Raw genomic sequence first — 44,907 nt, 5'->3', positions numbered from 1 at the left:
GTCTATATATATGAATAATATTATTATAAAATTTACAAATACAAAAAACCAAAGGAATAGTCCTTTGGTTTTTTACATCTTTTTATCTTGCTTAGAAATCTTCTTCCACTTATCACGCTCAGCTCTTGCCAGAATAGCATCTTGTTTTCTCATAAAATACGCCAATTCTCTTTGCAATTTTTTATAGCTTTGCAAACGATTTATCGTCGTTAGCCCGTTATCAATTGCTTTATGCACTGCGCATCCTGGTTCATTCTCATGTTTACAATCTCGGAAGCGGCATGTTTTTGCAAGTTCTTCAATATCAGAAAATGTTGTTTGAATTGCATTGCTTCCTTCCCAAAGCTGCAACTCCCTCATGCCAGGAGTATCAATGACTAAGCCCCCACTCGGTAGTTGGAACAGCTCACGATGAGTTGTCGTATGCCGCCCTTTACTATCTTCCTCACGTATATCTCCCGTTTTCGCTATCTCAATTCCTACGAGTGCATTTAACAAAGTAGATTTTCCAACCCCCGATGAGCCGACTAAAGCAATTGTTTTTCCTGAAGCAACAAATTGTTGTAACGAGTCAATACCTGTATGCTCTAAACTATCGACGACGAAGATCGGAACACCAATTGCAACAGCTTCCGTTTCTACGATTTTTTGTTCCACATCTTCACATAAACTACTTTTTGTTAAAACAATAACAGGCATTGCACCACTTTCATACGCTAATAGTAAATAACGCTCCAGCCTTCTTACGTTAAAATCATGGTTAAGTGCATTCACTAAAAATAAATAATCTACATTTGCTGCAATAATTTGTTCTTCAGTTCTATTACCAGCTTCTTGTCTTGAAAAAGAACTTCTTCTCGAAAAAATACGATGAATGATTGCCTTTTGTTCATTTTCTATTTTCTTTATATACACCCAATCACCAACCGCTGGGTAATCTCCTCTCGTTACCGCTTCATGCCGAAACTTCCCAGACAGTTCTGCCATATATTCACCGTCATTACAAATAATCCGATATATATGCTTATGTTCAAGTAAAATACGTCCTACTTCATAGTTCTCAACAGCTTGTTCTTCAAAAAAAGAATCCCAGCCGAACGATTCTAAAATATTTTGATTCAAATTGATATCCTCCCTAGTTTGAACTCAGTGGAAGGATTGTGCGCTCACTTATAGAGTATCGCCCTTTCCGTCCACCTTTGTATTTGGTTTACTATTCATATAAGTCAATTTCGCCATAATACATCACCCCGTTCTAATTTTAATTACTCTCATTATATGGAATATCACGTTAAAAAGCTACTTTATTTAACGTAATTTTCAAATAACTTATTTTTCAGCATTTTAATTTGTCCGCGATGACTAATTTCATCTTCTAGCACGTGAAACCAAAGGTAGTGCTGATTATATGCTACACCATTCGGCCACTTTCTTTCTGACATTAGCCATTCATCATCCCGTTGTCTCAAATACTCTAATGTTTCTTCTCGAACTTTCTGTAAAAGTTGTACATAATACTGTATTTCATAACCACGGATAGATCTCCCCGCTTCCCCTAAATACAGTGCATCTTCCCATACTTCTAATTCTTCTTTTGTAAAATCACGATTTTGAAAAGAAATAAGCTGATGGACTTTTTCTATAGCCGCTATATGCTTCAGTAAAGCACCAATTGAATTCTCACCACTCGGCATTATTAAATCCAATTGCTCCACTGCTAAATCCTCTATTTCCTGTAATGTTACTGCCCGCGTATGCTCCATCATACTTACAAGTTCCCCTATATTTTTTGTATAACCATCTACACTTCTTATTCGATAATCTATATACATTTCACGCACCCCTTTCTGAATTCATATTAATGAAAAAAAGCTTCATATAATAGACTGAAATATATCAGATTTTTCTGTTACAATTAAATTGAACAAGCAATTAGCTAGAACAAACTTTCTCAATATGCTTATATAAAATTAAAAAAGGAATATATATTTAGTAAACGAATCTTATTCACTAAAAGGAGTGGATTCGATGGAAATGTATCAATGGCTAACTGCTGTTCTAGTTGGTGGCGTTACTGGCTTCGTTTCCCATCTAATCAATAACCAAGGTAAGTTATTGCTTCCACGCCGTTTAAAAACATTTTTCCACTTTGGGTTTTTAACCGATATATTTACCGGTAGCCTAGCTGCACTTCTTGGACTTGTTTTATTCGATGTCACCTTAATTAAAGAAATTATAAAAGTATCTATTGTAACCGCTATTTCAGGCCAAACATTTTTACTTCATCAAGCTCTAGGTGGTGAACAGGCTAAAAACACGCAAATTGGGAAAGCTGATGAGAAAATTCAAGAACTTGACAAATTATTACGACGTTAATCTATACTTTCTTTAAAAATTATTGTTATAATGAAAAATAAATATTTTCTATTGCGTCGTTTGTCAGAAGAAAGGGTGTTTCGTATGACAAAAAAGAAAATAGAAGATTTCTTAACAAACTCCGAAAAAGAGGAACTGCTAGAAAACTATAAATGTTTACGAGAAGCCCGCACAAAAAGCGAAGCTAACTATTTTGGTGAGGCAGTAGACCATCTATTAAATAAAGTAAAAAAACGTGTTATTGAAGAAGCTGGAATACATGATGAAAATGCAGCAACTGTTCAATCAAAAAGAAAAGCACTGTTTTAGTAAATTAGCTAAGACAGTGCTTTTTATTACGGTATTTTTCACATTACTTTCACATCTATTTCACAAATATAAGTAGTCCTATATGTTAAACTAAGTATATCCTTTTCCAAGGAACTATATGCCGATATATAAATCCCTATCTCTTTAGGGATTTTTTATTTTTTGGATTTCCCCGATTTATTTTTAAAGGCTTTATGATGCAATTCCTGTTTCACTATCTTCATTAAGCTTTTCACTTTTTCTAAACAAAAATAAAGCTCCTATATATAGTAACGCAGTAAAACTACCTACAAGTATAAAATTGTGAGATGCTGCAAATAACATTCCTGCTATTGCCGCTCCAATCATTTGGCCAATATACATAGAAGCATTAGCAAGAGCGGCTCCTGTTCCTCTTGCTATACTAGACATATTTTGTAAGCGCCCCATCATCAATACAAACAAAATTCCTGTCACAAAAAATAAAACAAAGAAAAATAACTCTACAAATATAATGTTCTTTAAATGAGGAAGTATGACATATAGCACTGCTGTAAATACAATTCCACCATAGAAAGAAAGGTTATAACCAATTTTATTTACGATTCTCGGCCCAAAAATGTTACCGGTTAAATTTCCTAATCCTAATACGAGCATAGCTGTACCTACTTCATGAACTTGTAAGCCAAATTGACTGGAAAGCCACACACCAAAGAATGAAAATGCTGCAAAATTACCAGTTTGAAAAACAAAATATGCAAAATAAGAAAGTGAAACCTTTGAATCTCTAAGTAATTGCTTATAGCGCTTTAATATATTTTTTTCATTTCCACCTATTTGAACTGGTTGTATTTCTGGTAATGTAACATAAATAAGAACGACAAGTAGTACTGATAATATACCAATGACGAAGAATGGTGTTGTATAATGTATCGTTGCTAAATATGCTCCAATTGGCAGTCCTAAAATTTGGGAGATTGATAACCCTGCTGTTGCAATTCCAATTGCTTTTACAATTTGCTTCTTCTCTATAAGGAGCGGAATAGATGCCCATACTTGTGGAGATACAAAAGCTGCACTTACACCTGCTAAAAATCTAAATGTTAGCATCCATAAAAAACTCGGTGCCATTCCACACAAAAATGTACTTAATGCAAAAAAACTCATTCCTAATACCATCACTTTTTTTCTGTTTAAGCCATCTGATATAGGACCAGCGATAAGCGCAAATCCAGCGTATCCTAAAGCATATGAACTCACCATCCATCCTGATAATTCAGTTGATACATGATACACCTGTTGTAATGTTGGCAAAAGTGGTGAAATTAAGAAAGTATCTGTACCAATCATAAACATTATCGTAAAGAATACAGCTAGCACTCTTTTCATTTAAACCTTCCCCTTTTATATAAAAAGAGGGCACTGTCCCTCTTTTCAACTAATCTTCTAATATAGATCCAATCTCTTTCATAACCTTTTCATTCAATGAAACATCCACTGCTCTTACACTTTCTCTTATTTGCTCCGCTCGCTTCCCGCCAGGAATAACAGTATCAATTCCTTTTTTGTTTAATAACCACGCTAAAGCTAAATTCGATACTTCGAGATTCTTTTCTTTAGCTAAGCCTTTTAACTTCTCAACTTTCTTAAAGTTACTCTTATATGTATTTTCTTCAAATAGATTTACACTTTGACGCCAATCCCCTTCACTCAATTTGAAATCTTCTGTATATTTTCCGCCTAGTATCCCAAAAGCAAGAGGCCCGTACGGAATAAATGAAATACCTGATTCTATACAATATGGCAAAAGTTCTTCCCCAGCAGCACGATCCAATATATTATACGGTGATTGTACAACATCTATATGTCCGTGCTGATTCGCTTCTTTTAATTGCTTTACATTAACGTTAGATATTCCAATTGAACGAATTTTCCCTTCTTCTTTTAGGCGAGTAAGCTCTCCAATTGAATCTATGTAACTTGTTTCAGAATTTGTAAAATGTAAATAATATAAATCAATATAATCAGTTTGTAATCTTCTTAAGCTATTTTCCACAGCATTTCTTAAATAGCTTGGTTCATTATTAATATAAACCTCTCCATTTAATAACGGCTGTATTCCACCTTTTGTAGCAAGTACAACTTCGTGGCGTTTTCCTTTCAATACTTCCCCTACCAATTCCTCTGATCTACCGAAACCGTATGAATCTGCTGTATCAAAAAATGTAATCCCTTGCTGGATCGCTTCTTCTATTAATCGTTTTCCTTCTTCCTCATTCACATCAGCATATAAATTATGTCCCCCTACAGCGTTTGTCCCTAACCCTAACTTTGAAATATTTAGTCCTGCCTTTTGCAATTTTGTATACTTCATTTTTTCTCCCCCTATATTTCTATTGTTCGAATATAGTCGAACAATAGAAATATAGCACTTTATATGCTATAGTGCAACTAGAACAACTTATACAAGTAGGTGAAATAATGCGAACACTATACCATCCGAACCGAGAAGAAATTCAATTCTCTTCAGTCTTATATGCACTTAGCGATCAAATTCGTTTACAAATTGTAAATATGTTACTTGAGAAAAATGAACAATCTTGTGGCGCGTTAAACATCCCTATCGCGAAATCAACTTTATCTCATCATTTCAAGGTTTTACGTGAATCAGGTGTTATGTATACACGCCTTGAAGGAACACAACGTTTCATTTCAATTCGTGAAGAAGATTTAAATACTAGATTCCCTGGTTTATTAGATGTTGTAATACATGCGACAGAACCATACTAAAAAACATCTCATATAAATATGAGATGTTTTTTAGTAATTACTATTCTTTTAATAAATCTATTAATCCATTTCCTTCAGATGTACGTTCATACCCTAAAGGTACAGTCTTTTTTATAAGTTGTGCGTATATTTCCGGCTCTGATAATTTTCTACCGTACTCTCTCTCGCACTGCTTTATGAGAAGTGCTAACGCCCCAGCAACATGCGGCGTCGCCATTGAAGTACCACTTAATACTGCATATTTCCCCTCTGGATACGTAGACAGTATTTCATCACCCGGCGCTACTAAATCAATTTCTTGATTTGAATTACTAAAGCATGAAATTTTCCGCTCTAAATTAACAGCACCTACTTCGATTACTTCAGAATAAGCACCTGGAAAATCTAATTCTTCCGTATCATCGTTACAATCCCCATCATTTCCAGCAGCGCATACGACAAGTACGTCTTGTTTTACCGCATTTTGAATAGCTTCATGTAATCCTGGTACATCTTGCGGACCACCAAGTGACATTGAAATAATTCTCACTTTCTCTTTATTCGGTCCTCTCCAATTTACAGCATAATGAATGGCCTCAATAATTTGCTCATAGCTTCCAGAACCGTCTCCAGCTAATACTTTTAAAACTAACATTTTAGCAAGTGGCGCTACACCTAAAACACCGACACCATTTTCAGTCGCTGCGATTGTCCCCGCTACATGAGTACCATGCCCATTATTATCAAGATAAATTTTCGGATCACCTTCATAATCTTTTGTAAAATTTCTCCCACCAATAATACGATCTTTTAAATCTACATGATTTATATCACAACCTGTATCTAAAACGGCAACGACAATGTCTTTCCCTTTCGCACTCTTTTCCCATACTTGCGGAGCATGAATCAGCTGTACACCTGGTGGAATTTCATTTACTTGTTCAACCACTTTATTTACAGTAAACGGAATTAATTTAATGCCTTTTTGTTTATTCGCTGTACTACTATTCATCGTAATCCCTCCTGAAAATATATTATTTTCATTTCAGACCACTATTGAATGCGTTTATATTTAACTTTCGTTTTATTCGTTCTATTTTCCTTCCTCTCAAATATTTCTCAATAAACAAAAGAAAAGGACCCATTAAATGGTCCTTTTCTTTTTCAGTTTTTCAATAGAATAATATAAATTAAGACTAAATCTCACTCTTTTTCAAAAACTGCTCAATTTCTTTTATTACATGTTTTGCGCCTTCTATACTAACAGTAATGTTTCCATTTGCTAATGAAATATTTTGGTCTGAAACATCACCTGTTATTTGACAAGCATTGTAAGGTTGATATTTTTGTAAAATGACTTTGTCTTCTTCTACAAAAATTTCAAGTGGTGATTTGATTTGTATTCCTAATACATCTCGTAATTCTTTAGGAATAACTATCCGTCCCAATTCATCTACTTTTCGAATAATTCCTGTTGCTTTCATGTTACTCCCCCCTTACTCTCTATTATTTTTTTCACCTCGCTATTTTCATTTTATCACTATATATTTGGTAATGCCTTACTCTTTTTAGAAAATATAGTACAAAAGTTAAAAAAACACATTTAACGAATATTCAATCTTTCTTTCAATTGTTTTAAATAACGAGCTCGTATAATGACGAAATACAAAACTTGAATACTTACAAAAATACTTAATACAATCGTATTCTCTTTAAACAGTGAGTACTCAAACATTTGTCCTAACGCAGTTAATGCTACTGCCCCATGTAATGTTGCAACTCCAACTGGAACGAAGAATAAAAGCGCTAAGCGGATTGTGACTACTTTCGATAATTCCCCTCTCGTCAATCCAACTTTTCGAATCATTTCAAATAAACGAGTATCGTCCTCCAAATCTGAAAATAAACGGAAGTAAAGGAAGCTTCCTGCACAAACGAAAAATACAATACCAATAAAGAAACCTACAAATAAAATGGGTCCTGCGATTTGTAAACTTTGATTTTGATCGTACTCTTCTGCACTAAACGTTGCATGTTCTTGATAAGGCTTAATCTGATTCGTAAGCTCTTTACCAACCTCAATTTCATCTTTTGTTCCTTGTGTTTTATACATATAATCTTTTTCTTCTTTAAATCCATCTTGTAATGAATCATATTGATTTTTAGAGATTACATAAACATTACCTCTTAGTATTTTACTTAATGAAGAAGTATTAACTTTTTTCACATTTAAAGGTTCATTCACATTTGGTAAAGTAATTTCTTTCCTTTCTTTCATGGGTGGTCCTGGTATTTCGACTGACAAAAATAAAGCCTCTTTATTTGATACAGTATTAAATGGTTCTCCTGTTAACTTTGCATATTCCTTATAATCTGATTCTTTTATAAAACTGGCGCTTCTTAACGACTGCTCCTCCGTTGTCTTCGATGAAATATTTATTTTTGAAGCTGCTATATTATGTTTCTTTAATCCTTCGTCAATAATTTTCAGATGCTGTGACTCATTGCTATTACCTTGCTTAGAATGATAGTGAAACGCAATTGGTCTGTCCATAATTTCTTTCGTCATCGAAGCAAAACCAACCAATGTACCTATTGCTGAAAATGCTACAGTTGAAATAATCGTTACAATAAAGAACATTCTCGCGTTATCTCTCATACGGTATGCTAAATCTGACAAAGTAATAATATTTGTCTGTGTCCAATAGAAACGTTTACTTTTTTTACATAGTCGAATAATAAAGACGCTCAACTGCTTGTACAGCAAATACGTACCGATAGTGACTACCGTTGTAACAGGAATCATCATAATAAATACCATTGCACCATGTGACATAAGAGCGCCTACATACCCAACACTAAGCAATACTACTGCTAATATAGAAGAAATTATAGATGCCTTCGGTTCTGGTTTCGCCTCTGCTGATCCTCTAAACAATTTCATGATTTTATTTTTACGAACCATTCCTGCACTGAACAATGAAATAATCATAAATAATACGAAAAACATAATACTCGTTACAACAATCGCTTTCATCGGTATGTAATAGGATAAAGAAATATCTAATTTTAAAATCATCGGGGCTACAAAAATTAATATCCCTGAAAATAACATACCTGAAAGAATCCCAAAAATAATTGCCCCTATTCCAATCATGATATTTTCAAAGAAGATAAGACGCTTTAATTGATATTTCGTCATACCTAGCATCATTAAAATTCCTAGTTCACGCTTTCTCGTTTTCAAAAACATTCCCATTGAATATAAAATAAAGAAGAATGTAAATAAGTAAATAATAGACTGTGCAAAAGACATACTTATAAATACGTACTTCCCTAATTCTCCCGCACTTAATGCCGGATGGAACGCAAAAAATGAATATACAAAAAAGGCCATAATGGCAAATGCACTACTCAAAAAATAAGCTGAGTATGTTCGTCTATTTCGCGTTACATTTCGAAATGCGAGTTCTCTAATGTTCATACTACTTCTCCGCCCTTCTACTAACTATGTTCTTATATTAGTAAAGTACGGAAATACCTTCCATCGATTCAAATGACAAAAACCTTACATTATTGAAAGGTTTAAAAAATTGCTTACACGAAGCAGTTTCATTATAATGACTACATTCATATTCATACACACATCCTATTGTATATTCGTTAGTTTTGCGAAATAATAAAGGATAGAAGTATGTACCAATATACATATAAACTTATTTATCGCTTTAATATGAATAGGAGGAAAACATAATGACATTACAAGAACAGATTATGAAAGCATTACATGTTCAGCCTGTAATTGATCCGAAAGAAGAAATTCGTAAACGAGTTGATTTCTTAAAAGATTATGTAAAAAAAACGGGTGCGAAAGGATTTGTACTTGGAATTAGTGGCGGACAAGATTCTACATTAGCTGGACGTTTAGCTCAGCTTGCAGTTGAAGAAATTCGTAATGAAGGTGGTAACGCAACGTTTATCGCCGTACGTCTTCCGTACAAAGTACAAAAGGATGAAGATGATGCACAATTAGCATTACAATTTATTCAAGCTGATCAATCTACTGCATTTGATATCGCTTCAACAGTTGATACTTTCTCAAATCAATACGAAAACTTATTAGGTGAATCATTAACAGATTTCAATAAAGGTAACGTTAAAGCGCGTATCCGTATGGTTACACAATATGCAATCGGCGGACAACAAGGATTACTTGTTATCGGAACTGATCACGCGGCTGAAGCTGTAACAGGTTTCTTCACAAAATTTGGAGATGGCGGTGCAGATTTATTACCATTAACAGGTTTAACGAAGCGCCAAGGACGTGCTTTATTACAAGAGTTAGGTGCAGACGAGCGACTTTACTTAAAAATGCCAACAGCTGATTTATTAGATAAAAAGCCAGGTCAAGCTGATGAAACAGAATTAGGCATTACTTACGATCAATTAGATGATTATTTAGAAGGTAAATCAGTTCCAGCTGACGTTGCAGAAAAAATCGAAAAGCGTTACACAGTGAGTGAACATAAACGACAAGTACCAGCGTCAATGTTTGATGATTGGTGGAAATAGAACATAAAAAAAGAAGCTAATCTTTTAGCTTCTTTTTTATATGTTAGCGATATACCCCTACTCTTTTCTCCAATAAATCTTGCAAGCAATCTTCATGTTGTTTACAAAATAACGGTGGCATTTTATCTAACGGGAAAAACTTCAAATCCAACGTTTCATCACCGTCTACTTTTTTGTTCCCTCCAACGATTGAAAACTTAAAGAATATTACAATTGCCTGTGCCTGATCTCCATTCGGATATGTTTGAAAATATTTCGTATACACGCCAATGAGCTCATCAATTTCTACATCATATCCTGTTTCTTCTTTAACTTCTCGAATGGCAGTTTCTGCAGCCGACTCTCCTATTTCCATTGCACCGCCCGGAAAGCCCCAAGCGTTAAAGTCTCCCCTTTTTTGCAGTAATACTTCTCCCTCTTTATTAAATACACAACCACCCGCAAAGTTTAAGAAAATATAATCATGTCCTACTTTTTCACGTAATTCCTTTATATAATTCGCCATTTACTTCTCCTTTTTATACATCTTCCATCATTCTTTTTTTATCTTTTTCAAGCAATTCAATAATCCGATCTAGCTTCTGATTCATATTAATCACATGTTATTTTACAATAAGCTTTTAATGAACAGAGTAAATGATAGAAACAACAAAACGATAAGTCCGATTACTAGACAAGAATATATCAATGTAAATATATTACTTTCGAACAAGTTCATTCAACTATCGCATCCTCTTCCCTTTATTCTATCACACGATTCTAAATAGTCACTAATATTATAACCAAACGCAAAAAGAGCACCTTTTAAAGATGCTCTTTTTCATTAATACGTAAATGTAATTGTCGCTAATGAATAACCTGCCATTGCACTATATGGCGCAACTTGATAAGATACACGCTTTGCACCTTTTGGCCAAGTTACTTCATTTAATACTGTCTTTATATCTTGCATCGTTCCATCCATAGACTGCTTATATCGTACTTCTACTTTTTCTGGTTTAGATGCAAATTGTTGCTGTAACTTTTGCTTAAATTCATTATAATTTTCCGCTCCATATTGTGCAGACAAGTATTTTAAATTTGTTTCTTTTAACATTTGCTCATATACAATCGTTTTTGAGCTACCAGCTTTTATTTTGTTTGTTAATTCACCAAAGTAACTTGTAGTTGCCGCTGGATATTTACTACGATCCCATTCGTGGTCTTTGCTTAACTGCTCGTCAGACATATTAAAATAGGAATATGTTACACGCCCAGCTTTATCTGGTACTGGATCATCGAATGTAGTATCTAGGTGGTACCACTTGTTATCAATGTTCACTAAATTCCATGCGTGAGCTTGTCCATTCCCTGTACCTGTTACAATATGATTTTGAATACCTGCTTCTTGCAATAATTGATATGTTAATAATGTATATCCTTGGCAAACTGCAGAACGATTCGCTAACGCTTCATACGCTGTATACGCTTGATAAGACGTATCATAAGATACATGTTTTACAACGTAATCATGAATAGCTTTTACTTTCTCATGCTCATCCATGCCTTGTTTAATTATAGAATTTACAATTGCTTTCGCCTGAGACTTTACATACTGTGTTTGCTCTTTTGATTCACGATACTCCACTTGTAATGTAAACGTATAATTCCCTGGCATACCTTTTATAGAATACTTAGTAGATGCTACATTATATTTTACATACTCATCAGCATCTACGATTTTATTAAACTCGCCGTACAATTGGTCCATAATCTTTCTAGCATCTCTATCTTTTGTTTTATATGCGATTGTAATATTTTCTTCACGATTATCAATCTGTTTTTTTAATTCTTTTCTGAAATCATTTAACAACTTTGCATCTGATTGTGTTGTCACTGTAGTCGGATTCGTAGCCGCATAAGATACAGATGACGCTTGTAAGCCTCCCATTACTATAGTTGAACAAAGTGCGGCAGCTGTCACATACTTACTTGTCTTTCCCATCTTGTCACTCCTTACATTCTATAACTATACGAAAAAGTATCGTATAGTTTCAGAGTATACAATACTTTTCAAAATAGGTCATATGAGATTATGCATATTTAACATTGTAAAAAGGTTGTTCTTTTTACAAGAACAACCTTCTTCATTAACAAGTTTGTAACACACAACATGTATTTTCAAAACGTCGATTTTTCAAATCTTCATTACTAATACAGAAATATAGCATTCCTAATTCTCCCCAAACCATATTACAATTTTTATGATCTGAATCAATTTGGAATAAAAGCGTCATTTGCTGTGGCTCTATCCCCATATATTCTCCTGTCTCATATAATACTTCCTCTTGTACAGAGAATGGTTCTCCAAACATTTGATGATTATCATAGTTGTCTGGGATTAGCTCTTCAAGTAATTGCAAGAAACGATCTGAATCTGCCTCATCTTCAATGAAAAGCTCCGGTAATTTATACGTCAGTTCAAAAGTAATTGCACACTGGTTATATTTCGCTTGTATTTCATCTGCTCTACGTAATTGCTCTACAGGGATATCATAATAAAGTACACGTCCAGCTTCGTTTGGATTTACATCTTCTTCAAAGTAATTTTCAATATTAAAGAAATATAACATCCCTGTCTTAGGAAGATTGTGATCCATACCAACGTTTTGTAGATCACTTAAATTAAACTGTGCAATAAAACGTAACGGATTCTCTTTGTATGTTGGATATTCAAATGAATCCGGTAAATCAGGAACTCCCCCCATTTTCGAACTACCTATCGCAACCGTTTCTTGCTGCTCGGGCACAACTTTTACACAAGGAAATATAGTATTAATAAGTTCCTCTTTTAAATGTGTCAGTCCATATTTATCAATTAACACTTCAATTTGCTGTCTCATAAATTCTCCTTACATTTACATACTTATTTGTATCATAGCACAAAGATTATACTCCATTCATTGTAAAATCAACAAGCCTTCCAAAAAAACGGGCTTATCCCTCGTACGCGAACAAGTTTAAAAAAGCATAGTATACATTGTTCCTACAAACACGATAGTTCTTTATTTCTTCCAGTATATTTTCCCCTCGTTCATTTTTATTTTTAATTTAAGGAGGAATTCCACATGGGTTACGGATATAGTTGCGGCGGTTACGGCGGTGGTTACGGTTACGGCGGTAGTTGTGGTGGATGTGGTTATGGAGGTTTCGCTTTATTAATCGTTTTATTTATCCTTCTAATCATCATTGGAGCTAGCTGTTGGGGCGGCGGATTCGGCTGCTAGTAAACTTAAAAACTATTGTAAAAAAGCGCGTACAATACGTGCTTTTTTGCCATTTTCAAATTTTCCATCTGAAAGGAAGTATGTTTAATGAAGATTGATGGTGTTTTCGAGGGAGGCGGTGTACGCGGAATTGCTCATGTAGGGGCAATTTGCGCGTTAGCCGAAAAAGGTTATGAATGGGAACGTTTAGCTGGAACATCAGCCGGTGCTATTATTGCAGCGCTTCTAGCAGCAGGATATTCTTGTTCCGAATTAAAAACTATTGTAACAGACATTGATTATGAAAAATTCACTAAAAAAACTTTTCTTGATAGAATCCCCTTTATTGGTAAAGGATTAAGCGCTTGGTCTACTCTAGGCATTTATTCAAATGTATTTCTCGAAGAATGGCTAGAAGACCTGCTTAGAAAAAAAGGAATTCATTTGTTTACAGACTTACCAGATTTGAATAAACTCAAAATTATCGCTTCAGATATAAGCAATGGTAAAATGGTTATTTTTCCCGATGACTTGCCAAACTACGGATTTTTAAATTATCGCTTCCCTATCGCTAAAGCAGTAAGAATGAGTGGAACCATTCCTTTCTTCTTCGAACCAGTGAAATGGAGAACACCAAAATGGAAACAACCTTGTTATATGGTTGATGGCGGTATCTTAAGTAATTATCCAATTTGGATTTTCGATTCACCGACTTCTCCTCGCTGGCCTACCTTTGGATTTCATTTTGTAAAAGATGAGATTCAAGCTGATCCCGCCCACTATGAAGAACCTATTTCCATGTTCAAAGGACTATTTAAAACAATGATGCAAGCTCATGATTTACGTCATTTAGATAAAGAATCAAAGGCTAGAACTATTACAATTCCAACAGGAACCATTACAAGTACTAATTTTCAATTAACTAAAAAAGAGAAAGAATGGCTCTATAAATCTGGTTATAATGCCGCTAATAAGTTTTTGCAATCTTGGAACTTCAGGCAATATGTTGATGAATATAGAGACGGAAATCAGGATCGAAAAACAAATCGGTATTTCCGTCAACTTGACTCATAATTATATTATTTTCCCTGTCACACTTTAATAGTAAATAAGCCTAATAATATAGTACATTATTAGGCTTATTTACTTCTTATGTACTCCCCTATTGTTTAAGGATAAGTTAACCCCTCTGCTTCTTCTGCAGTAATTACTATGTAACGATTTCCAGTTCTTAACCCTAATAATTCTGCTTTTTCAATTGCATCCTGTTTTGTTTCCGCATAAGCAGCTAAATATTTATCTCCATCAATCATTTGGCAAATCACATATTGCTTCATGGTTTTCTCCTTTTACCCTTTAATTAATTGCGCGATCTTTTTTATTCCAGCTTCAATTTCTTCTACAGTTGCATAGGAATAAGAAAGACGTAAAAATTGGTTAGCACTTCTATCATACAAAGTGCCTGGGTTTAATAACACCTTTTCTTGCAAAGCTTTGTCAAATAAACTACGATTCGAAATTGGTAGATTTATATGTAGCCAAATGTAAAAGCTTCCTACTGGCTCATGCCAAGTTGCAATGCCACTACAATACTTTTCTAACATACTTATCATAAAATCTCTACGTTTTTTCAATTCACTTCTTACAAACTGTAAATGTTCATCATACAATCCATTTTCAAACCACTCCGCTGCAATCTGCTGGGATATAGAACTTGAACCATAATCAGTTTGCATTTTTATATCTGCTAATCTTTGAATAACGGATTCTGATCCAACAACCCATCCAATTCTTAAACCAGGACTAATGACTTTGGACATACTTCCAATATGTAGCACGATACCATTTTTATCATATGCCTTTAAAGGCTTTGAAACTGGTGCATCGAACCATAAATCTTGATATACCGCGTCCTCAATAATAGGCAATCCAATTTCATTACATATCTCCATCACTTCTTCCCTCTTCTTACCGTTCATACTAAAATTGGTCGGATTATGAAAAGATGGGATTGTATATAAAATAGATGCGTTAAATTGTTTCTTATATTTTGTAATATATGAAGTATTTATACCATTCTCATTCATTGGTATTCCAATCAAGCGCATTCCTGCTGATTGAAATACATTAAGCGAATATAAATATGATGGTTTTTCTAATAAAATTGATGCTCCTTTCGGAAGAAGACCCATAGAAATAAGTTGCAGTGCTTGAATTGCCCCCGAAACAATTAAAATAGAGTCAGGAGATACATATACCCCATGCCCTTTTAAATATTCCGCAATTTTTTTTCTTAAATGGAGATTTCCTTTCGGTTCCTCATACCCAAGCGTAACATTTGATTGTAAAATTTTACCGATAATACCCTTCATCTTTTTCTCAGGCAAGAGACTCGGTGAAAGTTCACCTGTTCCTAATCGAATTACATTGGGAGTAAATTCAGCTTGATTAATCTCTTGTACAGCAGGAAGATTCGGATAATGAAGTCCTGTTTCTACATAAGACTGCCAGTTTGGAGGCGGGGCATATGTAGAAGTACTCTCACTATTATTTATAACAATTGTTCCCTTCCGGCCATTCCCCTCAATGTACCCTTTTGCTACTAATTCATCGAAAGCCATTACAATTGTACTTCGATTCACTTCAAACGTATGCGCCAAATCTCTTTGTGAAGGTAATTTAGTTCCAACTGTCCATTCCCCATTAACAATTCTTTCTTTTATATAAGATTCTATTTGTTTATATAAAGGAATAGACGAAGACATATTAGGTTTCCAAACGAGCCTTTCCACTATATCACCTCACATACTTTATGGTTGGTAACCTATCCAACCATATGGATGGATACAAATTTTCATTTCTTCTATACAATATACACTATCATAACTAATCACATTAAGTAGGAGGTAATATGATGAGTGAAGCAATTATTCACGGTATCATCCTTGCATTTGGTCTTATCATTCCATTAGGTGTCCAAAATGTTTTCGTCTTTAATCAAGGCGCGAGTCAACCAAATATTTGGCGAGCTGCTCCTGTAGTCTTGACTGCATCTATATGTGATACATTATTAATATTAATTGCCGTACAAGGTGTATCCCTTGTACTCCTTACTTTTTCTTGGTTAACAACCACTCTGTATATGATTGGATTTTTCTTTCTTATGTATATGGGCTGGGTTATTTGGAGAAGCGATCCTTCAAATGATGTAAAGCAAGAAAAAAGCATGCCTTTAAAAAATCAAATTATTTTCACCGCATCGGTTTCATTACTAAATCCACACGCAATTTTAGATACAATTGGTGTAATCGGAACAAACTCTATACAGTACATAGGAAGTGAGAAATGGGCTTTCACTTTTGCAACAATTATAGTTTCTTGGATTTGGTTTATTAGTTTAGCTTTTGCTGGAAAATTTCTAAAAGGAGTAGACTCGACAGGAAAAACGATTACAGTATTAAATAAATTTTCAGGGCTAATCATATGGGGAGTCGCACTTTATATGTTAAAACAAGTTATTTTTCCTAACTAATTAAAGAGAATTGCATGTTGTGTAATTAACATGCAATTCTCTTTCGGATTATGACGTTGGTTCCGGCTTCTGTTTTACCATCATTGTATCTTTTGCTGGTTTAATCCAAATAATTGCTATGACCGCACCAATAGCAGCGAAGATGCTCGTTAAATAAAATACTTCATGGTCCGCCCCTTTCATAAAAAAAGAATACAGGGGTGGTCCAGCTGCTACACCGATAAATCGCATTGAACTATAAAATGACGTAACTGTCCCCCTCTGCTCTTTTTCAATCCCTTGTGTAATAAGAGCATCTAGACACGGTAACGCCATACCAATTCCTCCCCCCATAATAACGAGACAAAGAAGTAGCAAATAAATTCCTTTTAGAAATAAAGGTAAGAAGACAGATGCAGCAGCCAGTAAAAATCCAATATAAATACACTTTTTCATAATATCTTGTTTATCTCCAATTTTTTTACCAGCCATATATGAGCTAAGTGATAGTACAAGTAAAGGAATAGCGAGTACACACCCTTTCCATATACCATGAATGTCGTACTTCGACTCCAGTATAGTTGACAGATAAAAAAGTATTCCGAATAAAATAAGCATAATAATTGCACCTAGTATAAAAATGGCAATTAACCATCTTCCCTTTTCTCGAAACGTAGAGATAATAGATTGAATAAATTCTTTAAGTGGTGGGACTTCTTCTTCTTGTTTCTTCGCCTTTACTAGTACCAGTAGTAAAACAATCGATATTAAACATAAAACTGGAATCGCCCAAAATGGTAAGAACCATACAATAGCTGCAAGAGCTGATCCTAATATGGGACTCAATACTTTTCCAAATGTATTTGACGTCTCAATGATTCCTAAACCTGCACTAACCTGTTTTTCATCTTTGTATAAATCACCTACACATGGTATGACAACTGGCATAGCACCAGCAGCACCTATCCCTTGAATTGCTCTTCCGATAAGAATCCAAACGTAAGGGTTATCAACTTTCCATGATACCCAGCCCGTTATCGCTCCTCCAATAGCTGCAATTAATAAACTTGGAACCATTACCATCTTTCGTCCCCATCTATCTGATAAATAGCCAGCAATCGGTATAAGTATAATTGCAATGATAGAATAAATTGTAATAATCATGGATACTTGGAAAGATGAAATATGTAATTTCTTTTCAATGGTTGGCAGGATTGGAATAAGCATTGAATTACCTAACGTCATAACAAGTGGAACTGATGCAAGTGCAATTAAACAACAGTTTTCTTTTTTTAACATGTTGATTTCGGAACCTTTCATCATATATTTCTTACCATATAATAGCCCTGCTGGAACTTAATTTTGCATTCCACCAGGGCTATTTCATCTTTACTACTTTCCATTTACAACAAAAGAAATTGGGTAAAATATAGCATTACTCCTATTCTTTGAATCCTGTTCACAATATATCCATACCAATTAATTGAAAATAAAAAAGAAAGGAAGAATCCTTCCTTTCTCCTATAACCTTCTACATTTAGCGAATATATCCGCCACCAAGCTGTTGTTCTGCCATCGCTACAAGGCGTTTTGTAATTTCACCGCCTACAGAACCGTTTGCACGTGAAGAAGTATCAGCTCCAAGCTGTACACCAAACTCTTGTGCAATTTCATATTTCATTTGATCTAGAGCTGCTTGTGCTCCATGTGATGCTAATTGATTAGCGTTACGATTTCTAGCCATTACCGATCACCTCCTTATATATATTAAATTGTATCAAATCCGAAATTAAATACATGGTAATTTTTGGTTATTTATTCCGTAAAAAAAGAGTCTCTTAAACGAGACCCTTACATCATTCCATCTTATGAGGTTACTACTTCTAATTTTCTATTTGTTAATACTCTCATTTCTTCTTTTAATATATCTTTCGCATTATGTCCAAACCATTCAAGTGAAGCAAAATGTTCAGTATCGCTCACTTCCTGGATGATTTCATCATAATTTACTATACCTTCAAATAATGGGACCATTCCTATACGACTTCCAGCAGCAGCATATACATTTTTTGGTTCAAACACGTGTAAATACTCCGCTGATGATATATTCTTAAAATGGTAATGTTGTATCCACGGCTTTAGTCGCTGGAAACTATCTACCGGGTCTGCACCAGACTCCCAAATATGAAGAAAATCTAGGTTTATTTTTAAATATGGATGATTTACTTCTTCTAACAATTTCAAAGTAGACGGTAAAGTATCCGTTAACGTATTTGGATGTGTTTCTAATAGTATATACATATTGTGCTGAGCAAATAGATCACAAATCATGCGAATTCGCTTCACATACTCTTTTCTCTCTTGTTCCGAGAAATCCTCACTACCTTTTTGCCCAGCAAACGTACGAATTTTATTTGTATTAAACCAATTAGCTAGTGTTACCAGTTGTTCACATTTTTCCAGCGTTTTTTGAAAATCTGCTAATAATGATATATCTAAATAATCACTTATCATCGTAACTTCTAAATTTTTATCCTTTAAAAAATCCAGCTCTCTCTCTGTCGTTTCACGCTCTTGCATATATAAATTTTGTGCATGAGTCCCCCATAATTCAATCCCTTCAAAACCGTTTTCGTATGCAAATTGAACAATATCAGTAAATGAAATTAGTTGATGGCGAAATGAAATTGTACATAGTGAATATTTCATAGGTTTGAACTCCCTTATCTTAAATTCAGTTAGATTGCTTTAAAAAGTTAAGACAGACTGATTTGTTTTCATATCTTTCCATGACAGAAACTGTCTCTCTAATTCATCCTTAATTTGCAGTTCAATTGTATTCATTTCATCAAGCTTCTCAACAATTGTTATTAACATATCTTTATTTTTTGTCATTGCCATTTTGATTGCGCGGTACTGTACATTTGTAAATCCTTGTACAATGTCTTCCACTCGATCACACCAATAATCAAAGTCTTGTTCCGAATATTGTAACGTTTCACGGAAGTATGCAAAGGCATGTTCATAGCTATATTTCCGTATTGCCAATACGGGTATTTGCTTTACTGCCGCTACGAGCCCCGAAAGTGAATACCCATCCTCTTCATTTACCATTTTTATTATTATTTTTTTTAATTCCATAGTTAGTTTGTTATCATTCTTTTTGAATGTTTCCATGAAATAACTTTCTACCATCTCTTGTGTTGGCTCCTGAATTCCTTCTATATCAATGAAATAGCCTCCACCAAATGGGTTGTCTTTAACAGAATGGAGCACTTTTTCTCTTTCCATATTCCCTTCCCAGCGAAAATCAGGATCAAGCATGAACCATTCATCTTCTTTCTCTGTCTTCGATATCATTAAGTAATGCGGAAACGGTTTTTGATGAAACTTATTTTCTCTCTCAGGCAATAAAGACATATCAACCATTACAATTACGTAACGATTTTCCGGCTTATTTTCTACTAATTCTAAAAATTTTTCTACATTGCTATTTTTATCTTTTGAATGATCGTACCATTCGTTCACTTTAATACCATACAATTTTTCATACCAGAGTAAGTAGTTATCATGGTTAATGTTTTCGGAATGATAAGAAATAATCCCGCCTTCTGTTATATCAAAATCTCCATCCCATAATCCGAAATAAAATGGCCGGAAATCTATATCGCTACGCCTTTTTATAATTTCACAAAAACAACTCACTAAACAGTGAACTTTAATTGAAGTCATATTCTCATCCACTTTCCTAAAAGGTTAATTATTCACATTTACTTCGTGTAACGGCTGCAACTCTTCCATAAAGTCAAGCAAAGATCCTACAGTAAGAAACGCCTTTGGGTCTATCTCATCCTCTGGAACGCATAGTTTTAAATCCATTTCTATGTATACTATAAGCTGTAACATCATTACCGAATCTATATATAAATCTTGATTTAAACGCATCGTTTCTTCTAAATACGTTACATTTTTCAGTTCCATTTTTTCTATCATAATGCTTAATACAGCATCCTTTAACGTTTCACGACTCATGTTGTAACCTCTCCCATCTCTAGTAACTTTCTACTTACTTTTCCGGTTTTATTTTTCGGAATTTCAGTTACACTTTCAATTTCATGCGGAACTTTATAAGACGGTAAGTGCTGAATACACCATTCTCTTATTTTCACCGGGGCAATACGAGAGATCACTTTCGCTTTTACGATCTCACCCATTACAGGATGCTTCCCTCGGTATACAATTGCTTCTTGAATACCTTCTAACCGAAGCATCGTTTCTTCCACCTCTATAGGGAAAACTTTTAATCCTGAAACATTGATTACATCATCCATACGCCCCATAAAATGAAGGCCACGCTCAGATTCATACCCTAAATCTTTCGTATAAATTTCCTTTTCAGCAATTTTCACTACGATTTCTTCAGGCTCGTTTTCATCTGATCCTATGTTTATACTTAAATGAGGCAGTGGCTTTCCTAAATCCAAATGGGTTTCCATATCATGACATATACTAATGCATCCTGCTTCAGAACAACCATATTGTTGCATCATGTATTTTGTCATTCCTTTCAGTTTATAAAATAACGTTTCTGGCAAAGGTGAGCCTGACGTCATAATTTTATGAAACTGAAACGTACCTTGTGGAAAACTACCCATAATATGTAGCATAAGTGGTACTGCATATATAATATGTTTTTCTGTATTTCGAACTATATTTAATGCGAATTTAGGATTTTTATTCGTAATGATTATAGGCTTGCTACCCCTCATAATTGCAGATAACGTACCACAAATTAATCCATACGAATGTGAAACAGGAGCCATAACAATTGGTACTTCATCTTCATCACATTTTAAAGCTGCATTATAAGCAGTAATTTCTGTTTCAACTTCCGTCCATGCTCTACGAATCAGTTTCGGTTCTCCTGTTGTTCCAGAACTATATTGCAATAAAGACGGTTCTTCTTGTAATAGATTTATAACTTCTAACTTTATAAATTCGTTACTTTCCCCATATAAGAGCCCCGCACAATTTGCACGCCTTGCCATCTCAATAGCTGTATCCATCGGTGTCTCTTCATGAATAAGTAATACAGATGTTTTTTTTTCTTTTAAGAAAAACACAAGCGTAATAATATCAAATGGATCTTTCAGACAAAGTGCAAATCTATTTCCTTTTGCTTCTTGAAATTGTTCCATTTCCTCGTAAACTTGTAATCTCGATTCAAAATCATTTTTGCTAAATTCTTGTTTATTAACGATTAGCATGATTTCCCCCTGTAACAACTGATTTTTGTATTGTAAGTTGCCTTGCTCTATACAATGGATTTGGAACTTCATGAACAAGCGATTCCACATCCATATATAAACGTCGCTTCGTTAATTGCTCTGCATGAAATGTAGGTGCATATAATTGTAATGCTTCAAAACGTTCTTTCAAATGTGAAAATCTTTCAAAATGATCTTCTACTTCTTCAACAAGAATGATCCAAAATTGTTCCTCTTTCAACTGATACTCATCTGCCAGCACGAAAGCCAGTTCACCTAGATTGAATAGGAACAACGCATCTAAAACCATTTCTTGCAAACATTCAATACGGTCCATTTCAAAGAAATCATTCATTTGACCATTCGCATATGTTTTATGCATTTTAGTAAAGTCCGGACATTTTCCGAGTTCTTTCAAAAATGGACGATAAAACTCCAGTCCTTCATGAAAATCTTTTAGTGCAATACGGACTGGTATTCCTTCTTCATGAACTAAAATCATGTTTTGTCCATGTGATTCTAATGCGACTCCATGCTCTACAACGAAGTGTACAACTGGGACAATTGCTTTTTGAATAAGCAGTTGTAACCAGCTTTCTACTCCATATCTCTTTAACCACAAATCAATAATTGGTGTCCCATCTTTTCCCTTGGCATATAAACCGTTAAATGGGATTGCCTCTTCTTTCTTATCTAAATATTTGTGAACGCTTTCGCGCCAAATACATCCTAATGAGCCATATGTAGCTTTTTTATTCGCATCGTACGTAACACTCGAAAATTCATTTAACAAAATTAAACGCGATTCATCCCTTAAATAAGGATCATGATCTACTATATCTTTTAACCAATTCGATATAGCAGGTGCACTCACAACCGAATGTGGTTTTAATGTACGGATAGTTGAAGTATTGAGTAAATTCATTGGTAACTTTACATATGGTTTCGCTCGGTTCGTAACATTTCTTAATGTCCGCATCGACTGCTGCGCGCAATAATCATCTTCTGATTTCCCTAAATAAATAATATATTTATCCTGTATATGGTCAGTATAATTCGGAATAATAAAGTTCTCCCACTGCCAAGGATGAACAGGTATAAACATATACTTCTTCGAATCACAGTCCATTTTTCGAATACGATCCATATACTCTTCGATTTTCTTTTCACCAATTTCTTCTTTAAAGGTACAGTTATAACTCTCTTCACTTTCATATCCTACAGTCGTATATTTCTCATGAACTGCAATCCATATAATTTTCATTGGTTGCATAAATTCAAATCCATATTGAAAATTATCACGATATTGAAATCCAATGCGTGCTTTATAGCTAGGATGATATGGATGTCCATCTATCAAATGACTTTCAAGCTCATCATAAGACTTCACAATATAGTCTTCTTCACTACTTCTCTCATATTGTGCAATCGTATCTTTAAAGATTGTTTGTTCTAATTCTTGAATAAAAGAATCCAATTTCGTTCGATCCACTTGAACAATTCGAAAAATCTCCTGTAAAAATTGTGAAACTGATTGTATTTCTTCTTCCTCATCTTGAACTCTCATTATTAATGAGTCATGCAAACAAATACGCCCAAATGTCATACGTTCTTGTCCATAGCATTGGTACATTACATTTTGATTCTTTTCATCAAGACCTTGTATAATAAAAAGGATTTGCTCTCCCTTTTGTATACGAATCGGCGTAATGATTTCTTCATAAATTAACGATTCTACTAATTGCCGGAATACTCTTCTTCTTACTGAAATGTACTCTTTTGATTGGAGTGCCTTCAATATTTTTATGTGATAAACTTCTTCTTTCATAAATCCCTCCGCTATAATACGGAATATCGAATTCCATTATTTGTATTACGTGAAATTTTAGCACTACTTATGAACGAACAGCCACTTCTCTAACGAGTGGATTATCTACCTGTACATAAATTGCTTGCTCTAAAGGATTTGTCAGTTCATCAACATCGAAAAATCTCGTTAGCAAGTTTGCTTTGCATGCCAACTTATCCTCTTCCAACAATTCTCTTAAAAATGTAGAAGGTTCACGGTTATATGGAAGGAATGATTCAAGTACAGACCTTAATTCAGAGAGAAGAATTTCCTCCTTAATTAATCCTGCTGTACCAAAACCGTTAATAAGTCCAAACATATGATTAAAAATTAAATAGTAACGAAACCTTTCATCTACAATATAATCGTCATATAAATTTCCAGTACGTTCTCCAATACCAGATAACTCATTATTAAGCTTCTCTTTCATTGAATTACAGAAATAAAACCCTTGATTATCACGGAAATAATATTTTACTGGATAACCATCCTTTAGCTGAACAACACTATTTTGCTGATGAGCTTCTAATGCAACTCCATACTGTAAATACATCCATACCATCGGCTTTAAAGAAATATTTACATACCGTCTAAACCACTCTAAACTTACTTCTTCACAGCTTCTATTTTCTAAATCTGCTAAGTGATGAATAATATTCGATAAACGAGTATGTTCTCCCGGTATAGCATCTTGAACTAGTCCAGCAATTAAAGTAACGTCATTTGCATGTTCACTATAAAAAGGATTCTCTCGAATAATCACTTCAAATCCAGACTCTTTTGCTCCAGAATTTAAGGTAATAAAGGCTGGATCACAAATAAAATCAAAACCTGGATACTTTTCTAGTACTTCACCAATTGACGTATTTAACATTTCCTTCCCTTCAAGGCCACTCTCAAGTTCCTTCAACTTATTAATGCGCATTGAATTTGTTACTTTCACCGGAAATGAAAACTTAAGCATATATTTCGAATGAGGATGATATAGCGTCCTAAGTGATGATGTTGCCATATAATACTTACCTACGGGACCCATATACTCAAGTACTCCTTGATTTATCCACTCTTGTACATAAGGTTGATGTAATAACCATTCTGCCTGAAGCGGATGAATTGGAATTAATGAATATTCATCTTCCTTACAGTATTTCACTATAAATTCCTTACTTACCATCTCATCTTTACTTAATTCTTCTTTTATAATCGTTGTTGTAGAATCTAATAATAATGATTTTTCATTTACTATACTTTTATGTGCTCGAAAATAATGAAGCTGGCATTCTCCTTTTAATTCTGGAGAATACATTGCACTTTTCCAATCCAATATACCTTGTCTACTCTTTGGGGTAGGATGAGTTAAATGCCCAAATAATAAAGATTGCTCCGCCTCAATAAAAGTTGTATGGAAACCATATAATGCAGATGTATCTTCTGCTCTCTTTTTTGTAAATTCCTCAATATTTTGACAACTACGAATAACTCGAAGCATAAGTTCAGCAGGGTTAGTTCCTTCTCCATAGTTGATAGACATCTCTTTTATTAAAAATGTAATAACTGTAACGTAATCTGCTTTTATAACAGTTTTTGTTTCTCCGATTTGATAATAAAACTGTTCTCCAAACAAATGGCGATCTGTTGATGATTTATATATAACTTTTCCATACAAAGTAACATTCTGTGCCGATAGCCGACAACATAAATATGTGGGGACTATATTTCTATTCAACGTATTACTGAAGATACTTTCTATTCTTTCATCCTCTGTAATCCATTCTCCACTCCCTGTTTCTCTTAAATAACAGTTTAAAAAGCTTTGTATTGTTGCATGTTCTGCGATTTGTTTCGCATGCTGCATACTGGTCCTCCTCTTTTAGACGAACACTATTAAAATTTCCATAAAACTATCGATAATTGAATTTCATTATCAATCACAATTTTAATTGATAATGATAATCATTTCAATATATATTTCAGAATTTTTTTATCTGACTAAACCTTTTGTCTTTTCCACAACATTAAATCCGTATGCAAAAAAACATCAATATAATTATTGATGTTTTTTAATATCCGTAAGTTTAATTTATATAATATAATTATTCAAACCTAAATTAATAATGTTTTGTATAAACAATCCATATTTCGCCACACATATGCTATTTCTTCTATATGTAGTCTTTCTAAAAATTTTGTATCAATTTTTTCAGGATTATATTTTTCATAAAATTTTTTAGAAGGATTATTAGAGACAACCCAAACTAAAAGAGATTGCATATAATTCCCCATCACAATTATATGTCCCCGTTCTTTCAGCTCCACCATCGATAAATCCGATAATTTCCCCATTTAACGTCTCTGCTACAAACCTATATTCGTTCTTATCATCTTTTTGGAAGATGCTTTTCCACAGGTTTTCTCGTTGTTCATACGTTATATTGTCTAAAACCCCGTTAGAAAATATCCCTTTATACGTTGTTTTCCAGCTTTCCACATGCACTTTTGCTATACTTGCACTATCATTTTTCGATGCCCTTCGAACATGTATCTCCATCACTTATATCCCCCTTTGTAATTAATTATAGCAAAATGTTTTTTTCATTAAAAAAAGAGTGAATTTTCATCACCCTTTTCAATCTTTTTTATCTACTTTCAACTTCAACAGATACGACATGATCGATTTCTTTTAGAGAACTATATAACTCAGTTGTATATAAATCTTCTGGAGCTAAAATTACCATTTCTAATTGCTGAGATGCTCCATTATCAATATCTTTAATTTTCACTCGCTTCACTTGCATATTTAAATTTTTAATTTGCTTAAAAATCCCATCTAACTCTCGATGCTCATTTACAGTAATTTTGATAGACAAGTCCTTTTGTCTCAATGAATATGGGCCTGCAATTTTCACAAGGTGAGGAAGTACATTGATTGCTAATATAATTAAAACCATAGCAACCGTCGCTTGTATATAAAATCCTGCTCCAATCGCAATACCTAAAGCTGAAGCAGCCCATACCATTGAAGCTGTCGTTAATCCAGAAATAACGTCATTACTTCTTCGTAAAATTACCCCCGCTCCAAGAAAACCAATACCACTAACAATTTGGGCAGCTAATCGCATTGGATCCATATTCGTATGACCCGGTACAGAATATACATTTACAGATTCAATTGAAACCATTGTAATTAAACAACTTGCTACAGAAATAACCATACTTGTTTTCACACCAAGCGGTTTATTCTTTAGCTGCCTATCTATCCCGATGAATAATCCTAAAAAGAGTGCTAAACCTAATTTGAATAAAAATTCATATGACATATTTCATTCTCCTTACTTTACAATGTTTTCCTTCGAATAATACACTATAACTCTTTTATGATATCAATTCCAGTCTTTTCTATTCATTTAACGACAAAAGCCGAAAAAACACTTTTTGCAATGTTTCTCCGGCTTTTTCTATAGCTTTTTTATTAGGATTAAGATCATTATTTATTTTTGTTCTTTAGTCTTAATCTGTGCATCTTTGTAAAATGCTAATTTACTGTCATTATACTCTTTTGTGTGTTTATTAAATTGTTCTTTCGCCTTTTGAGCTTCCACATTTAACTCATTAACAGTTTTAACTTTTTCACCAATTTCTTTTAACTTCGTTTCTTTTACTTTTAATTTTTCATACAGCTCTTTTTCATTCGCTAACGCCTTCGTGTAATCCTCATTCATTTTTTGGAATGCAGCATAACGGTTTTTATACGACTCTTCTACTGCTTTAGCTTGTTTTTGTAATTTCTTATCTTCAAGCTTCTCTATATTGCTTTGAACTGATTTCGTCTCCTTCTGAGCTTTCTCTAACAGTTCTTTCTCGTTTTTCAATACTTTCTCACGCTCATTTACATTTGCAGTAGCTTCCTCTATCTTCTTCGTGACTGCTTCATTATGTTCTTTACCTTCTTGTAAAATTTGAGAATATAGTTCTTGCCCTTGCTTTTCTAATTGCTCTAACTTTTTCGTATCATCAGCTAACGATTTTTCTTGTGTCGCTGCTGTTTCAAAAGCCGTATATAAATTTTCTTCTGGTTTTTCACCGAAACAACCTGATAATAATCCTACTGATAATGCTCCAACTACTGCTACTTTTCCATACTTCAACTTCAATTCCTCCAATTACATACGGTTATCGTGCCAGAAATTCACTGGGAAGTGATTCTCTTCATGGTATGCCTCAAATTCATAACCTTTTTCTTTTAGACCCTTTAAAATTGCTGGCACAGCAGCAACTGATTGCGGGTGAATGTCATGCATTAAAATGACTTCTTGCGGTTTTGTTGCACCAGCTAGTACATTTTGAGCGATTTGCGCTGCCGCTGCATCAACTGGTACTTTATTGTATTTCCAGTCTAAAGAGTCAATTGTCCAGTCCCACACTTTTAAACCATCCTCAACTACTTTATTTCGGAGACCTTCATTTAAACCAGGCATCGATCCGTATGGAGGACGTGTTAATTTAGGGGCTTTCCCAATAATATTTGCGATTAAGCCTTGATCTTCTTTCATTTCATTAACATACTCGCCATTTTTATATAACTTCGCAAAATTGTGTGTCATACTATGCATTCCAACATAATGTCCTTCTGCATTTTCACGTTTTACTAAATCAGGAAACTGTTTCACATTCGCACCAATTAAAAAGAATGTCGCCTTCGCATCATGCTGTTTTAACATATTCAATAATTCAGCCGTATATTTTCCTGGCCCATCATCAAATGTAAGGTAAGCAACTTTTCTTTCTTGTCCATTAAAACGACTTGGTGCCGTTTTATTCATTTCAACTTTCGGTTGTTCACTTGCAAGCTGTATTACATTTTCTTGTTTCGCAACAGCTTTTGCTGGTGAAGTAATAGATTGAAACATGAAATACCCAATAGCTACTATTGCAATCGCTATTAAAACAACTACAACTCGTTTAATTTTAAAAGCCTTTTCCATTCTATCGAATTCCTCTCCCTATTAATCTCATATATAAATCACCCAATATAATTATACATCTATTTATTTTTATTACACTATATAAACATATTTTATATAAATTATAGTGGGAGTTTTATCAAAATTGTTGTTCCTGCCTCAACAAACTCTTTATTCTTTTCATACCAATTCTTGATTGCACTATGTACAACTTTCAAGAAGATTTGTTTTAACCTGTTTGATCTTCCATCAATTCAATTCGCTTTCAATTTGCAATGAGATGAATCTATTTTCTCTACTTTAGGAGTTAATTACCAATTATTCTCCTCTAGTATATCGTACAATTACACCTTTTGTTTATATAAATTTAAATGATTTGAATGTAGACTTGAAACACCTAGTAGCTTTTCTACTAAAAAAACAAATAAAGCAATCCATTTCCATAAAAAAAGATTGGCTGAGGCCAACCTTTTTTTATACTTATTCATTTCGAGTTGGTTTTGGTGTAACACCTAAATGCTCATTTAACTTATTCGAAATATCTTTCACATTTTTTTCGTTTGGAATGTAATAATAAATACCACCAATACGTTTATCCGTTCCTTCTATTTGCATCTTTTCCATTTGCAAATCTGATCCTGCCATATTTTTCGTAATAGCAAGCATATCATCAAATGTTAAATTTGTTTTCATGTTTTTATCAACTGCATCGAGTAAAGAGCCCATTTTGCTAATTGATTGAACAGACATTGCTTTTTTCGCAATTGCTTCAATTACAAGTTGTTGTCTTTGACCACGCATTGTATCACTGTCAATTTTACGCGTTCTCGCAAGTGCAAGTGCTTGCTCTCCGTTTAAATGTTGGAAACCTTTTTCCAAATGAATCATACCTGCTTGGTCTTTACTATCTTGTTCTGTGAAAGTAACCGGTACATCAATATCAATACCACCAAGCGAATCTACAATTTGTACAAATGACTCGAAGTTAAACTTCACATAATAATCAACTGGAACATTTAAAAATCGTTCCACTGTATCTCGTGTACTTTCAACACCACCAAATACGTGTGCGTGTGTAATTTTATCTAATTTTTTTCTAGATGGAATATAAACACGTGAATCACGTGGAATACTTACTAATTTAACTGACTTATCATCTTTATTAATTGTCGCTAATAAAAGTGCATCTGTCCGAACAGCTTCGCCGTATTGGCTTTTTCTCATTTCACTTCCATCTACACCCATGATTAATATTGAAATGTTATCCTTTAAAGGTTCAACTTCTTTATCACGCTTTGATGACTTATCAATTTTTGCATACGCATCACTTACAACAGCTTTTGCCTTGTTATATATAAACGATCCATATCCTACTCCTCCAAAAATAAGTAAGAAAAATGGAATTAAAATGAACCATTTTATTGACTTTCGTTTAGAACGTTTTTTATTGCTTCTCGTATTTTGTTCTAATTCAGAGCTCATGTTCATTCTCCTCTCTTTCTCTTTTCCTAGTATAATATATGTCTAGTAATCTTCATATTGAATTTCCTTTCAATCACCTTACATTTTTGTAAGGTTACATCATGAATCCAATATGTATTCCATTTCACATTATACTCTCGTGCTTATTTTTGGCAAGTCACTGTTTATCAACTTCAAAAATTTAACACTTCAAAACATTCAAATTCACAGATTTATCATTCTGTTATTTGCAGGTAGTAAGAATAAAGAGTCAAATTTTTGCCGTAAAAGCTCGATTGAAGGCTAATAATCAGCGGGAGATGAACACCCCCACTGATTAAAGTTTCACCTTATTATTTCTCATTTGGTGTGTATATCATTTGCTTCCCATTATTATTAATTAAAGCTGAATTTGCTTTTATTTTCGTTTTTTCTATTTCTACATCTTCATTTGAGAAATTCACAATAATTTTAATATCTTTTCCATATGAAGCAGATTGTACTAGCTTATCTTCTGACAGATATGCAAAGTTCGTCATTTCTTCTTTTACTGCTTTTTCATGAACTTCATTCCAAACTTTCAGATGCTGTGTAATTTCTTTTTTATGCTTATTCCACTCTACTTCATCTAAATGGTACAACGGAGGAACATTATACAATAACTCATATAACATACGATTTCCAACTTCATCTTTCACCTTCAAACTTCCCCATTCCCAATGGTGCGTTGTAATAACGGAATCGTTGTATACTAATTTATATAATGGTACCGAATATACTGGATTTAAATATACTTGTTTATATTCTTCTTTCAACGGTACTTGTTTTGCATATTTTTCGGGAACATTTTGATTTGGTGACCAATATCCACCTACATAATACGGGCTTGTTTTGTTTTTTCTCATATCTTCATCGTCCCATTTAATAACTGGCGTTTCAATTCCATGAGCAAATGCAATCGTACTACTCGCAAAATCATTTCCACCCTCAGATCCAACTACCATCCCTTTTTCTTGTGCAATATAATCCATTCGTTTTAATCTGGCTTGTAAATCTTGTTCTTGTGTCGTTATATGTTTTTCTGAATAGTCATCATAAATTTCACCTGTCGCATCACAATCAATAAACCATGAATTATATTTAGGACCATTTTGTAATATATCGTTCATTCGTTCTTTTACACTAGGAAGTGATAATGTTGGATTTAGTTTTCGCCCTCTACCTAAAAACCCTTGTACCTTTTCACCGTTTTTCTTCGTTACAGTACCCTCTTCATATAACGATGGATCAGTAAAGGAAGCTGTGTTCCAATTTTTATCCCCTTTTTCGTGAATAGAATGATAAGAATCATACGGACCAACTAAATATCCCATTTCCTTCGCTTCTGTAACGAAATTAGGCTGCATAAACCCTTGTTCCCAGTTCGGTAAACCAATCCACGCCTTTTCTATCCCGGCCTCTTTCATTTCCTTTAGTATATCCGTCCCATCTGCTTTACCCCATTTACTTACTTCTTCAACTGCATCACCGAGTACTGACTTTAATAAATGTTTATTTAAGCTATACAGCTCTGTCTTCGATAAGTGATCTACACCTTTCTTTAATAACACACTAGCTTCCTGATCAACTTTCGGGAAAATATCCTCTTTATACAATTCCTTCATAGATAATACTTCGTTTGTATAGCGTAAAATAACATTTTTTTGGTACTTATCGATAAAGTCTTGTTTACTCACTTGCTCAAATACATTCAATTCCCCAGGCTCTGAACTATTCTTTTGAATAAGCTCTTTTATATGGCTAAACACTGGGCTATTTATTTGCTCTCTTAACTTCGGCCAATTTACGTTACTTTCTGATAAACCATTTTGATTCCAAAAGTAAAAATGAGCCGCTCCGTAAAGTTTTTCAATTTCTTTATTTTTTCTTGCCTTTTCTTGTAATGTTTTAAATTCACCTTTTTCGACAATATTATCCTTGTACAGTTTAGCAATACTTACTGCATCATTATTTGTCACATATAATTGAAAGCCATATGTTTTATTTTTATTTATACTCGGGAATTCATGTGTAAAATCAAACCCTATTTTCGGATCTGAATGAAATTTCAATTCATTATTAAACATATTGTTCGCAATATATACAATCGAATATTTAGAACCATTTAATGCAAAAAACTTCATAGAAAATGATTCAGCAAATGAATATGCATCATCCTTTAAAAACTTCTTCCAATTCTCATCATTACTTGGAATTTGCTTACCTTCCCATAACGGAAGTGTATAATTTTCAGCTTGCACTTTTGGCCATGTAAAACTTTCTGCACCAGTCGATTCCACTTCAATATTCAAGTGATCTTTTTTCTTTTCTAAATTTACTTTTACTTTTTGATCCGGATATTCCCATGATGTATGATCCTTGTCTTTTTTCAAATTCGATACCTTCATTTTCGGTAACGGTTGTGATGCCTGTTCTTTTACACCATCATGTTCTACAGTTAACGTAAAAGTCTCAGGATTTACATCGTAAGTAAAATCTTTATACGTCGCTTTCTTTATTTTAGACCCTTGTACCGCATTATTACCTTTTACATCACACCCGACTAAAGTCGAAAATGACATAGTAGTAAGAAGACATATTGCTATCATTTTTTTCATCTTCTGCACCTCCACCACTGAATATACAGGTGCTTTGTTACAGGAATGTGGCAAAAAATAATAGAGCTAGCATAACGCTAGCTCTATTTGGAGTATTAAAAATAAATTTATATGAACAACTATAACCTGCTTAGAAGATATGTAATACAATAACTGTGTTTTTTCTTTCTCACTAATTATGAAACCAAATAAATCAAAGTTTTAACAAGCCTTCCTTAACTGAAAAAGTAAGTGTATATAATATATCCTAAAACTAGCACTAAAATTAATATCCCTGTACCTTTCCAATTCATGCCCCCTGTCATATCAACAGGGCTACCTGATTCCGCTCTATTGAGCCCATCATTCAAAGAACCGGTAGGGTTATTTTTCAACTCACTTTGTCTTATGTGTTCTCTTTTTTCTTCTGGTGACTCTTTTGAACTCATATAATCACCTCCAAAATTAATACGCTCTTTACTGAATTATACAATATTCATTTTATATGCTGATTTAAAATATATTTACAACATAAAAAAGCTAGCGATGCTAGCTCTTTTTATAATCCAATACGTTCTTCCTTATTTACAGTAATCCCTTTATGATCGATTTCAAGCTCACATACTTTCATAGCTGCAAATACTCTCGCTAATTGCTCAGCGATTTCTTGACGCTTCTCATACGGAGTTAAAATAAAAATAGATGGTCCCGCACCACTAAGCGCTGTGCCATATGCTCCGAATTCTTTTGCACATTTACGAATTGATGGTAATAACGGTACAAGTTCTAAACGATATGGCTCGTGGAAATGATCTCTTTCCATCATTTCACCTACAACTTCCCACTTCTTTTGGCATAATGCAGCTACTAATACGTTACTTATCGCACTAGCCTTAACCGCTTCATGAAACGGAAACATCTCTGGTAATACAGATCGACTTTCCTCCGTATTTAGCTCTTCATTCGGAATAAGAGAAATTACGCCTAATTCCTTACTTTCAATCCTTACAACCGAAACATTCTTTCCATCCAGTGCTCCGATTACAGTTCCACCTAGAATAGAAGCAGCGACATTATCTGGATGTCCTTCAAAATTTGTAGCAATTTGAACTTTTTGATCAGTCGTTAAATGTAAATTTCCAAGTTGATTCGCAAGCTCTATTCCTGCTACAATCGCTGATGCGCTACTTCCTAGCCCTCTTGTCAGCGGAATATTACTAGTAACTTCTATTATATGGGGTGATAAAGAAGGACATACTTTACATGCCGTGCTAACAATTAAATTTTTATCGTCTTTTGGAATTGAATCGTCAAAAGAATGTATCACTTGCCACTTATCAGCTTCTCCCTTTACACTTACTTCTAAATATAATGACAAAGCTATTCCAACAGAATCAAATCCTGGTCCAACATTCGCTGTACTAGCAGGAACACGAACTCTTAATGGTATCACGACATAATCACCCCTTTAATATGATCTTTAATTTGTTCTATATCATTTGACACACTTGCAATATCAAATTTATTAGAAGAAATTGCGATATCAGGATCTTTTAAACCATTTCCAGTTAAAACTGCAACAACTGTTTCTCCCTTTTTGATTTTTCCAGATTGAACATGTTTAATTACCCCCGCTAATGAAGCATTTGATCCTGGCTCAGCGAAAACCCCTTCCGTTTTTGCTAATAATCTATACGCATGTAATATTTCCTCATCTGACACCATATCTATTTCACCATTAGACTGTTCGGCTGCCTCTACTGCATACGACCAACTTGCTGGATTACCGATGCGAATCGCTGTTGCAATTGTTTCAGGTTCTTCAATTACATGTCCTTTTACAATTGCCGCCGCTCCTTCCGCTTCAAAGCCGTGAATTCTTGGTTTCTTATAACCTTTTTCTTTCTCGTATTCACAGAAGCCCTTCCAATATGCTGTAATATTCCCTGCATTCCCAACAGGGATAGCTAGAACATCTGGCGCTTTTTGCAACTGGTCACAAATTTCAAATGCTGCTGTTTTTTGCCCTTCAATTCGGTACGGATTCACTGAGTTTACTAATGTAATCGGCTCTTCTGCAGCAATATTTCTTACAGCTTTAAGTGCATCATCAAAATTCCCTTCTATTGAAATGATTTCAGCTCCATAGGCGACCGCTTGCGCTAATTTCCCATGCGCAATCTTTCCTTCTGGGATTACGATAATACATTTCATTCCGAGGCGTGCCGCATATGCGGCAGCTGATGCTGATGTATTACCTGTTGATGCACAAATGATTGCCTCCGCCCCTTCTTCTTTCGCCTTTGCAACTGCCATTACCATGCCACGGTCTTTAAAAGAACCTGTCGGATTCGCTCCTTCATATTTACCGTATAACTGAATCCCTAATTGTTTTGATATATTTAATAATGGAATAAGAGGTGTGTTCCCTTCCATTAAGCTAACATCAGGTGTGTTTTCATTCACTGGTAAATAAGAAGCATACTGGTTTAATAATCCTTTATACATATTGTTTTTCCTCCTCAATAATGTAGTAGCTGTTTATTTCACTTGCGACAGCTTCTATCGCTCCTAAAACTCGTTCGAATTGATATTTTGAAGTGTGATGTGTCACAACAACGACTTCTGCAAGTTCACGATTCAAAGGTAATTGGATAACCTCTTTTAAACTTACAGAATAACTAACGAAACATTCTGTTATTTTTCGCAACATCCCAGGCTCATCTCGTAATGAAATACGTAAGAAATATTTCGAAACTACTTCTTCATCTCCTTGTAATTCGTACGGCTCTGGTTCTTTTAACACACTTTTATTTTTCGGAACTTGATTCATATTTTTAACGATTGAAATAATATCACTTACTACAGCAGAACCAGTCGGCAACTTCCCAGCTCCAGGTCCGTAAAACATCACTTCTCCTACTGCTTGACCGTGAACATACACCGCATTAAATTCATTATTAACATTTGATAACGGATGATGGTTTGGTAATAAAGTCGGTTCTACACTTAAGTGAATGGATGATCCTTGTTTCTCTGCTTTACCAATTAACTTCATAGTAAATCCTAACTTTTCAGCCATTTGTAAATCTTCTTTTTCGACCTTTCGAATCCCTCTTACTTGCACATCATCTAATGCAACATTCATCGAAAATCCTAAATTTGCAAGAATTGCTACCTTTCTCGCCGCATCTAGCCCATCTACATCTGCTGTTGGATCTGATTCTGCGAAACCCAATTTTTGTGCCTCCTGTAAAGCCTCTTCATACGACCATCCATTTTGACTCATCTTTGTTAACATGTAATTTGTTGTTCCATTTACGATTCCCATTATTTTTTCAATTTGATCTGACGCTAGCCCGTCTGATAATCCTCGTAATATCGGAATCCCACCAGCTACACTCGCTTCGTAACATAAGTCACATTCATTTTTATTTGCTAATTGCAAAAGCTCCGCACCGTATACGGCCATTAAATCTTTATTTGCTGTTACGACATGTTTCTTACTTTGTAAAGCCTTCACAATATGTTCTTTCGCTTCTTCAATTCCGCCCATTACCTCTACTACAATATCAATATTTGAATCATTTAGAACTTCATCAACATTACTTGTTACTACGATTCCATCAATGCAAACATCACGTTCTTTTTCCAAATCACGTACAACGACTGTCTTTACCTTTACTTCACATCCTGTATCAAGAGTAATTTTTTGATAATGTTCTTTCAAAATATGGACAACACCACTTCCGACAGTACCTAATCCTAATAGCCCAACATTAATAACATTATTCATCTTCTAATCTCCTCCTAAATAGTTTAATTGTTACACCTATGAATCACCTTACTCTGCTTTTTAATCATGCAGGTGGTGGTTATTTCCGTACGTACTAATCGTTTCATGTTACCGCACCTCCTTTCAAAGTAATAAAAAAACACACTCATCCCTAGGAAAGGGACGAATGTGTTTTCGTGGTTCCACCCTTGTTTCAACCTGGAATTATTTTCTTCTAGATTGCTCAAGTTCAGATAACGGCTGATACCGTCAATAATTACTAGATTGCTCGTTCACTATTGAAGTTCAAAGGTGGTAAGATCATTTCTCGTGTTAGGAAGCTCACAGCCTTGGCTTCCCTCTCTGTAAACCGTAAAAATGATTTCATGTCCTTATCGTTACTTTTTCGTTCATATATATTTGTTAACTCATTATACTCGCATAAAAAACAAAATCAATATATTTTTTAATTATTTTAAATTTTCAATCTCTAAAGTTATAAAAAAACACACTCATCCCTAGGAAAGGGACGAATGTGTTTTCGTGGTTCCACCCTTGTTCCAACCTAGACTTATTTCCTTCTAGATTGCTCAAGTTCAGATAACGGCTGATACCGTCAATAATTACTAGATTACTCGTTCACTATTGAAGTTCAAAGGTGGTAAGATCATTTTTCGTGTTAGGAAGCTCACAGCCTTGGCTTCCCTCTCTGTAAACCGTAAAAATCATCTCATGTCCTTATCGTTACTTTTTCGTTCATGTCTATTTGTTAATTTATTATAGTTATGAAAATTTTAAAAAGCAAGCCTATTTTCACTCACTATTTTAAAGATACTTTTTTATTATATTTCACAATAACATTTTACAAAGACTTCTCTTATTACCTATATTTTAAATTTCTAACTTGTAAATCAGCAGTTCATATATAAATAATTCATTCTAAAACGAGAAGCCTCCCACTTCCTAAAACTATATTTATAAAATATTTTTAATACAATCTTTTCGTATAACTTTCTTCTAAAGAACGCGCAACATCCTCTTCTGAAGCATTCACTTTCGCATGCTCTAATAACATCTTCGCTGCTGAAGGTAGCTCTTTTTTATTTAACCACGATTCTGGATCCCACATTTTTGAACGTATAAAAGCTTTTGCACAATGGATATAGCATTCTTCTATCTCAACAACAATTCCAAGTAACGGATTACGTCCATTCGCCTGCATTTCTTTCAAAATTTCTTCATCGTTTGTAATATATGCTGTACCGTTTATTCGGAGTGTTTCCCCAAGACCAGGAATAAAAAAGATTAACCCTACATTTGGATTTGAAATAATATTTAAAATTGAATCTATACGACGATTGCCCGGCCTTTCTGGAATGATAATTTTATTATTATTTAATACATATACAAATCCAGGTGCGTCTCCTCTCGGCGAAGCATCACACTCTCCTAATTTATTTGCAGTAGATAATACTAGAAAAGGAGATTTAGACAGAAAATCTACGCAATGGTGATCTAGTGATGAAATAACTTTTTTCAAAGCTCGCTCACTTGGTTGCCCTAATATTTGTCGTAATTCTTCCTCAGTTGAAATTATTGATTTTATTTTCTTACTCTCTATCTTCACTAATAATCACTCCTTTTTCTTTTTTTTTCCAAAATTCAATACAAATATTGTATAATAAAATTTGCAGAAAGGGGAATTTAAATGACAGAGTGGTTAACAATATTTGATCCTGAAAGAAATACACTTGGAAAGAAATTACGTGATGACGTGCATCGTGACGGTGATTGGCACGAAACATTTCATTGCTGGTTTGTAGAAAAAGATGCTGAGGATATGTTCTTATATTTCCAATTACGCTCTAAAAATAAAAAAGAAGCTCCAGGTATATGGGATATTACATCCGCCGGACATATTATGCATGATGAAGATGTACAAATTGGCGGTCTACGTGAAATTGAGGAAGAATTGGGTCTTTCCTTCCAAACGGCTGATTTAACATACAAAGGAATCTATAAAATAGATTATGAAATTTCAAACCTTACTGATCGTGAGTTTTGTCATATGTATTTTCACAATGTAATAAAGCCACTTCCATTTGCACCAGGTGAAGAAGTAGACGATGTGATGAAAGTACATGCAACTTCTTTTCTACAACTATTAAAAAGGGATATTTCATCTATAACGACTATTTCTGCTCTAAACAGTAAACCGATAACAATAACATTTGAAGATATTTATCCGTATGATCTTGAATACTATGAATTTGTTGTAGAACAAGGCAAAGAATTGCTAAAAAATAATAGTTTGTAAATAAAATATGACTCCCAGCTAATAATACTCGGGAGTCATGTTTTTTCCATTATTTCTCAAGTTTCTTTAACCTTTTCTCTACTCGTATGATTAAACGTATAATTAACAATAGCATGACAGCCATAATCACTGCTGTTGTATGGGGATATCTAAACAATATACTAATAACACTTCCAATTAACATCATAATAAATCCATTTTGATTCATCACTTCTGCACTATACTTGTTACCCGCATCCCATAATTCCTTATTTTTCATTGATCGTTTCGTACGGTAACCGTATGCTGCGTTAATATCCGTTGGTGGATTTTTTTGAAGAATAAGTGCGGCAAGTATAAATATAATACCAATCAATATGCTTATTCCTATGTTTACTAGTGCATACATCAATCATATCCACCTCCTAACTTACACTTTCATTATACTATACAACTTTACATGTTCCAATTATTAACATTTTCACTTTCTCTCTTTAGATGTCTGGAACATACTTGGAAGTGTTACAAAACGCGCTCCTTTCGTTTTTAACTGTGGAATGATTTTGTCTAGCGCCTCTACTGATCCTTGTAAATGTCCACCTGGAGTTGAATGTTGAAGTATAACACTACCTGGAAATGAATTCCCTAACACATTATTTGTAATTGTATCAGCACTTACACCTTTCCAATCAACCGTATCAACACTCCACTGTACAATCATAAAATTTTGTTCTGTCGCCCACTTCAATTGATTTTCAAGTATTTCACCGTACGGCGGGCGTATAAACTTCGGTGCATAACCAGCTAAACGATTTAATATTTCTTCCGTTTTTATAATTTGATTATGGTACTCAGCCTCATTTACTTTCGCTAAATTCGGATGACTATACGTATGATTACCAATTACATGCCCTTCATTAGCGATACGCTTTACTACATTTGGATACCTTTCTGCATTTTCACCAAGCAGGAAAAAAGTAGCTTTTACATTATGTTGTTTTAACTTATCTAAAATTTTTGGCGTAAATACTAAATCTGGTCCATCATCAAATGTAAGAGCCACTTCTGCTTTATTGTATGGTCCTGAAAATGCATACGCATATTTTTCGACCCATGAAAATGGTGTCCATGACCCTCGATCCTCTTCTTTCATTTCGGCTTCATAATTTTGAGGAACATGTAATGCGTATGGCATCGCATTTACATAGTCTCCATAATAAAATGAATGATATGGCATATAAGCATACGAAATATTGCGTTCTAGCCCCAAAGGAAATGGAACGAACATTTCTGGTGAATAAAAATAATACATGATAAAAACCTCCCTAAAATTTCATATGTGATTCAGCTGCACTTTGTTAGAGAAATTCTTATCAATATACAAAAATAAGACTGTCCATAATTTTTTTATTAAAAGTCAAGAAAATGATTGGGTTTTTTGCAAGTAGATGATTTTATATAATGTCACACATTATATAAAGAAAAAATAAGGATAGGAAAGCAGAAGTATAATCTGCTATTTCTATCCTTTTTGTACTATAAATGACCTCATTTACTACAACAACATTTTTAGACCTTATTAAACTAAAGCATACGTTGATTGAAGTAAGAAAAAAGGCTTTTCTCCCATCTAAGTAAATACCTGTTAGTTTTTAAAAAAGAAATTTTTCTAATGTTCAATAACAATTTCTCCTTCATCTGTTGGTACTTCAAAACCATTAAGGAAGGAAGTTAAAATTTCTTCTGTTATTGTGAAGGCAGCATTTGCACCAAAACGTTGGCTTCGTATTTTAAGTCGTTTACGTAAATCATTAGGATCTACTTTCAAATAAATCAGTTTCCATTTACCGCAAGTCTCTTCAATAAGCTGTTTATATTGGCTCCTTTTTGAGCGTTGCCAAAAACTGAAGTCAACTACAACATGTCGTTTATCCTGAATCAACATTACTAATTGCTTCCTCAATTTTCTTTCTGCATCTTCCTTGTATTTCTCGTACTTTTCAATTGGGTAATCAATCCCAAAACGACCATTAGTAGACCAGATTTCTTCATCAATTGAAAGACGTACAAAACCAGCTTTTTCTAATTGTTGTGCGAATGTAGTTTTCCCAGAGCCTGCAACACCACACATCATAACCACTAAAGGACTAAAAGGATCTCGTTCACGATAAATCAGGTCATCTAAATTGAATTTTTCAAACATCAGTATACTCCCCCTAATTTTTAACTATAAACGAATTCCAATATAATCCTTTTATAAAAAATAATCGTTTTATTGATTTATTCAACTAACATTCTAGTTAGTTGAATAAATAGTAGGGGACTACTACTTAAACATTTCAAAATGATTAGCCAATTTTCACTTTACCACAACATCATATAACTGTTATAATTTTCTGTTTTTTGTTACGGTTGTAAATAAGGTCTAATAAAAAAGTACACCACAATATATAAGTGATGTACTAATTCAATATAATGTGTAACCTTAAAGATACTTTACTACTCTTACGATAAGAATGTCCATTCACTTGTCTTTAATATTACAAAGTAGAACCTTCTTACTGCTTCATAATATTAATAAATCGATGTACTATCTTTCGGCAAAACTTTCACATGTTTTAAATAGCTTGTCACTTTGTCATCATCATCTTGCGGATATTGATATTCATAAGCGTTAGCAATTTCGTTCGCAACTTCTCTAAATAGATCTCCCATTACAAAGAATGACTGCCATATATTTTCATATTCTGCATTTGAAAATGTCTTTCTAAATTGCTCCCACATATCTTTTTCAAAATATTGCTCGAAATGCTTACCAAACTTTCCGGTATTCACTGTAAAATTTGTTTTCATGCCAATATGCCATTCTATCATTACGATTAACATATCTCGCATTGGGCCTTCAAGCATTCCTTTCGCATAAGAAAGTTCCTCTCTCCATAACCCTTTCCCTACATTTGTGCTGCACCACCAAAATTCATTACAGCAATCGAAAAACTCTTTTTCTGTAGGCTTTTTTATAACGTAATCTTTATCACTTGCTGACGGAAATTCTCCAATACAATTGTCTTTATCCAGTAGTAATTTACTTAAACTATCCTGTCCAATAAATTTATTTATTAAATCCACTGGAACTAGCATTAAATCAATCCGGTTTCCATCCATGAACTGCATTAAATACGGAAATTTCCCGTCTTCATCTGCTGGAAGTAACGACATTTCTTCCGGCATTTGGACAATCATTATTTCTCCAAATCTATGAATCAAATTATGATTAGACGTAAAAGATTGGATATCTTTTACAACATAAATAATATCATAATCTTGGAAACAATCTTTTTTCACATTTGGATTCACACGTGACCCATTCATGATGACAGCTCGAATTCTTTCATCCTCTTTTGCTGTATTTATAATTAAGTCTAGCATTTCTTTTTCAGTTCTCATCTTCTTATAGCCTCCAATTTTTTAATATATAATATAAAGCTATGTAAATTGGAGGTCCACGAGCTAAATTCGTTGTACAAGATACACGTTATAATTTTTGAAACTTCTTTTTCATCCCTTTTTCCTCCTTACATTACTCTGTTACGACTGCCATTACAAACCCATCGTACCCTTTACTTCCGACAGTTTGAAGCGCTGTAGCACTTACACGAGGCTCCGCAGCTATTAGCTATTAGCTCATAGAAACGGCGTATCCCTTGTACACGAGGGTCATTACTAGTATTATCAATAACTTCTCCTTCACGTACTACGTTATCCCCAATAATTACAGTACCAGGGCGTGATAGTTTCAGTGCCCATTCAAAATAGGCAGGGTTATTTTGTTTATCCGCATCTATGAAAATAAAATCAAATGGTTCATACTTCTCATTTTCTATTTGTTTTAAAGAATCTAACGCTAATCCTAATCGTATTTCAATTCTATCATTCAAATTTGCACGCTCAATATTGCTCCGTGCAATTTCAGCATACTTTTCACTTGCTTCTAATGTAACAATTCGCCCTCCAGATGGCAATGCTCTTGCAAGCCATATTGTACTATATCCGCCTAGAGTGCCAATTTCTAAAATGTTACGAGCTGCTACTAAAAATATAGACAAATATATATTCTTAGAGTATTCCTGCTTCTATGTATCCTGTTTCGCTAATTACTTGCTACTACAGTTTGATTTAACACTCCACAGGCGTAAATTCCGATGTAGCCCACCGTACATATATACAGTCTATTTACGTTAGTACTGTATATTCTTTTGCTTGTAACAGATTGATTGACGCGTTCAAATCTCTATCCATTACATTTCCACAGTCACATTCATATACTCGGTCGGATAGCTTTAAGTCTACTTTCTTTTGACCGCAACATGAGCACAACTTTGACGATGGATAAAACCGGTCTACTTGACGTAATTCAATTCCATATTCCTCACATTTAGTCAAAAGCCACGTTTTAAAAGCATAAAAAGACTGCTTGGCAATTGTTTTAGATAGATGTTTATTCTTCAGCATACCTTTCACATTCAAATCTTCCACTGTAATAAACATTGGCTTGGTTTTCACCACATTTGTTACAATAGACTTTACATACTCTAGTCGAATATTCGCTAATCGAGCGTGCAACTTTTGTACCCTAAGAATATTTTTATCTATATTCGCTCTTTTATTAGTAACTGATTGTTCACCTCTCTTTTTTATATTGTTAAATTTACGTGATAAAGAACGTTGCTCACGTCTTAACCGTTTTTCTATCTTTTTTACTTTCCCTGTTTTATTTATATTTTTGTGAGTTTTTCCATCGCTACGTACAGCGAAATCTTTCACCCCTAAATCAATCCCTAAACCTGTTGAATTAAGTGTTGACTTCGCTTTTGTTTCTTCCAATTCGCAAAGCACAGATACAAAGTATCTTCCTGCTCTTTTAGATATCGTTCCGCTTTTTACAACCGCATCTTTCGGGATATATCCATGCTCTTTTAATCTCATCCATCCAATCGTAGGGATTTTTACTCTATGTCTTTCCACTGTCCAATCTGTTTTATTGTTCTTAGGGAAATAACATTTTACATCTTCATTTTTCTTTTTCTTGTAGCGTGGAAACTTAGATAAACCCTTAAAAAATCGCTTAAAAGCTTTATCACCGTTCATAATCGCTTGTTTTACGGCTTTACTTGATACTTCTTTTATCCACTGGTCGCACTCTTTCATATGAATGTTGTTTAGCCATTTAGAAAAGTCATAGCCACTAAGAAATTTCCCCTCGGATTCATATATCTCTTTGTTTTTAGATAGGTATAGATTGTAAACATACCTGCACACTCCAATCGTTTGATTAATCTTGGTTATTTGTTCATTTGTCGGCTTAATCTCTATTAGATAGGCTTTTTTCATAGCTCTTCATCCTCCGACATTTTCTCAATCTATAGCATGAATGATAGATATAAAATACTGAGCAAGTTCTTCTTGTAGGGACAACTTTTCATTAGTAACAATGATAACTTCGATTCCCATCTTATGAAGGAATCTCCCAAACCAGTCGTAACCAAAACGAACAAACCTATCTTTGTGTGCGATGATGATGGTTGAAACATTTCTCTCCATGCAGTCATCAAGCAATTTATTCCTCTTGTTTCTTTTGTAGTTTAATCCACTAACACTATCTCTGATAACTTCATCTACTATCATCCCTCATGCATTTGCGAATGCTTTCAAACACTCAATCTGATTCTCTAATTTATCTTTTTGTCCTTGGTTTGATACTCTTGTGTAAATAACTGTTTTACCTACTTTATTTTCCATATATTTTCTATACAGTCCTTCTGTATAGTATCTTCTTCTCTTTGGGTTTCGGTAAGCAATTAAAGCACCTTGATTATCCCATCTGTTTAATGTCTTAACAGA

43 protein-coding genes, 4 pseudogenes and 2 other annotated features are annotated in these 44,907 nt (G+C 34.0%); of the genes and pseudogenes, 8 read left to right on the top strand and 39 right to left on the bottom strand.

All coding sequences use genetic code 11. The annotated features are described in order from the left end of the window. Positions 1–72: 72 nt before the first annotated feature. Both rsgA and ACFWDE_RS20580 read right to left on the bottom strand, forming a co-directional pair. Entirely contained in the window at positions 73–1,122 is a 1,050-nt protein-coding gene (gene rsgA, locus ACFWDE_RS20585; protein WP_377894358.1) for a ribosome small subunit-dependent GTPase A, read from the bottom strand. A gap of 182 nt (positions 1,123–1,304) precedes the next feature. After that, positions 1,305–1,832 (bottom strand): DinB family protein, encoded by a 528-nt coding sequence (locus ACFWDE_RS20580; RefSeq protein ID WP_377894356.1) that lies wholly within the window; start codon positions 1,830–1,832, stop codon positions 1,305–1,307. A gap of 196 nt (positions 1,833–2,028) precedes the next feature. On the opposite strand from ACFWDE_RS20580, the gene ACFWDE_RS20575 reads away from it, so the two are divergent. Together ACFWDE_RS20575 and ACFWDE_RS20570 are read left to right on the top strand one after the other, a co-directional pair. Beyond that, entirely contained in the window at positions 2,029–2,376 is a 348-nt protein-coding gene (locus ACFWDE_RS20575; protein WP_377894353.1) for a DUF4257 domain-containing protein, read from the top strand. Between the two features lie 84 nt (positions 2,377–2,460). Continuing rightward, positions 2,461–2,685, top strand: coding sequence for a hypothetical protein (locus ACFWDE_RS20570; RefSeq protein WP_375370675.1), 225 nt, complete (start codon positions 2,461–2,463; stop codon positions 2,683–2,685). Between the two features lie 192 nt (positions 2,686–2,877). Here ACFWDE_RS20570 and ACFWDE_RS20565 read toward each other — a convergent pair whose 3' ends face one another. Further along, positions 2,878–4,053: an MFS transporter gene (locus ACFWDE_RS20565; protein WP_377894351.1), complete on the bottom strand. Its 1,176-nt coding sequence runs from the start codon at positions 4,051–4,053 to the stop codon at positions 2,878–2,880. A 49-nt stretch (positions 4,054–4,102) separates the two neighbouring features. Beyond that, the gene (locus tag ACFWDE_RS20560; RefSeq protein ID WP_377894348.1) at positions 4,103–5,038 is read right to left on the bottom strand and encodes an aldo/keto reductase; all 936 of its coding nucleotides are present in this window, start codon (positions 5,036–5,038) and stop codon (positions 4,103–4,105) included. 107 nt (positions 5,039–5,145) lie between these two features. On the opposite strand from ACFWDE_RS20560, the gene ACFWDE_RS20555 reads away from it, so the two are divergent. Beyond that, entirely contained in the window at positions 5,146–5,454 is a 309-nt protein-coding gene (locus ACFWDE_RS20555) for an ArsR/SmtB family transcription factor (RefSeq protein ID WP_377894345.1), read from the top strand. A gap of 40 nt (positions 5,455–5,494) precedes the next feature. Here ACFWDE_RS20555 and ACFWDE_RS20550 read toward each other — a convergent pair whose 3' ends face one another. The 3 genes from ACFWDE_RS20550 to ACFWDE_RS20540 form a co-directional block, all read right to left on the bottom strand. Beyond that, positions 5,495–6,445, bottom strand: coding sequence for a serine protease (locus tag ACFWDE_RS20550; RefSeq protein ID WP_377894344.1), 951 nt, complete (start codon positions 6,443–6,445; stop codon positions 5,495–5,497). A 184-nt stretch (positions 6,446–6,629) separates the two neighbouring features. Further along, positions 6,630–6,917, bottom strand: a complete 288-nt coding sequence (locus ACFWDE_RS20545; protein ID WP_000648281.1) for an AbrB/MazE/SpoVT family DNA-binding domain-containing protein — start codon at positions 6,915–6,917, stop codon at positions 6,630–6,632. Positions 6,918–7,036: 119 nt separating this feature from the next. Then, positions 7,037–8,917, bottom strand: coding sequence for an ABC transporter permease (locus ACFWDE_RS20540; protein ID WP_377894343.1), 1,881 nt, complete (start codon positions 8,915–8,917; stop codon positions 7,037–7,039). Between the two features lie 269 nt (positions 8,918–9,186). Here ACFWDE_RS20540 and nadE point away from each other — a divergent pair, with 269 nt between their 5' ends. Next, on the top strand, positions 9,187–10,005 hold the full coding sequence (nadE, locus tag ACFWDE_RS20535; RefSeq protein WP_377894341.1) for an ammonia-dependent NAD(+) synthetase: 819 nt from the start codon (positions 9,187–9,189) through the stop codon (positions 10,003–10,005). Between the two features lie 43 nt (positions 10,006–10,048). On the opposite strand, the gene ACFWDE_RS20530 is transcribed toward nadE, so the two are convergent. The 4 genes and pseudogenes from ACFWDE_RS20530 to ACFWDE_RS20515 all read right to left on the bottom strand — a co-directional run bounded on the left by ACFWDE_RS20530 (position 10,049) and on the right by ACFWDE_RS20515 (position 12,887). Beyond that, positions 10,049–10,510, bottom strand: a complete 462-nt coding sequence (locus ACFWDE_RS20530) for an NUDIX hydrolase (protein ID WP_377894339.1) — start codon at positions 10,508–10,510, stop codon at positions 10,049–10,051. A 13-nt stretch (positions 10,511–10,523) separates the two neighbouring features. Beyond that, positions 10,524–10,723 (bottom strand): annotated as a pseudogene (locus ACFWDE_RS20525) (DUF4083 domain-containing protein). A gap of 105 nt (positions 10,724–10,828) precedes the next feature. Beyond that, entirely contained in the window at positions 10,829–11,989 is a 1,161-nt protein-coding gene (locus tag ACFWDE_RS20520) for a transglutaminase domain-containing protein (RefSeq protein ID WP_377894337.1), read from the bottom strand. Between the two features lie 145 nt (positions 11,990–12,134). Next, entirely contained in the window at positions 12,135–12,887 is a 753-nt protein-coding gene (locus ACFWDE_RS20515) for a YwqG family protein (protein WP_377894336.1), read from the bottom strand. 225 nt (positions 12,888–13,112) lie between these two features. On the opposite strand from ACFWDE_RS20515, the gene ACFWDE_RS20510 reads away from it, so the two are divergent. Continuing rightward, positions 13,113–13,271, top strand: a complete 159-nt coding sequence (locus tag ACFWDE_RS20510; RefSeq protein WP_002118476.1) for a YjcZ family sporulation protein — start codon at positions 13,113–13,115, stop codon at positions 13,269–13,271. Positions 13,272–13,358: 87 nt separating this feature from the next. Next, positions 13,359–14,324 (top strand): patatin-like phospholipase family protein, encoded by a 966-nt coding sequence (locus ACFWDE_RS20505; protein WP_002148634.1) that lies wholly within the window; start codon positions 13,359–13,361, stop codon positions 14,322–14,324. Between the two features lie 95 nt (positions 14,325–14,419). Here ACFWDE_RS20505 and ACFWDE_RS20500 read toward each other — a convergent pair whose 3' ends face one another. After that, positions 14,420–14,587 carry a DUF3933 family protein gene (locus tag ACFWDE_RS20500; RefSeq protein WP_000816387.1) on the bottom strand — a complete coding sequence of 56 codons (168 nt, stop codon included), beginning with the start codon at positions 14,585–14,587 and terminating at the stop codon, positions 14,420–14,422. Positions 14,588–14,599: 12 nt separating this feature from the next. Then, complete coding sequence (locus tag ACFWDE_RS20495; protein WP_377894333.1) at positions 14,600–16,042, bottom strand: aminotransferase-like domain-containing protein; 1,443 nt, start codon at positions 16,040–16,042, stop codon at positions 14,600–14,602. A 122-nt stretch (positions 16,043–16,164) separates the two neighbouring features. Between ACFWDE_RS20495 and ACFWDE_RS20490 the strand changes: the two genes are divergently transcribed. Further along, a complete protein-coding gene (locus tag ACFWDE_RS20490) occupies positions 16,165–16,782 on the top strand; it encodes a LysE/ArgO family amino acid transporter (RefSeq protein ID WP_377894331.1) in 618 nt (205 codons plus the stop codon). A 48-nt stretch (positions 16,783–16,830) separates the two neighbouring features. Here ACFWDE_RS20490 and bcbE read toward each other — a convergent pair whose 3' ends face one another. The 19 genes and pseudogenes from bcbE to ACFWDE_RS20395 form a co-directional block, all read right to left on the bottom strand. Next, entirely contained in the window at positions 16,831–18,081 is a 1,251-nt protein-coding gene (bcbE, locus tag ACFWDE_RS20485) for a bacillibactin exporter BcbE (RefSeq protein WP_377894359.1), read from the bottom strand. Positions 18,082–18,298: 217 nt separating this feature from the next. Beyond that, positions 18,299–18,505, bottom strand: a complete 207-nt coding sequence (locus tag ACFWDE_RS20480) for an alpha/beta-type small acid-soluble spore protein (RefSeq protein ID WP_377894329.1) — start codon at positions 18,503–18,505, stop codon at positions 18,299–18,301. A 122-nt stretch (positions 18,506–18,627) separates the two neighbouring features. Continuing rightward, positions 18,628–19,470, bottom strand: coding sequence for a sugar phosphate isomerase/epimerase family protein (locus tag ACFWDE_RS20475; protein ID WP_377894328.1), 843 nt, complete (start codon positions 19,468–19,470; stop codon positions 18,628–18,630). A gap of 39 nt (positions 19,471–19,509) precedes the next feature. Then, positions 19,510–20,493, bottom strand: coding sequence for a DUF6005 family protein (locus ACFWDE_RS20470; RefSeq protein WP_377894327.1), 984 nt, complete (start codon positions 20,491–20,493; stop codon positions 19,510–19,512). A gap of 24 nt (positions 20,494–20,517) precedes the next feature. Beyond that, a complete protein-coding gene (gene asbD / locus ACFWDE_RS20465; RefSeq protein WP_377894324.1) occupies positions 20,518–20,793 on the bottom strand; it encodes a petrobactin biosynthesis protein AsbD in 276 nt (91 codons plus the stop codon). After that, complete coding sequence (locus ACFWDE_RS20460) at positions 20,790–22,028, bottom strand: AMP-binding protein (RefSeq protein WP_377894322.1); 1,239 nt, start codon at positions 22,026–22,028, stop codon at positions 20,790–20,792. The genes asbD and ACFWDE_RS20460 overlap by 4 nt, the downstream gene beginning before the upstream one ends. After that, a complete protein-coding gene (locus tag ACFWDE_RS20455; protein WP_377894320.1) occupies positions 22,015–23,856 on the bottom strand; it encodes an IucA/IucC family protein in 1,842 nt (613 codons plus the stop codon). Before ACFWDE_RS20455 ends, ACFWDE_RS20460 begins: the two co-directional genes overlap by 14 nt. 67 nt (positions 23,857–23,923) lie before the next feature. Continuing rightward, a complete protein-coding gene (locus ACFWDE_RS20450; protein WP_377894318.1) occupies positions 23,924–25,732 on the bottom strand; it encodes an IucA/IucC family protein in 1,809 nt (602 codons plus the stop codon). A 248-nt stretch (positions 25,733–25,980) separates the two neighbouring features. Next, positions 25,981–26,428: pseudogene (locus ACFWDE_RS20445) on the bottom strand (GNAT family N-acetyltransferase). Between the two features lie 85 nt (positions 26,429–26,513). Continuing rightward, a complete protein-coding gene (locus ACFWDE_RS20440; protein WP_002200827.1) occupies positions 26,514–27,194 on the bottom strand; it encodes an MgtC/SapB family protein in 681 nt (226 codons plus the stop codon). A gap of 171 nt (positions 27,195–27,365) precedes the next feature. Then, positions 27,366–28,022, bottom strand: a complete 657-nt coding sequence (locus ACFWDE_RS20435; RefSeq protein WP_002202330.1) for a YkyA family protein — start codon at positions 28,020–28,022, stop codon at positions 27,366–27,368. Between the two features lie 15 nt (positions 28,023–28,037). Beyond that, positions 28,038–28,859, bottom strand: a complete 822-nt coding sequence (locus ACFWDE_RS20430; protein ID WP_002148656.1) for a peptidoglycan-N-acetylglucosamine deacetylase — start codon at positions 28,857–28,859, stop codon at positions 28,038–28,040. Between the two features lie 459 nt (positions 28,860–29,318). Continuing rightward, the gene (locus ACFWDE_RS20425; protein ID WP_377894317.1) at positions 29,319–30,320 is read right to left on the bottom strand and encodes an LCP family protein; all 1,002 of its coding nucleotides are present in this window, start codon (positions 30,318–30,320) and stop codon (positions 29,319–29,321) included. A 332-nt stretch (positions 30,321–30,652) separates the two neighbouring features. After that, complete coding sequence (locus ACFWDE_RS20420; protein ID WP_377894315.1) at positions 30,653–32,956, bottom strand: glycoside hydrolase; 2,304 nt, start codon at positions 32,954–32,956, stop codon at positions 30,653–30,655. Between the two features lie 215 nt (positions 32,957–33,171). Then, positions 33,172–33,384, bottom strand: a complete 213-nt coding sequence (locus tag ACFWDE_RS20415) for a DUF6366 family protein (protein ID WP_000095426.1) — start codon at positions 33,382–33,384, stop codon at positions 33,172–33,174. Positions 33,385–33,494: 110 nt separating this feature from the next. After that, the gene (thrB, locus tag ACFWDE_RS20410) at positions 33,495–34,388 is read right to left on the bottom strand and encodes a homoserine kinase (RefSeq protein WP_377894313.1); all 894 of its coding nucleotides are present in this window, start codon (positions 34,386–34,388) and stop codon (positions 33,495–33,497) included. Further along, on the bottom strand, positions 34,385–35,443 hold the full coding sequence (gene thrC / locus ACFWDE_RS20405) for a threonine synthase (protein WP_377894311.1): 1,059 nt from the start codon (positions 35,441–35,443) through the stop codon (positions 34,385–34,387). Before thrC ends, thrB begins: the two co-directional genes overlap by 4 nt. After that, entirely contained in the window at positions 35,436–36,731 is a 1,296-nt protein-coding gene (locus ACFWDE_RS20400; RefSeq protein ID WP_377894309.1) for a homoserine dehydrogenase, read from the bottom strand. The genes thrC and ACFWDE_RS20400 overlap by 8 nt, the downstream gene beginning before the upstream one ends. Positions 36,732–36,886: 155 nt before the next feature. Beyond that, positions 36,887–37,118, bottom strand: a binding site (T-box leader). A 114-nt stretch (positions 37,119–37,232) separates the two neighbouring features. Beyond that, positions 37,233–37,464, bottom strand: a binding site (T-box leader). 234 nt (positions 37,465–37,698) lie between these two features. Further along, positions 37,699–38,337, bottom strand: a complete 639-nt coding sequence (locus ACFWDE_RS20395; RefSeq protein ID WP_219302041.1) for a pyridoxamine 5'-phosphate oxidase family protein — start codon at positions 38,335–38,337, stop codon at positions 37,699–37,701. A gap of 81 nt (positions 38,338–38,418) precedes the next feature. On the opposite strand from ACFWDE_RS20395, the gene ACFWDE_RS20390 reads away from it, so the two are divergent. After that, entirely contained in the window at positions 38,419–39,027 is a 609-nt protein-coding gene (locus ACFWDE_RS20390; protein ID WP_016094236.1) for an NUDIX hydrolase, read from the top strand. Positions 39,028–39,076: 49 nt separating this feature from the next. Here the strand turns inward: ACFWDE_RS20390 and ACFWDE_RS20385 are convergent, their stop codons facing one another. The 7 genes and pseudogenes from ACFWDE_RS20385 to ACFWDE_RS20355 form a co-directional block, all read right to left on the bottom strand. Next, positions 39,077–39,415 carry an SdpI family protein gene (locus ACFWDE_RS20385; RefSeq protein WP_016094237.1) on the bottom strand — a complete coding sequence of 113 codons (339 nt, stop codon included), beginning with the start codon at positions 39,413–39,415 and terminating at the stop codon, positions 39,077–39,079. Between the two features lie 72 nt (positions 39,416–39,487). After that, positions 39,488–40,318, bottom strand: coding sequence for a peptidoglycan-N-acetylglucosamine deacetylase (locus ACFWDE_RS20380; protein ID WP_377894306.1), 831 nt, complete (start codon positions 40,316–40,318; stop codon positions 39,488–39,490). A 357-nt stretch (positions 40,319–40,675) separates the two neighbouring features. Further along, positions 40,676–41,209, bottom strand: coding sequence for a P-loop nucleotide/nucleoside kinase family protein (locus ACFWDE_RS20375; RefSeq protein WP_377894303.1), 534 nt, complete (start codon positions 41,207–41,209; stop codon positions 40,676–40,678). A gap of 371 nt (positions 41,210–41,580) precedes the next feature. Beyond that, positions 41,581–42,453 carry an aminoglycoside 6-adenylyltransferase gene (locus tag ACFWDE_RS20370; protein WP_377894302.1) on the bottom strand — a complete coding sequence of 291 codons (873 nt, stop codon included), beginning with the start codon at positions 42,451–42,453 and terminating at the stop codon, positions 41,581–41,583. 133 nt (positions 42,454–42,586) lie between these two features. Then, a pseudogene (locus ACFWDE_RS20365) lies at positions 42,587–43,112 on the bottom strand (O-methyltransferase). A gap of 127 nt (positions 43,113–43,239) precedes the next feature. Further along, the gene (locus ACFWDE_RS20360; protein ID WP_377894300.1) at positions 43,240–44,397 is read right to left on the bottom strand and encodes an RNA-guided endonuclease InsQ/TnpB family protein; all 1,158 of its coding nucleotides are present in this window, start codon (positions 44,395–44,397) and stop codon (positions 43,240–43,242) included. A gap of 36 nt (positions 44,398–44,433) precedes the next feature. Continuing rightward, positions 44,434–44,907 (bottom strand): annotated as a pseudogene (locus tag ACFWDE_RS20355) (IS607 family transposase); the annotation flags it as partial.

Origin of the sequence: Bacillus sp. NPDC060175 (assembly GCF_042728695.1) — a bacterium.
Lineage (GTDB): Bacteria > Bacillota > Bacilli > Bacillales > Bacillaceae_G > Bacillus_A.
This window is presented reverse-complemented; position numbering and strand designations above follow the sequence as displayed.

Excerpts from the sequence above, each read along its gene's own strand:
- ACFWDE_RS20580 (WP_377894356.1), bottom strand. The coding sequence starts at position 1,832 with ATGTATATAGATTATCGAATAAGAAGTGTAGATGGTTATACAAAAAAT.
- ACFWDE_RS20575 (WP_377894353.1), top strand. The coding sequence starts at position 2,029 with ATGGAAATGTATCAATGGCTAACTGCTGTTCTAGTTGGTGGCGTTACT.
- ACFWDE_RS20570 (WP_375370675.1), top strand. The coding sequence starts at position 2,461 with ATGACAAAAAAGAAAATAGAAGATTTCTTAACAAACTCCGAAAAAGAG.
- ACFWDE_RS20565 (WP_377894351.1), bottom strand. The coding sequence starts at position 4,053 with ATGAAAAGAGTGCTAGCTGTATTCTTTACGATAATGTTTATGATTGGT.
- ACFWDE_RS20560 (WP_377894348.1), bottom strand. The coding sequence starts at position 5,038 with ATGAAGTATACAAAATTGCAAAAGGCAGGACTAAATATTTCAAAGTTA.
- ACFWDE_RS20555 (WP_377894345.1), top strand. The coding sequence starts at position 5,146 with ATGCGAACACTATACCATCCGAACCGAGAAGAAATTCAATTCTCTTCA.
- ACFWDE_RS20550 (WP_377894344.1), bottom strand. The coding sequence starts at position 6,445 with ATGAATAGTAGTACAGCGAATAAACAAAAAGGCATTAAATTAATTCCG.
- ACFWDE_RS20545 (WP_000648281.1), bottom strand. The coding sequence starts at position 6,917 with ATGAAAGCAACAGGAATTATTCGAAAAGTAGATGAATTGGGACGGATA.
- ACFWDE_RS20540 (WP_377894343.1), bottom strand. The coding sequence starts at position 8,917 with ATGAACATTAGAGAACTCGCATTTCGAAATGTAACGCGAAATAGACGA.
- nadE (WP_377894341.1), top strand. The coding sequence starts at position 9,187 with ATGACATTACAAGAACAGATTATGAAAGCATTACATGTTCAGCCTGTA.
- ACFWDE_RS20530 (WP_377894339.1), bottom strand. The coding sequence starts at position 10,510 with ATGGCGAATTATATAAAGGAATTACGTGAAAAAGTAGGACATGATTAT.
- ACFWDE_RS20520 (WP_377894337.1), bottom strand. The coding sequence starts at position 11,989 with ATGGGAAAGACAAGTAAGTATGTGACAGCTGCCGCACTTTGTTCAACT.
- ACFWDE_RS20515 (WP_377894336.1), bottom strand. The coding sequence starts at position 12,887 with ATGAGACAGCAAATTGAAGTGTTAATTGATAAATATGGACTGACACAT.
- ACFWDE_RS20510 (WP_002118476.1), top strand. The coding sequence starts at position 13,113 with ATGGGTTACGGATATAGTTGCGGCGGTTACGGCGGTGGTTACGGTTAC.
- ACFWDE_RS20505 (WP_002148634.1), top strand. The coding sequence starts at position 13,359 with ATGAAGATTGATGGTGTTTTCGAGGGAGGCGGTGTACGCGGAATTGCT.
- ACFWDE_RS20500 (WP_000816387.1), bottom strand. The coding sequence starts at position 14,587 with ATGAAGCAATATGTGATTTGCCAAATGATTGATGGAGATAAATATTTA.
- ACFWDE_RS20490 (WP_377894331.1), top strand. The coding sequence starts at position 16,165 with ATGAGTGAAGCAATTATTCACGGTATCATCCTTGCATTTGGTCTTATC.
- bcbE (WP_377894359.1), bottom strand. The coding sequence starts at position 18,081 with ATGAAAGGTTCCGAAATCAACATGTTAAAAAAAGAAAACTGTTGTTTA.
- ACFWDE_RS20480 (WP_377894329.1), bottom strand. The coding sequence starts at position 18,505 with ATGGCTAGAAATCGTAACGCTAATCAATTAGCATCACATGGAGCACAA.
- ACFWDE_RS20475 (WP_377894328.1), bottom strand. The coding sequence starts at position 19,470 with ATGAAATATTCACTATGTACAATTTCATTTCGCCATCAACTAATTTCA.
- ACFWDE_RS20470 (WP_377894327.1), bottom strand. The coding sequence starts at position 20,493 with ATGACTTCAATTAAAGTTCACTGTTTAGTGAGTTGTTTTTGTGAAATT.
- asbD (WP_377894324.1), bottom strand. The coding sequence starts at position 20,793 with ATGAGTCGTGAAACGTTAAAGGATGCTGTATTAAGCATTATGATAGAA.
- ACFWDE_RS20460 (WP_377894322.1), bottom strand. The coding sequence starts at position 22,028 with ATGCTAATCGTTAATAAACAAGAATTTAGCAAAAATGATTTTGAATCG.
- ACFWDE_RS20455 (WP_377894320.1), bottom strand. The coding sequence starts at position 23,856 with ATGAAAGAAGAAGTTTATCACATAAAAATATTGAAGGCACTCCAATCA.
- ACFWDE_RS20450 (WP_377894318.1), bottom strand. The coding sequence starts at position 25,732 with ATGCAGCATGCGAAACAAATCGCAGAACATGCAACAATACAAAGCTTT.
- ACFWDE_RS20440 (WP_002200827.1), bottom strand. The coding sequence starts at position 27,194 with ATGTCATATGAATTTTTATTCAAATTAGGTTTAGCACTCTTTTTAGGA.
- ACFWDE_RS20430 (WP_002148656.1), bottom strand. The coding sequence starts at position 28,859 with ATGGAAAAGGCTTTTAAAATTAAACGAGTTGTAGTTGTTTTAATAGCG.
- ACFWDE_RS20425 (WP_377894317.1), bottom strand. The coding sequence starts at position 30,320 with ATGAGCTCTGAATTAGAACAAAATACGAGAAGCAATAAAAAACGTTCT.
- ACFWDE_RS20420 (WP_377894315.1), bottom strand. The coding sequence starts at position 32,956 with ATGAAAAAAATGATAGCAATATGTCTTCTTACTACTATGTCATTTTCG.
- ACFWDE_RS20415 (WP_000095426.1), bottom strand. The coding sequence starts at position 33,384 with ATGAGTTCAAAAGAGTCACCAGAAGAAAAAAGAGAACACATAAGACAA.
- thrC (WP_377894311.1), bottom strand. The coding sequence starts at position 35,443 with ATGTATAAAGGATTATTAAACCAGTATGCTTCTTATTTACCAGTGAAT.
- ACFWDE_RS20400 (WP_377894309.1), bottom strand. The coding sequence starts at position 36,731 with ATGAATAATGTTATTAATGTTGGGCTATTAGGATTAGGTACTGTCGGA.
- ACFWDE_RS20390 (WP_016094236.1), top strand. The coding sequence starts at position 38,419 with ATGACAGAGTGGTTAACAATATTTGATCCTGAAAGAAATACACTTGGA.
- ACFWDE_RS20385 (WP_016094237.1), bottom strand. The coding sequence starts at position 39,415 with ATGTATGCACTAGTAAACATAGGAATAAGCATATTGATTGGTATTATA.
- ACFWDE_RS20380 (WP_377894306.1), bottom strand. The coding sequence starts at position 40,318 with ATGTATTATTTTTATTCACCAGAAATGTTCGTTCCATTTCCTTTGGGG.
- ACFWDE_RS20375 (WP_377894303.1), bottom strand. The coding sequence starts at position 41,209 with ATGTTTGAAAAATTCAATTTAGATGACCTGATTTATCGTGAACGAGAT.
- ACFWDE_RS20370 (WP_377894302.1), bottom strand. The coding sequence starts at position 42,453 with ATGAGAACTGAAAAAGAAATGCTAGACTTAATTATAAATACAGCAAAA.
- ACFWDE_RS20360 (WP_377894300.1), bottom strand. The coding sequence starts at position 44,397 with ATGAAAAAAGCCTATCTAATAGAGATTAAGCCGACAAATGAACAAATA.